At 75.7% G+C, this 44,938-nt stretch carries 22 protein-coding genes; 14 read left to right on the top strand and 8 right to left on the bottom strand.

The genetic code is table 11. The annotated features are described in order from the left end of the window. The 8 genes from ABZ495_RS30340 to ABZ495_RS30305 form a co-directional block, all read left to right on the top strand. On the top strand, positions 1-3,081 hold a 3,081-nt coding region (locus tag ABZ495_RS30340; protein ID WP_359839091.1), incomplete at its 5' end, for a type I polyketide synthase. 36 nt (positions 3,082-3,117) lie between these two features. After that, complete coding sequence (locus ABZ495_RS30335; RefSeq protein ID WP_359839089.1) at positions 3,118-13,833, top strand: SDR family NAD(P)-dependent oxidoreductase; 10,716 nt, start codon at positions 3,118-3,120, stop codon at positions 13,831-13,833. A 182-nt stretch (positions 13,834-14,015) separates the two neighbouring features. Beyond that, a complete protein-coding gene (locus tag ABZ495_RS30330; RefSeq protein ID WP_359839087.1) occupies positions 14,016-22,973 on the top strand; it encodes a type I polyketide synthase in 8,958 nt (2,985 codons plus the stop codon). Beyond that, complete coding sequence (locus ABZ495_RS30325; RefSeq protein ID WP_359810886.1) at positions 22,970-24,208, top strand: cytochrome P450; 1,239 nt, start codon at positions 22,970-22,972, stop codon at positions 24,206-24,208. Before ABZ495_RS30330 ends, ABZ495_RS30325 begins: the two co-directional genes overlap by 4 nt. Before the next feature lie 138 nt (positions 24,209-24,346). Then, entirely contained in the window at positions 24,347-24,733 is a 387-nt protein-coding gene (locus tag ABZ495_RS30320) for a nuclear transport factor 2 family protein (protein ID WP_359810883.1), read from the top strand. Between the two features lie 140 nt (positions 24,734-24,873). Then, positions 24,874-25,275 (top strand): hypothetical protein, encoded by a 402-nt coding sequence (locus ABZ495_RS30315; RefSeq protein ID WP_329486217.1) that lies wholly within the window; start codon positions 24,874-24,876, stop codon positions 25,273-25,275. A 9-nt stretch (positions 25,276-25,284) separates the two neighbouring features. Then, a complete protein-coding gene (locus ABZ495_RS30310) occupies positions 25,285-26,226 on the top strand; it encodes an SDR family NAD(P)-dependent oxidoreductase (RefSeq protein WP_359839085.1) in 942 nt (313 codons plus the stop codon). A 43-nt stretch (positions 26,227-26,269) separates the two neighbouring features. Continuing rightward, complete coding sequence (locus ABZ495_RS30305) at positions 26,270-27,382, top strand: NAD(P)-dependent alcohol dehydrogenase (protein ID WP_359839083.1); 1,113 nt, start codon at positions 26,270-26,272, stop codon at positions 27,380-27,382. Positions 27,383-27,450: 68 nt separating this feature from the next. On the opposite strand, the gene bioD is transcribed toward ABZ495_RS30305, so the two are convergent. From bioD to bioB, 3 genes are read right to left on the bottom strand one after another with little or no spacing between them, the layout of a single operon-like run. Next, positions 27,451-28,218: a dethiobiotin synthase gene (bioD, locus tag ABZ495_RS30300; protein WP_359810872.1), complete on the bottom strand. Its 768-nt coding sequence runs from the start codon at positions 28,216-28,218 to the stop codon at positions 27,451-27,453. Continuing rightward, the gene (locus tag ABZ495_RS30295) at positions 28,215-29,516 is read right to left on the bottom strand and encodes an adenosylmethionine--8-amino-7-oxononanoate transaminase (protein WP_329486213.1); all 1,302 of its coding nucleotides are present in this window, start codon (positions 29,514-29,516) and stop codon (positions 28,215-28,217) included. Before ABZ495_RS30295 ends, bioD begins: the two co-directional genes overlap by 4 nt. A gap of 23 nt (positions 29,517-29,539) precedes the next feature. Further along, positions 29,540-30,835 (bottom strand): biotin synthase BioB, encoded by a 1,296-nt coding sequence (bioB, locus tag ABZ495_RS30290; protein ID WP_359839081.1) that lies wholly within the window; start codon positions 30,833-30,835, stop codon positions 29,540-29,542. Positions 30,836-31,050: 215 nt separating this feature from the next. Between bioB and ABZ495_RS30285 the strand changes: the two genes are divergently transcribed. Beyond that, positions 31,051-31,878 (top strand): hypothetical protein, encoded by an 828-nt coding sequence (locus ABZ495_RS30285; RefSeq protein ID WP_329486210.1) that lies wholly within the window; start codon positions 31,051-31,053, stop codon positions 31,876-31,878. 47 nt (positions 31,879-31,925) lie between these two features. On the opposite strand, the gene ABZ495_RS30280 is transcribed toward ABZ495_RS30285, so the two are convergent. Next, the gene (locus ABZ495_RS30280; RefSeq protein WP_329486209.1) at positions 31,926-34,436 is read right to left on the bottom strand and encodes a DUF3516 domain-containing protein; all 2,511 of its coding nucleotides are present in this window, start codon (positions 34,434-34,436) and stop codon (positions 31,926-31,928) included. Between the two features lie 300 nt (positions 34,437-34,736). Between ABZ495_RS30280 and ABZ495_RS30275 the strand changes: the two genes are divergently transcribed. Further along, positions 34,737-35,951 carry an 8-amino-7-oxononanoate synthase gene (locus tag ABZ495_RS30275; RefSeq protein ID WP_359839079.1) on the top strand — a complete coding sequence of 405 codons (1,215 nt, stop codon included), beginning with the start codon at positions 34,737-34,739 and terminating at the stop codon, positions 35,949-35,951. A gap of 227 nt (positions 35,952-36,178) precedes the next feature. Then, positions 36,179-36,709 (top strand): hypothetical protein, encoded by a 531-nt coding sequence (locus ABZ495_RS30270; RefSeq protein WP_329486206.1) that lies wholly within the window; start codon positions 36,179-36,181, stop codon positions 36,707-36,709. A gap of 102 nt (positions 36,710-36,811) precedes the next feature. Here ABZ495_RS30270 and ABZ495_RS30265 read toward each other — a convergent pair whose 3' ends face one another. The 3 genes from ABZ495_RS30265 to ligD all read right to left on the bottom strand — a co-directional run bounded on the left by ABZ495_RS30265 (position 36,812) and on the right by ligD (position 39,434). Beyond that, positions 36,812-37,660, bottom strand: a complete 849-nt coding sequence (locus ABZ495_RS30265; RefSeq protein WP_359810860.1) for an aminoglycoside phosphotransferase family protein — start codon at positions 37,658-37,660, stop codon at positions 36,812-36,814. 44 nt (positions 37,661-37,704) lie between these two features. Next, positions 37,705-38,328: a GNAT family N-acetyltransferase gene (locus ABZ495_RS30260; RefSeq protein ID WP_359839093.1), complete on the bottom strand. Its 624-nt coding sequence runs from the start codon at positions 38,326-38,328 to the stop codon at positions 37,705-37,707. 98 nt (positions 38,329-38,426) lie between these two features. After that, entirely contained in the window at positions 38,427-39,434 is a 1,008-nt protein-coding gene (gene ligD / locus ABZ495_RS30255) for a non-homologous end-joining DNA ligase (protein WP_329486204.1), read from the bottom strand. Positions 39,435-39,500: 66 nt separating this feature from the next. On the opposite strand from ligD, the gene ABZ495_RS30250 reads away from it, so the two are divergent. Continuing rightward, positions 39,501-40,562, top strand: coding sequence for an ATP-dependent DNA ligase (locus ABZ495_RS30250; protein ID WP_359839077.1), 1,062 nt, complete (start codon positions 39,501-39,503; stop codon positions 40,560-40,562). Positions 40,563-40,615: 53 nt separating this feature from the next. Here the strand turns inward: ABZ495_RS30250 and ABZ495_RS30245 are convergent, their stop codons facing one another. Beyond that, positions 40,616-42,013, bottom strand: a complete 1,398-nt coding sequence (locus ABZ495_RS30245) for a serine hydrolase domain-containing protein (RefSeq protein ID WP_359810852.1) — start codon at positions 42,011-42,013, stop codon at positions 40,616-40,618. Positions 42,014-42,486: 473 nt separating this feature from the next. On the opposite strand from ABZ495_RS30245, the gene tdh reads away from it, so the two are divergent. Together tdh and ABZ495_RS30235 are read left to right on the top strand one after the other, a co-directional pair. Continuing rightward, on the top strand, positions 42,487-43,515 hold the full coding sequence (gene tdh / locus ABZ495_RS30240) for an L-threonine 3-dehydrogenase (RefSeq protein ID WP_329486201.1): 1,029 nt from the start codon (positions 42,487-42,489) through the stop codon (positions 43,513-43,515). A gap of 29 nt (positions 43,516-43,544) precedes the next feature. After that, entirely contained in the window at positions 43,545-44,738 is a 1,194-nt protein-coding gene (locus tag ABZ495_RS30235; RefSeq protein WP_359839075.1) for a glycine C-acetyltransferase, read from the top strand. The last annotated feature ends 200 nt before the right edge of the window (positions 44,739-44,938 follow it).

The raw sequence follows: 44,938 nt of genomic DNA, 5'->3' as shown, positions 1-44,938 counted from the left end.
ACCGTCACCGGCCTGCCGGTCGAGAACGAGTGGTGCGACCCGGCCTACTGGGTGGACCATGTGTCCCGCACGGTCCGCTTCGCGGACGCGGTCGAGGCGGCGGGTGGGGGCGCCTGGGTCGAACTCGGCCCGGACGGTGTGCTCTCCGCCCTCGTCGACGCCGGCGCGCCCGCGCTGCGCGGGGACCGGCCGGAGGGCCGCCAGGCGGTGACGGCCCTCGCGCACGCCTTCGTCCACGGTGCGGACGTCGACTGGCCGGTGCTGTTCGCGGGTCATGACCCGCGTCTGGTCGAGCTGCCGACCTACGCCTTCGAGCGCGAGCGCTACTGGCTGGAGCCCGTCGCGGGTGACGTCGCCTCCGCCGGACTCACCGACGCGGCCCATCCGCTGCTCGCCGCGGTCGTCGAACTCCCGGACGGCGGGACGGTGCTGACCGGGCGGATCTCCCTCGCCACGCACCCCTGGCTGGCCGGCCACGCGGTCCTGGGTTCGGTCCTGCTGCCGGGCTCGGCCTTCGTCGAGCTGGTGCTGGCGGCCGGGCGGCGCGTCGGGTGCCCGAGGCTGGAGGAGCTGGTGCTGTCCGCTCCGCTGGTGCTGCCGCGCTCGGGGGCCGTCCAGCTCCAGGTCGTGGTGGAGGCTCCGGACGGTTCGGGCAGCCGGGCCGTGGCGGTGTACTCGCGGCCGGCCGCCGACGACGCCGATCCCGAGTGGACCCAGCACGTGACGGGTTCGGTGGGTGCGGCCGAGGCGGAGCCCGGCGCGGGGGCCGACCAGCCGGCCGGCGATGCCGTCGAGCGCGATCTGACCGGCCTGTACGAGGAGTTGGCCGATCGGGGCTATGCCTATGGCCCGGTGTTCCAGGGCCTGCGACGGCTCTGGAAGGCGGGTGACGAGGTCGTCGCGGAGATCGAGCTGCCCTCGGGCGCGCCTGGCGCGACCGGCGACTACGTCCTCCACCCGGCCCTGCTGGACGCGGTGGTGCACCCGTTGCTGCCGGGGGTGGTGGACGACGAGCGGGCGGCCGGGCTGCCGTTCGCCTGGAGCGGGGTGAGCGTGTTCGCGCCGGGGACGTCGCGGCTGCGGGTGCGGATCGTGCCGGTCGGTCCGGACACGGTGTCGTTGCACATGGCGGACGACGGCGGTCGGACGGTCGCCAGGATCGACTCCCTGGCGTGGCGGGAGGTGACCGCGGATGCCGTTCGGTCCGCCGGTCACGACGCGCTGTTCGAGGTGGTGTGGCAGCCGGTCGAGCCGGTGTCGGCGGCAGGCCCGGCGGAGTCCACCGCGACGTGGGCGGTGCTCGGCGCGCCGAGCGACGAACTCCCGCTCCACTACGCCGATGTGGCCGCGCTCGGTGCCGCGCTCGACGCGGGGGCGCCGCTGCCGCCGGTCGTGCTGGCCCGGCTGGCCGCCGGTGACCCGGCCGACCCGGCCACCACGGTGGGTGACGCGCTGGAGCTGGTCCAGGCCTGGTTGGCGGACACGCGGCTGACCGGGGCCCGGCTGGTGGTCGTCACCACCGGCGCCACCGACGCCACTGCCGTCGACCTGGCCGGAGCCGCGGCCTGGGGCCTGCTGAAGTCGGCGCAGACCGAGCACCCCGACCGGCTGGTGCTGGTCGACGTCGACGACCTGGACGCGGCCTGGCCGCTGCTGCCGGGCGCGGTGGCCTCCGGCGAGCCGCAACTGGCCCTGCGGGCAGGCACCGTACTGGTCCCCAGGGTGGCCCGGCCGTCGGCCGGGGGTGACGCCCCGGTGGCGTTCCCGGCCACGGGGACGACGCTGATCACCGGTGGTACCGGTGTGCTGGGCGGGATGTTCGCCCGCCACCTGGTGCGCGCCCACGGCGTCCGCCGGCTGCTGCTGGCCGGCCGCCGGGGCCCGGACGGACCGGGCGTCGCCGAACTCGTCCGGGAGCTGGAGGAGTCGGGCGCCGAGGTCGAGGTGGCGGCCTGTGACGTGACCGACCGGGCGGCGCTGGCCGCGCTGCTGGCCGCCGTCCCCGCCGAGCACCCGCTGACCGCCGTCCTGCACCTGGCCGGGGTGGCCGACGACGGCGTCATCGACTCGCTGACCCGCCGCCGGGTCGCCGACGTGCTCGCGCCCAAGGCGGACACCGCCTGGCACCTGCACGAGCTGACCCTCGGCCTGGACCTGTCGGCGTTCGTCGTGTTCTCCTCGGTCGCCGCCACCTTCGGGGCGCCCGGACAGGGCAACTACGCTGCCGCCAACGGTTATCTGGACGCCCTGGCGCTGCACCGCCGGGCCCGGGGCCTCCCGGCGGTGGCCCTGTCCTGGGGCCTGTGGGCACGGGAGAGCGGCATCACCGGCCGTCTTGGCGCGGCGGACCTGCGCCGGCTCGCCCGGGCCGGGATCATCGCGCTGGACGACGCCACCGGCCTCGACCTGTTCGACGCGGCGCTCGCGGCGGGGCGGCCGTGGCTGCTGCCGATGCGGCTGGACGCCAAGGCCCTGCGGGCCCAGGGCGAGGCGATGCCCGCGGTGCTGCGCGGCCTGGTCGGCCGGCCCCGGCGGGCCGGCGCGGCGGCCGGGGCGCCCGAGGAGACCCTGGTGGACCGGCTGGCGCGCACCGCGCCGGAGGACCGGGACGGGCTGATCGACGAGGTGGTGTGCCGCGAGATCGCGGTCGTCCTCGGCCACGCCGGGGCCGACGGGATCGACCGCGACCGGACCTTCGCGGAGCTGGGTTTCGACTCGCTGACCGCGGTGGACCTGCGCAACCGGCTGACCGCCCTGGCGGGGCGGCGCCTGCCGGCCACGCTGGCCTTCGACTACCCGACGCCGACCGCGCTGGTGGGCTATCTGCGCACCGAACTGCGGGCGCGGGTGCCGGAGGCCGGCCACCCGGTGCTGGACCGGCTGGAGGCGCTGGAGGCCACCACGGGCACGACCGGGCTCGACCCGGCCACCCGGGAGCAGGCGGTGGAGCGGCTGCGCGCGCTGCTCTCCCATTGGACGGCCGACACCGAGGCGGCCCAGGTCACCGAAAGGCTGGCCGACGCCTCCGCCGACGAGGTCTACGACTTTGTCACCAGGGAACTCGGGATCTCCCTCAGCTGAGCACGTCTGTACGCGACACCGATCGGGGCGGAAGAGATGGCGAACGACGAGAAGTTGCTGAACTACCTGAAGCAGGTCTCCGCGGACCTCTACCAGGCCCGGCATCAGCTGCGGGAGTTCGAGGAGCGGGACCAGGAGCCCATCGCGATCGTCGGGATGGGGTGCCGGTTCCCCGGTGGGGTGGCCTCGCCGGAGGACCTCTGGCGGCTGCTGGCCGACGGCGGTGACGCGATCACCCCGTTCCCCACCAACCGGGGCTGGCCGACCGACCTGTTCGACCCGGACCCGGACCGCACCGGCAAGACGTACAGCACGGACGGCGGATTCCTGCACGGTGCCGGGGAGTTCGACGCCGAGTTCTTCGGGATGAGCCCGCGGGAGGCGATGGGCGTCGACGCCCAGCAGCGGCTGCTGCTGGAGACCGCCTGGGAGACGCTCGAACGGGCCGGGATCGACCCGACCTCCGTCCGGGACCAGCCGCTCGGGGTCTTCACCGGGGTGATGTACGCGGACTACGGGGCCCGCTTCCTGACCGCGCCGGAGGGCTTCGAGGGTTATCTCGGGCACGGCAGCGCGGCGAGCATCGCCTCCGGGCGGATCGCCTACAACCTGGGTCTGACCGGCCCCGCGATCACGGTGGACACCGCCTGCTCGTCGTCGCTGGTGGCGCTGCACCTGGCGATCCGGGCGCTGCGGGCGGGCGAGTGCTCGATGGCCCTGGCCGGCGGCGTCACCGTGATGTCCTCCCCGGCGGTCTTCGTCGAGTTCTCCCGCCAGCGCGGGCTCTCCTCCGACGGCCGCTGCAAGTCCTTCTCGGCCGCCGCGGACGGCGTCGGCTGGTCCGAGGGCGTCGGCCTGCTGCTGGTCGAGCGGCTGTCGGACGCCCGGCGCAACGGGCACCAGGTGCTCGCGGTGGTACGCGGCTCGGCCGTGAACCAGGACGGCGCGTCCAACGGTCTCACCGCGCCGAACGGCCCCGCCCAGCAGCGGGTGATCCGGCAGGCGCTGGCGAACGCCGGGCTGACCCCGGCCGATGTCGACGTCGTCGAGGCGCACGGCACCGGTACCCGGCTCGGTGACCCGATCGAGGCGGAGGCCCTGCTGGCCACCTACGGGCGCGAGCGCGCCGGGGACCGGCCGCTCTACCTCGGGTCGGTGAAGTCCAACATCGGGCACACCCAGGCCGCCGCCGGCGTCGCCGGCATCATCAAGCTGGTCATGGCCCTGCGCAACGGCGTCCTGCCCCGCACCCTGCACGTGGACGCCCCCTCCCCGCACATCGAGTGGGAGACCGGGGCCGTCCGGCTGCTCGACCGCGAGCAGGCCTGGGCGCCGGGGGACCGGCTCCGGCGGGGCGCCGTGTCCTCGTTCGGCATCAGCGGCACCAACGCGCACGTCGTGCTGGAGGAGGCACCCGAGGACGCGCCGGTGGCGGCCGAGGAGCCGGCCGCCGGGCCGGACCGGATGCCGGCCGTGCTGCCCTGGGTCCTCTCCGCCCGCAGCGCCGCCGCCCTGCGGGCACAGGCGGCCCGGCTGGCCGCCTGGCCCGCGCCCGACCTCGCCGACGCGGGCCGGTCGCTGCTCGCCACGCGCGCCGCGTTCGAGCACCGGGCGGTCGTGCTCGGGGCCGACCACGCGGAGCTGGTGGCCGGGCTCACCGCGGTGGCCGAGGACTCCGCCGGAGCGGTCGTGGGTACCGCCGGCGCGCCCGGCGGCACCGTCTTCGTCTTCCCCGGCCAGGGCTCGCAGTGGCTCGGCATGGCCGCCGAACTGCTCGACGGTTCACCGGCGTTCGCCGCCGCGATGGCCGAGTGCGACGAGGTGATCGGCGAGCTGACCGGCTGGTCCGTGCTCGACCTGCTGGCCGAGACCGAGGACGAGTCCGCCCTGGCGCGCGTCGACGTGGTCCAGCCCGCCCTGTTCGCGGTCATGGTGTCGCTGGCGGCGGCCTGGCGGGCGATCGGGGTGGCCCCGGCCGCGGTGATCGGGCACTCGCAGGGCGAGATCGCGGCCGCCTGCGTCGCCGGCGCGCTGTCCCTGCGCGACGCGGCCCGCGTGGTGGTGCTGCGCAGCCGCGCGCTGACCGAACTGGCCGGCCTCGGCGGCATGGCGTCCGTCCCGCTGCCCCTCGCCGAGGTCGAGGAGCGGATCGCCGGGTACGGCGGGGCGCTCTCGGTGGCGGCCGTCAACGGCCCCCGGACGGTGGTCGTCTCCGGCTCCGCCGCCGAACTCGACGACCTGCTCGCCGTACTGACCGCCGAGGACGTCCGGGCCCGCCGCATCCCGGTGGACTACGCCTCGCACTCCGCGCACGTCGAGGGCATCCGGGACCGGCTGCTGGCCGAACTCGGCGACCTCGCACCGCGTTCCGCCGACACTCCGCTCTGGTCCACGGTGACCGGCGAGTGGCTGGACACCGCGGAGATGGACGCCCACTACTGGTACGAGAACCTGCGCCGCACGGTGCGCTTCGCCGACGGCACGGCAGCCCTGCTGGACTCCGGGCACCACGCCTTCGTGGAGCTCAGCCCGCACCCGGTGCTCACCATGGGCATCGGGGAGACGGCCGAGGAGCGCGGCGCCGAGCACGCCGTCGTGGTCGGCTCGCTGCGCCGCCACCACGGCGGCCTGCACCAGCTGCTGACCAACGCGGCCGCACTCCACGTGCGGGGCGTGCCGGTCGACTGGACGGCCCTGCTCGGCGGCCCGCGCCGACCGGTCGAGCTGCCCACCTACGCGTTCCAGCACACCGACTACTGGCTCCGCTCCGACGGCTCGGTGGGCGACGTCACGGCCGCCGGCCTCGGGCTCGCGGGCCACCCGCTGCTCGGCGCCTCGGTCGAACTGGCGGGCGGCGGCGTCGTCCTGACCGGCCGGCTCTCGCTGAGCAGCCACCCGTGGCTCGCCGACCACGCGGTGCTGGACACCGTGCTGCTGCCCGGTACCGGGCTGGTCGAGCTCGTCACCACGGCCGGCGACCGGGTCGGCTGCGGCCGGATCGAGGACCTCACGCTGACCGCACCGCTGCTGCTGCCCGCCCAGGGCGCCGTCCAGATCCAGGTCGTCATCGGCCCGGCCGACGAGTACGGCCAGCGCGAGGCGTCCGTGCACTCGCGGCCCGAACCGGCCGACGGGGCGGAGCCGGTCTGGACCGGCCACGCCACCGGGGTGGTCGCCCCCGGCGCCGGGGCACCCGCCGAGGTGGGCGCCTGGCCGCCGCCCGGCGCGGTCGAGGTGGACCTCGACGGCGTCTACGCCCGGCTGGCCGGGCTCGGCCACGGCTACGGACCGCAGTTCCAGGGCCTGCGCCGGGTGTGGCGGCGCGACGGCGAGCTGTTCGCCGAGACCGCGCTCAGCCCGGAACAGACCGCCGAGGCGGGCCGGTTCGTGCTCCACCCCGCCCTGTTCGACGCCGCCCTGCACCCGCTGCTGCGCGGTGTCGTCGACGACGGCCGGCACGGCGGCCTGCCGTTCGCGTGGAGCGGCGTCGAGGTGCACGCCTCCGGCGCCACCCGGCTCAGGGTCCGGCTCACCCCGACGGGGCCCGACTCCGTCGCGCTGGCCCTCGCCGACGCCGACGGCGCGCCCGTCGCCACCGTCGCCACGCTGACCTGGCGCGAGGTCGACCCGGCGGCGCTGCGCGGCGCGACCCGCGACCACGACGCGCTGTTCCGGATCGACTGGCGTCCGGCCACCGCCACCCGGCCGGCGCCCGAGCGGCCGGTCCTGCTGGCCGGCGCGGACCTGGCCGGGGCCTTCCCCACCGCCCCCGGGCACCCGGACCTGGCCGCGCTGCGCCGGGCACTGGACGACGGCGCACCCGTGCCCGAGCTGGTCCTGACCGGCCTCGCGCCGGGTACCGGCGACCCGCTCGCGGACACCCACACCGCCGTCACCGGGACGGCCGCCCTGCTCACCGACTGGCTGTCCGACGAGCGGCTGGCCGCTACCCGGCTCGCCGTGGTCACCCGGGGGGCCGTCGACGGCACCGACCTGGCGTCCGCGAGCGTCCGCGGCCTGGTGCGGGCCGCCGCCACCGAGCACCCCGGGCGCTTCCTGCTCGTCGACTCGGCCGACGGCTCCGCGCCGGGCGGCGAAACGGCCCAGGCGCCCTCCGACGCCTGGGCGGCGGCCCTGGCCGTCGACGAGCCGGAGGTCCTGCTCCGCGACGGCGCCGTCCTGGTGCCCCGCCTGGCCCGCCTGCCCGCCGCCGACAACGCCGCCGACTCCGCTACCGACTCCGCTACCGGCACCGGCACCGACTCCGTTACCGACACCGCCGGGGCCGGCCCGTTCGACCCCGACGGCACCGTGCTGGTCACCGGCGCCACCGGTGCCCTCGGCACCCGGCTCGCCCACCACCTGGTCCGCGAGCACGGGGTGCGGCACCTCCTGCTGGTCAGCCGCTCCGGCCCGGCCGCGCCCGGCGCCGCCGCCCTGCGGGACGAGCTGGCCGCGCTCGGCGCCGAGGCCACCGTGGCGGCCTGCGACGTCGGCGACCGGGCCGCGCTCGCCGCCCTGCTCGCCGCCGTCCCCGCCGACCGGCCGCTGCGCGCGGTCGTGCACACCGCCGGCGTCCTCGACGACGGGCTCGTCACCTCGCTCACGCCGGAGCGGTTCGCCGCCGTGCTGCGCCCGAAGGCCGACGCGGCCTGGCACCTGCACGAGCTCACCCGGGAGCTCGATCTCACCGCCTTCGTCCTCTACTCCTCGGCCGCCGCCACCTTCGGCGGCGCGGGCCAGGCCAACTACGCGGCGGCCAACGCCTTCCTCGACGCCCTGGCCGCCCACCGGGGCCGACTCGGCCTGCCGGCGACGACGCTCGCGTGGGGGCTCTGGGAGTCCGGCGGCGCGATGACCGGCGAACTGACCGGCACCGACCGCGAGCGGATCGCCCGGGCCGGTATGCGCCCGCTCGGCGACGCGGACGGCCTCGCCCTGTTCGACACGGTGCTGCGGGAGCGCCGCGGCTGGGCGCTGCCCACCCGGCTCGACCTGGCCGCCCTGCGCGGCCTCGGCAGCCAACTCCCGCCCCTGCTCAGCGGACTGGTCCGGCCCACCGCGCGCCGCGGCACCGCCGGAACGGGCGAGAGCGCCTCCGCCCTGGCCGGCCGGCTGGCCGGGCTCGCTCCCGCCGACCGCACCCGGGCCCTGGCCGATCTCGTCCGCACCCAGGTCGCCGAGGTGCTCGGGCACCGCGACGGGTCGGCCATCGAGGCGGACCGGCCGTTCACCGAGCTGGGCTTCGACTCGCTGACCGCCGTCGAACTGCGCAACCGGCTCAGGAACGCGACCGGCCTGAAGCCCTCCGCCACCCTCGTCTTCGACTACCCGAGCGTGGCCGCGCTCACCGCCCACCTCGACGCCGAACTCGGCGGCGCGGCGGCGGCCGGCCCGGAGACCCTCCCGGTCCCGTCCGCGGCCTCGCCCGACGACGACGATCCGATCGTCATCGTCGGCATGGCCTGCCGCTACCCCGGCGGGGTCGACTCGCCGGAGGACCTGTGGCAGCTGGTCACCGACGGCGTGGACGCCATCCGGCCGTTCCCCGCCGAACGCGGCTGGAGCATCGAGGACCTGTACGACGCCGACCCGGACGCGCCCGGCAAGACCTACACGGTCGAGGGCGGCTTCCTGGACGACGTGGACCGGTTCGACGCCGGGTTCTTCGGGATCTCCCCGCGGGAGGCCCTCAGCATGGACCCGCAGCAGCGCCTGCTGCTGGAGACCACCTGGGAGGTCTTCGAGCACGCGGGCATCGACCCGCAGTCGCTGCGCGGCAGCCAGACCGGCGTCTTCGCCGGCATCAGCGGCCAGGACCACGCGGGGATCCTCGCCAAGGCCCCCGAGTTCGAGGGCTACCTGCTGACCGGCAGCGCGGGCGCGATCGCCTCCGGCCGGATCGCCTACACCTTCGGCTTCACCGGTCCGACGCTGACCGTCGACACCGCCTGCTCCTCCTCGCTGGTGGCCATCCACCTGGCGGCGCAGGCGCTGCGCAACGGCGAGTGCTCGATGGCGCTGGCGAGCGGTGTGATCGTGATGTCCACCCCGACCCTGTTCGTGGAGTTCTCACGGCAGCGGGTCGGCGCGCCGGACGGCCGCTGCAAGTCGTTCTCGGCGGCCGCCGACGGCGCGGGCTGGTCCGAGGGCGCCGGCGTGCTGCTGCTGGAGCGGCGCTCGGACGCCCGGCGGCTCGGCCACCGGGTCTGGGCGGTGCTGCGCGGCAGTGCGGTGAACCAGGACGGTGCGTCGAACGGGCTGACGGCGCCGAACGGTCCCTCGCAGGAGCGGGTGATCCGGCAGGCGTTGGCGAGTGCGGGGTTGTCGGCGGCGGACGTGGACGCGGTGGAGGCGCACGGGACGGGCACCCGGCTGGGTGACCCGATCGAGGCGCAGGCCCTGCTGGCGACGTACGGGCGCGACCGCGACGCGGACCGGCCGCTCTACCTCGGGTCGGTGAAGTCGAACATCGGCCACACCCAGCACGCGGCGGGGATGGCCGGCGTGATCAAGATGGCGCTGGCGATGCAGCACGGCGTCCTGCCCCGGACGCTCCACCTGGACGAGCCCAGCCCCTACGTCGACTGGTCGGCCGGGGCGGTGGAGTTGCTGGGCGAGGCCCGGGAGTGGTTCCCGGGTGACCGGCCGCGTCGCGCCGGTGTCTCCTCGTTCGGGATCAGTGGTACGAACGCGCATGTGATCCTCGAGGAGGGGGATCCGGCGGCGGTCGCGGTGGGCGGTGACCGGGCGGCGATGCCGGTGGTGCCGTGGGTGGTGTCGGCGCGCTCGGCGGAGGCGCTGGGCGGGCAGCTGGCCCGGGTGGCGGAGCTGGCCTCCTCGGGTGACGTCGATCCGGTGGACGTGGGCTTCTCGTTGGCGACGTCGCGGGCGGTGTTCGAGCACCGGGCGGTGCTGCTGGGCGCCGACGGCTCCGAACTCGTCGCGGCCGAGCCGGTGTTGTCCTCGCCGGGTGCGGTGCGGACCGGTGTGGGGTTCCTGTTCGCGGGCCAGGGTGGTCAGCGGGTGGGGATGGGGCGGGAGTTGTACGAGGTGTTCCCGGTGTTCCGGGAGGCGTTCGATGAGGTGTGTGCGGTGCTCGACGCGCCGGTGGCGGAGGTCGTCGCCTCGGGTGAGGGGCTGGGTCGCACCGGGTTGGCGCAGCCGGCGCTGTTCGCGCTGGAGGTGGCGCTGTTCCGGCTGCTGGCCTCCTGGGGTGTGGCTCCGCGTGTGCTGGTGGGGCATTCGGTGGGTGAGATCGCGGCGGCGCATGTGGCCGGGGTTCTGGATCTGGTGGACGCGGGTGCGTTGGTGTCGGCGCGGGCGAGGTTGATGGACGCGCTGCCCGCCGGTGGGGCGATGGTCGCGGTGGAGGCGGCCGAGGAGGAGGTTCTCCCGCTGCTCGCCGGGCTCGCGGAGGTGGGTGTCGCGGCGGTCAACTCGCGGACGTCGGTGGTGGTTTCGGGGGCGGAGGGCGCGGTTCGTGCGGTTGTCGAGGCGCTGCCGGGCCGCCGCACCAAGCGGCTCGATGTCAGCCACGCGTTCCACTCCCCGCTGATGGCCCCGATGCTGGAGGACTTCCGTGCGGTGGTGTCGGGTCTGGCCTTCCACTCGCCGCGTATTGCGGCGGTCTCGACCGTCACCGGCCTGCCCGTCGACGGTGAGTGGTGCGACCCGGCCTACTGGGTGGAGCACGTGTCCCGCACGGTCCGCTTCGCGGACGCGGTCGAGGCGGCGGGTGTGGGCGCCTGGGTCGAACTCGGCCCGGACGGTGTGCTCTCCGCCCTTGTCGAGGCTGCCGCGCCCGCGCTGCGCGGGGACCGGCCGGAGGCCCGCCAGGCGGTGACCGCTCTCGCGCACGCCTTCGTCCACGGTGCCGACGTCGACTGGCCCACCCTGTTCGCGGGGCATGCCCCGCGTCTGGTCGAGCTGCCGACGTACGCGTTCCAGCGCGACCGCTACTGGCTGGAGCCGGCGGCCGGGGGCGATGTGTCCTCGGCGGGGCTGTCCGACACCGGGCACCCGCTGCTCGCCGCCTCGGCCGAACTCCCGGACGGCGGAGCGCTGCTGACCGGGCGGATCTCCCTCGCCACCCACCCCTGGCTGGCCGACCACGCGATCGACGGGGTGGTCGTGCTCCCCGGTTCGCTGCTGCTCGACCTGGTGATCGCCGCCGGTGACCGGGCAGGCGCGCCCCGGGTGGCGGAGGCGACGGCGACGGTGCCGCTCGCCCTGCCGGAGCAGGGCGCGATCCGGGTCCAGGTGGTCGTCGGGGCGGCGGACGGCGCCGGCCTGCGGTCGGTCGTCGTGCGGTCGTGCCCCGAGGCGGGCGACGGCGAGGAGTGGACCGTCCATCTGACGGCCGCCGTCGGTGCCGAGCGGGAGCCGGCCGGTCCGGTGGTCTGGCGGCCGGGCACGGAGCTCGCCGCCGACACGGTGGCGGAGCGGATCGCCGACCAGGGCATCGCGTACGGACCGGCGTTCCCGGGGCCGCGGCGGGTCTGGCAGGAGGGGGCCCGGGTGTGGGCCGAGGTCGAACTGGCCGAACCGGGGGCGTTCGTCCTGCACCCGGCGCTGTTCGACGCGGCGGTCCGGGCGTGGACCGCCGCCCGGGACGCGTCGGGGCCGCTGGTGCCGGTGTCCTGGACGGAGGTGCAGGTGCACGCCGCCGGGGCCACCGCCGTCCGGGCCGTGATCGGCCGCGCGGAGGCGACGGGGGCGACGGAGTCGGACCAGGACACGGACGCGGACACCGTCTCCGTGGTCCTGACGGACCACGACGGCGTGGTGGTCGCCTCGGCCGGTTCGGTGCGGCTCGCGCCGGCGCCGTCCGCCGGGCGGCGCGGCGAGCCGGACGCCCTGTTCCGGCTGGAGTGGCAGCCGGCCGCCACCGCGGCGCCGGTGGACCGTGCCGACTGGGCGGTCCTCGGCGACCGGCCCGGCGGCCCGGAGGGCATCCGCGCGTTCGCCGGCCTCGGTGCGCTGGCCGCCGAGGTCGACACCGGCACGGCAGTGCCGCCGGTGGTGCTGGTCCGGGTGGCGGCGCCCGCCGGGGACGTACCGGCCGCCACCCACACGGCGGTCCGGGAGGCGCTGGCGCTCGTCCAGGAGTGGCTGGCCGACGAGCGGTTCGCCGAGTCCCGGCTGGTGTTCGTCTGCGCCGGGGCGACCGACGGCGGCGATCCGGTGGCTGCCGCCGTCTGGGGGCTGGTCCGCTCCGCGCGGTCGGAGCACCCGGGCCGGTTCGGGCTGCTGGACGCGGACCTGGACCGGGCGGCGGACGCGGCCGCACTGGCCGCGGTCCCGCTCGGGGCGGAGACGGAGGTGGCCGTCCGGGACGGCGCGCCGCTGGTGCCCCGGCTGGCCCCGGTGGTCCGGGCGGTCCCGGCCGAACAGGCCCCGGACCGGGCGTTCCCGGCCCTGGACCCGGCGGGCACGGTGCTGGTCACCGGCGCCACCGGCGTGCTGGGCCGCCTGGTGGCCCGTCATCTGGTGACGGCCCACGGGGCCCGCCGACTGCTGCTGATCAGCCGGAGCGGTCCGCGGGCCGAGGGCGCCGAGGAGCTGCGGGCCGAGCTGACCGGGCTGGGGGCGGAGGTCGCCCTCACGGCCTGCGACGCCGCCGACCGTGACGCGCTGGCCGGGCTGCTGGCCGCGATCCCGGCGGCGCACCCGCTCACGGCCGTCGTCCACACGGCGGGTGTGCTGGACGACAGCCTGATCACGTCGATGACCGCCGAGCAGGCGGCCGGGGTGCTGCGCCCGAAGGTGGACGCGGCCTGGCACCTGCACGAGCTGACCCGCGGGCTGGACCTCTCGGCCTTCGTGCTCTACTCCTCGGCCAGCGGTGTGCTGGGCGGCGTCGGCCAGGCCAACTACGCGGCGGCCAACGCCTTCCTGGACGCGCTCGCCGCCCACCGGGCCGGGCTCGGCCTGCCCGCGACCTCGCTGGCGTGGGGCCTGTGGGCCGACGCCAGCGCGATGACCGGGCACCTCTCGGAGCTGGACCTGCGCCGGCTGGCCCGGGGCGGGCTGGTGCCGCTGACCGCGCGGGACGGCATGGCGCTGTTCGACGAGGCCGTCGGCACCGGTGAGCCGCTGCTGGCGGCGGTCCGCTGGGACGTGGGCGCGCTGCGTGCGCAGGGGTCGGCCCTGCCGTCGGTGCTGCACGGTCTGGTCCGGGGCCCGTCCGGCCGTCGGCAGGCCTCGGCCGGCCGCTCCGGGGCGCTGCTGGACCGGCTCGCCGCGGTCGGCGGGGCGGAGCGCGACCGGATCCTGCTGGACGCCGTGCGGGAGGCGATCGCGACCGTGCTCGGCCACGACGGCACCCAGCGCGTCCAGCCGGACCGGGTCCTCTCGGAGCTGGGGTTCGACTCGCTGACCGCGGTCGAACTGCGCAACCGGCTCGGCCTGCTGACCGGGCTGCGGCTGCCCACGGCGCTGGTCTTCGACCACCCGACGGCCGCGGCGATCGCCGCCCACCTGGCCGAGCGCCTGGTGCTGCCCGGTACGCGGGAGGACCACCCGGTGGCGAGCGTCGGCGAGGAGCTGGACCGGCTGGAGGCGGCGCTGGCCGCCACCTCGGTGACGGACCTGGACGGCCGGGCGGTCGCGACCAGGCTGGAGACGCTGCTCGCCCGGTGGCGGGACGCCATGGCCCGCCCCGAGGAGGCGGCGGATTCGGAGCGGATCGCCAGCGTCTCGGTGGACGAGCTCTTCGACATCATCGACGCCGAACTCGACCCCCAGTGACCGGACCAGTGACGGGACCGGTGACCGGACCAGTGACGGGACCGGTGACGGGACCGGTGACCGCTCCGGTGATCGGACCAACGGCCGAAGCGGTGACCGGACCAGTGACCGTCCCGGGCGCCGGGCCGGTCGCCGGCCCGGGGAACGACCCGCACACGACGCAGCACGGAAGGGAACGACAGGTGTCGGAGCAGGACAAGGTCGTCGAGTATCTGCGACGGGTGACCGCCGACCTCAAGCGGTCGCGCCAGCGGGTGCGCGAGCTGGAGGACCGCGAGCACGAGCCGATCGCGATCGTCGGCATGGCCTGCCGCTACCCCGGCGGGGTCCGGTCGCCGGAGGACCTCTGGCGGCTGGTGGAGGACGGGCGCGACGCGATGTCGGAGTTCCCGACCGACCGGGGCTGGCCGGCCGACCTCTACCACCCGGACCCGGACCACCCGGGCACCACCTATGCGCGGGCGGGCGGATTCCTCTACGGCGCACCGGAGTTCGACGCCGGGTTCTTCGACATCTCGCCGCGCGAGGCGCTCGCCATGGACCCCCAGCAGCGGCAGCTGCTGGAGACCGCGTGGACCGTCGCGGAGGGCGCCGGGATCGACCCGCTGACCCTGCGCGGCAGCGACACCGGGGTGTTCGTCGGGGCGATGTACCAGAACTACGCGCTGCGGCAGAGCACGGTGCCCGAGGAGGTGGCGGGTTACCTGATCAGCGGCAGCGCCGACAGCGTCGTCTCCGGCCGGATCTCCTACGCGATGGGGCTGGTGGGCCCGGCGGTCACCGTCGACACGGCGTGCTCCTCGTCGCTGGTGGCGATCCACCTGGCCGCCCGGGCCCTGCGGACCGGTGAGTGCTCGCTGGCCATGGCGGGCGGCGTGACGGTGATGTCGACGCCGACGCTGTTCATGGAGTTCTCCCGCCAGCGCGGGCTGTCCGCCGACGGCCGCTGCAAGTCGTTCGCGGCGGCCGCCGACGGGACGGGCTGGTCCGAGGGCGTCGGCCTGGTGCTGCTGGAGCGGCTGTCCGAGGCACGGCGCAACGGCCACCGGGTGCTCGCGGTGCTGCGCGGCAGCGCGGTGAACCAGGACGGCGCCAGCAACGGGCTGACCGCGCCGAACGGGCCGTCCCAGCGCCGGGTGATCCGCCGGGCCCTGGCCGACGCGCGGCTGACCACGCAGGACGTGGACGTGGTGGAGGCGCACGGCACCGGCACCCGGCTCGGCGACCCGATCGAGGCGGAGGCCCTGCTGGACACCTACGGCCGGGACCGCCCGGACGGCCCGCCGCTGTACCTGGGCTCGGTGAAGTCGAACATCGGGCACACCCAGGCCGCCGCCGGGGTCGCCGGGGTGATCAAGGCGGTCATGGCGATGCGGCACGGGGTGCTGCCCCGGACGCTGCACGTGGACGCGCCGTCCCCGCACGTGGACTGGGCCTCCGGCGCGGTGTCGCTGCTGGCCGAGCCGGTGGCGTGGCCGGAGACCGGGCGGCCGCGCCGGGCGGCGGTGTCGGCGTTCGGGATCAGCGGCACCAACGCGCACCTGGTGCTGGAGCAGGCCCCGGCGGTCGAGGAGCCGACCGGGGAACCGACCGAGGAGCCGGCCGACGGGGCGGTGGCGCGCGGCACGCTGCCGTGGGTGGTGTCCGGGCGCGGTCCCGAGGCGCTGCGCACCCAGGCGGCCCGGCTCGCCGACTTCCTGACCGCCGGGTCCGCCCCCGGATCCGCGCCCGGACCGGTCGACGTCGCGTGGTCGCTGGCCACCACCCGCCCGGCGCTGGAGGACCGGGCCGTGGTGCTGGGCGACAGCCCGCAGGAGTTGCTCGACGGCCTGCGGGCCGTCGCGGCCGGCACGGCCCACCCCGCCGTCGTGCGGGCCGAGGGCGCGGCCGGGACGGGCCGCGGCGTGGCGTTCCTGTTCACCGGCCAGGGCGCCCAGCGGGCCGGGATGGGCACCGGGGCGGCCGAGGCGTTCCCGGTGTTCGCGGCGGCGCTCGACGAGGTGTGCGCCGCGTTCGACCCGCTGCTGGGCGTCCCGCTGCGGGAGGCGATGGCCACCGGGGTCGCCGCCGACGGCCGGTCGCTGGACCGGACCGATCTGGCCCAGCCCGCGCTGTTCGCCCTCCAGGTCGCGCTGGTCCGGCTCGCGCGGTCGTGGGGCATCCGGCCGGCGGCCGTGGCCGGCCACTCGATCGGCGAGCTGACGGCCGCGTACGTCGCGGGCGTCTGGTCGCTCCCCGACGCCTGCGCGGTGGTGGCGGCCCGCGGCCGGCTGATGCAGGCGCTGCCGACCGGTGGCGCGATGCTCGCGGTGCAGGCCGAGCCGGACCGGGTGCTCGGCTGGGTGGCCGAGCAGGAGGCCCGGACCCCGGGGCAGCTGGCGGTCGCCGCGGTCAACGGCCCGACGTCGGTGGTGGTCTCCGGCCGGGCGGACGCGGTCGAGGGGGTCGGCCGGGTGGCCCGCGCGGCGGGCTGCCGGGTCAAGGCGCTCACGGTGAGCCATGCCTTCCACTCGCCGCTGATGCGGCCGATGCTCGACGCGTTCGGCGAGGTGCTGGCGGGGGTGACCACCCGCTCGCCCGAGCTGCCCGGGGTCGCCGCGGTGACCGGCCGGTGGAGTGACGGGGCGTCCTGGGGCTCGGCGGCCTACTGGGTGGACCAGGTCTGCGCGCCGGTGCGCTTCGCGGACGTGACGGCCACCCTGCTCGCGGACGGGTTCGACACCTGCCTGGAGGCCGGCCCGGACGGGGTGCTGTCGGCGCTGGTCGCGGAGTCCGCCTCGGCGGGGCGGCCCGCCGAGGCCGGCCCGGTGGGCGAGCTGCCGGGCGCCCCGCTGGCCGTCCCGATGCTGCGCCGGGACCGCCCGGAGCGCGGCGCCGCGCTGACCGCCGCCGCGGCCCTGTTCACGGCCGGCGTCCCGGTCGACTGGGCCGGGGTGGTCTCGGCCGGGGCCGACGGCAGCCCCCGGCGGGTGGACCTGCCGACGTACACGTTCCGGTCCGACCGGTACTGGCTGTCCCACGAGGAGGGCGCCGACCCGGCCGCCCCGTCCGGGCGGACCGACCCGGAGTTCTGGCGGCTGGTGGACCAGGGCGACCTCGAAGGGCTCACCGCCGCCCTGGAGTTGACGGGCGACGTGCCACTGAGCCGGGCGCTGCCCGCGCTGTCGTCCTGGCACCGCTCGCGGCAGGCCGGCGAGCAGGCGGCCGACTGGCAGTACCGCACACGCTGGCAGCGGCTGCCCAAGGCCGACCTGGCCGGCCTGGCTGCCCTGACCGACCTGACCGACCCCGCCGGCGCGCCCGGCCGCTGGCTGGTCGTCGTCCCGGAGGGGGAGGGCGACCGGCGGTGGGCGGCGGCGGTGGTCGCGAGCCTGCGCGGGCGCGTCGAGTCGGTGATCGTGCCGGTGGCCGCTCGCGCGGAACTCGCCGACCGGATCCGCGCCGCCCTCGCCGACACCCCGGCCCGCGCCGCCGCCGACGCCGCCCCCGCCGACGCCCCCGCCCTGCGCGGCGTGCTCTGCCTGGCGGGCGTCGACGAGCGGCCCGAGCCGGACCACCCCGAGATCACCCGCGGCCTCGCCGGCGCCCTCGCGGTCCAGCAGGCCGTCACCGACCTCGGCCTCGACGTCCCGCTCTGGACGGCGACCAGGGACGCCGTCCCGGCGACCCCGCAGGACGGCCTCGGCGGCTACGCCCAGGCCCCGCTCTGGGGGCTCGGCCAGGTCGCCCGGCTGGAACAGCCGCTGACCTGGGGCGGTCTGGTGGACCTCCCGGCCGCGCCGGACGGGCGGACCGGCGCCCGGCTCGCCGGCCTCCTCACCGGGGCGACGGGCGAGGACCAGGCCGCGATCCGCGGCGACGCGGTGTTCGCCCGCCGGCTGGTGCGCGCCCGGCCCGGCCCGACGCCGCCGCGCTGGCGGCCGTCTGGCACCGTCCTGGTGACCGGCGGCACGGGCGCGCTGGGCGCCGAAGTGGCCCGCTGGCTCGCCCGGGAGGGCGCCGGGCACCTGGTGCTCACCGGCCGCCGGGGCGCCGACGCACCGGGCGCCGAGGAGCTGGCCGCCGAACTGGCCGCGCTGGGCGCCGAGGTGAGCATCGAGGCGTGCGACGTGGCGGACCGCGCCGCGCTCGCCGCCCTGCTGGCCGGGCTCCCGGCCCCGGTCACGGCCGTGGTGCACGCCGCCGGGGTGCTCGACGACGGCGTGCTGACCGCGCTGACGCCCGGGCGGCTCGCCGAAGTGGCCCGGGCGAAGGCCGCCGCCGCGCTGAACCTGCACGAACTGACCCTCGGTACCGAGCTGTCGGCGTTCGTCCTCTTCTCCTCCGTGGCCGGCACGCTGGGCAGCGCCGGCCAGGGCAACTACGCGGCGGCCAACGCGTTCCTCGACGCGCTGGCCGAGCGCCGGGTACGGGACGGCCTGCCGGCCACCTCGATCGCGTGGGGGCCGTGGGCCGGCGCCGGGATGGCGGCGGGCGACGGCGCCCGGCAGAAGCTGGCCCGGCTCGCGGTCGAGCCGATGGCGGCCGGGCCCGCCCTCGCGGCGCTGCGCACGGCGGTGGACGCCGGCGCCGCCACCACCATGGTCGCCGACGTCCGCTGGGCGCGGCTGGCCGCCGGGGGAGCGCCGCTGCCGCCGATGCTCGCCGACCTGCCCGAAGCCCGGCCGGAGCCCGCCCCGAGCGGCGCGACGGCCGGCGCGGGCAGCGCCACGACCGGGCTCGCCGCCCTGCCGCCCGCCCAACTCGACCGGGCCCTGCGCGACTTGGTGGCGGCCACCACGGCCCGGGTGCTGGGCCACCGGGACGCCACGGCGGTCGTCGCCGACAAGCCGTTCCGGGAACTCGGCCTGGACTCGCTCACCGCGGTCGAACTGCGCAACGCGCTGGGCACCGCCCTCGGCGTCACCCTGCCCCCGACCCTCGCGTTCGACCACCCGAACCCGCAGGCGCTCGCCGCCCATCTGCGCACCCGGCTGCGGGACGACACCGAACAGCGGGCCGGCCGGTCCGCGGCCGGCGCCGATCCCGCGGAGGACCTCGTCGCGATCGTCTCGATGGACTGCCGGTTCCCCGGCGGGGTCGCCGGGCCGGAGGACTTCTGGGAGCTGCTGCGCACCGGGCGCGACGCGGTGTCCGAGTTCCCGAGCGACCGCGGGTGGGACCTCGCCACCCTGTACGACCCGGACCCGGAGCGGTCCGGCACCAGCTACACCCGCCACGGCGCCTTCCTGGACCGGCCCGACCGCTTCGACGCGGCGTTCTTCGGGATCGGCGAGCGCGAGGCGGCGGCGATGGACCCGCAGCAGCGGCTGCTGCTGGAGATCGCCTGGCGGGCGGTGGAACGCGCGGGCCTGGACCCGCTCGGTCTGCGGGAGAGCCGCACCGGGGTGTTCATCGGCACCAACGGGCAGGACTACCTGTCGTTCGTCCGGGAGATCCCGGACGGCCTGGACGGCTACCTGGGCACCGGCAACGCGGCCAGCGTGCTCTCCGGCCGGCTCGCCTACACCCTGGGCCTGCGCGGTCCGGCGCTCACCGTGGACACCGCGTGCTCGTCCTCGCTGGTGGCGCTGCACCTCGCCGCCCGGTCGCTGCGCCAGGGCGAGTGCTCGCTGGCGCTCGTCGGCGGGGCGACGGTGATGTCCGGCCCCGGAGTGTTCGTCGACTTCAGCCGCCAGCGCGGACTCGCCGAGGACGGCCGCTGCAAGGCGTTCGCCGCGGGGGCCGACGGCACCGGGTGGGGTGAGGGCGCGGGCGTCCTGGTGCTGGAGCGGCTCTCCGACGCGCGCCGCAACGGGCACCCGGTGCTCGCGGTGCTGCGCGGCAGCGCGGTGAACCAGGACGGCGCCAGCAACGGGCTGACCGCGCCGAACGGGCCCGCCCAGCAGCGGGTGATCGGCGAGGCGCTGGCCGACGCCGGTCTGACGCCGGCCGAGGTCGACGCGGTGGAGGCGCACGGCACCGGCACCCGGCTGGGCGACCCGATCGAGGCGCTGGCCCTGCTGGCCGCCTACGGGCAGGACCGACCGGCCGACCGGCCGCTGTACCTGGGCTCGGTGAAGTCGAACATCGGGCACACCCAGGCCGCCGCCGGCCTCGCCGGGCTGATCAAGATGGTGCTGGCGATGCGGCACGGGGTGCTGCCCCGGACGCTGCACGTGGACGCGCCGTCCCCGCACGTGGACTGGTCGTCCGGCGCGGTGTCACTGGTGACCGAGCCGGTGGCGTGGCCGCGGACCGGCCGGCCGCGCCGCGCCGGCGTGTCCTCCTTCGGTGTCAGCGGCACCAACGCGCACGCGATCATCGAAGAGGCCCCCGAGCCGGAGCCCGGGCCGGCCCCCGCCCCCGCGGCGGACCTCGCGACCGGCGCCGTCGCCGCCACCGGGACCGCCCCCGCGGCCGCCGGCGTCCTCGCGCTGCCGGTGTCCGCCCGGGGCGCGGACGCGCTGCGCGCCCAGGCCCGCTCGCTCCGCGCCCACCTCGGCACCCACCCCGACCAGACGCTCGCCGACCTCGGCTGGTCCCTCGCCACCGGCCGGGCCGCGCTGACCCACCGGGCGGTCGTCCTCGCCGAGGACCGGGCCGGCTTCGACGCCGGCCTCGCCGCACTCGCGGCGGACCGCCAGGTGCCCGGGGTAATCACCGGCCGGGTGGCCGCGGACGGCGCGGTGGCCTTCCTCTTCACCGGGCAGGGCAGCCAGCGCCCGGGAATGGGAAGGGAGTTGTACGAGGCGTTCCCGGTCTTCCGGGCGGCGTTCGACGAGGCCTGCGACGGGCTCGAAGAGCGGCTCGGCCACTCCGTCCGGGGCGTGCTGCAAGCCGGCCCCGGCTCCACCGGGGCCGCCCTGCTGGACCGGACCGGGCACGCCCAGGCGGCGCTGTTCGCGCTGGAGGTCGCCCTCTTCCGGCTCGTGGAGAGCCGGGGCCTGGTGCCGGACGTGGTGGCCGGGCACTCGATCGGGGAGCTCGCCGCCGCCCATGTGGCCGGTGTGTTCGACCTCGCGGACGCCACCGCACTGGTCGCGGCCCGGGCGCGGCTGATGGAGGAGCTGCCGCCCGGCGGCGCGATGACGGCCGTCGAGGCCGGGCCGGACGAGGTGGCGGAGCTCGTCGCCGAGCGTGCCGACCGGCTCGCGGTGGCCGCGGTCAACGGCCCCGCCGCCACCGTGCTCTCCGGCGACGAGGACGCCGTCCGGGAGGTCGCCGCCGTGCTGGCCGCCAGGGGCCGGCGGACCAAGCGGCTGCGGGTCAGCCACGCCTTCCACTCCCCGCACATGGCGGGCATGCTGGCCGCGTTCCGCGCCGAGGCCGAGCGGATCGCCTACCACCCGCCGGTGATCCCGCTGGTCTCCCACCTGACCGGTGCGGTGGTCGGTCCGGCCGAGGTGGCCGGCGCCGACTACTGGGTGCGGCACGTGCGGGAGCCGGTCCGGTTCGCCGACGGCGTCCGGACGCTGGAAGGGCGCGGGGTGCGCACCTTCGTCGAACTCGGGCCGGACGCCGTGCTCACCGCGATGGTCCAGGACTGCCTCACCGATCCCGGGGCCGCCGCGGCCGTCCCGCTGCTGCGGGCCGACCGCCCGGACCGCGCCGCGCTGACGGCCGCGTTCGCCCGCCTCCACGTACGGGGACTGCCGGTGGACCTGACCGCCCCGGGCGGCGGCCGCCGGGTGGACCTGCCGGTCTACCCGTTCCAGGGCCGCGGCCACTGGCTGTCCGCGACCCGCTCCACCGCCATGACCGGCCGGGCCGGGGCCGGGAACGGCACCGGCCGGGAGGCCTTCGCCGGACAGGAGCCGGCCGGCAGCCCGCACACGAGTCCGCACACGTATGTGCCGCCGGGGTCGAAGCCGGACGAGGCCGAGTCCGGGAGCGAGACGCTGCGCCGACGGCTCCGCGAAGCGCCGCCCGCGTCCCGGACCGCGCTGCTGACCGAGGTGGTGCTGGATCAGGTCGCCGCCGTGCTCGGCGATCCGGACGCGCCCGCCGGGCCGGCCGACACCTTCACCGAGCTCGGACTCAACTCCCTGGGCGCGGCGGAGCTGCGCACCCGGCTGCACGAGGCGACCGGGGTCCGGCTGGCCCCGTCGGCGATCGTCGAGTGCCCGACGGGCGCGGCGCTGGCCGCCCTGCTGACCGAGCGGATCGTCGACGCGCCCCCGGTGGACCCGACTCCGACTCCCACTCAGGCTCCCGCTCAGGCTCCGACTCCGACTCATGCTCCGACTCCGACTCCGACTCAGGCTCAGGCTCCGGCCCCGAACGGACCCGAGACCCCGCTGGTGGCGCTGTTCCGGCAGGCCAGCCTGGCCGGCCGGGCCGGCCAGGGGCTGCGCCTGCTCGCCGCCGCCGCCCACCTGCGCGACGAACCGGACGGCCCGGACCGCCCGGACGGACCGGACGCCCCGGCGTCGGGGCCGCCCGCACCACGGAGCGCCCGCTTCGCCGAGGGACCGGCCGGACCGCCCCTGGTCTGCTTCCCCTCGCTGGTGGCACCCGCGCACGCCTACCAGTACGCCCGGTTCGCGACCGCGTTCCGGGGCCGCCGGGGCCTGACCGTGCTCGCGCCGTCCGGGTACGCGGCCGGTGAGGAACTGCCCCGCACCCTGGCGGAGTTCGTCGGCAGCCAGGCGGCCGCCGTCCGCGCGGAGCACGGCGACCGGCCCGTCGTCCTGGTGGGCTACTCGTCGGGCGGCTGGGTCGCGCACGCCGTGGCCGGAGCGCTGGCGCAGGAGGGAGCGGCCCCGGCCGCCGTGGTCCTGCTCGACAGTCACCTGCCGGGCAGCCCCGGTCTCACCGCCCTGGAGTCGACGCTGTTCACCGCCCTGGCGGACCGCGCCGAGCTGGTGGAGGCGACCACGGACGCCGGACTGAGCGCGATGGGCCGTCACTTCGACCTGTTCCGCGACTGGCGGCCGGCGCCGGTGACGAGCCCGATCCTGCTCGTCCGGGCGACCGAGTCCCTCCCCGGCACCGCGGCCGACCGACCGGTCCCCGCGGCGTCCTGGCCCACCCGGCACACGACGGTCGACGTGCCGGCAGATCACCTGACCATCATCGGAGATTTCGGACCCTCGACCGGCCGTGCTGTCGAGTCGTGGCTGTCCGGATCGGTACCGGAGGAAGAAGCACCGCGATGACCACCGAATCCACCCCGCCCGCACCGGCCCCGGAGGCCGACACCGTGTTCGGTCCGACGTTCATGCAGAACCCCTACCCCTCCTACGACGTCCTGCGCACCGAGGCGCCGGTCGGCCGACACGTGGTGAAGACGCTCGCGTCGGAGGTCAATGCCTGGGTGGTGACCCGGCACGAGGACGTCCGGGCGCTGCTGGCCGACCAGTCGCTGTCCAAGGACGCGCTCGGCCTGCCCCGGATCATCGAGCGGCACGCCCTGCACCCCGACGGTTCGGCGGGCAGCAACCCGCGCAGCATGCTCTTCAGCGACCCCCCGGACCACACCCGGCTGCGGCGGATCGTCTCCAAGGCCTTCACCATGCGCCGGGTCGAGCAGATGCGGCCGTGGATCGAGGAGTTGGCCGACGACCTGGTCGACGACATCGTGCCGGGCGCGGAGTTCGACCTGGTCGAGCAGATCGCCCTGGCCTTCCCGATCTACGTGATCGGCGCCCTGCTGGGCGTGCCGGTGTCCGACTTCGCCGATCTGCGCCGCTGGAACGGCGTGCTCACCAGCGTCCGGTCCACCGCCGCCGAGAAGCGGGAGGCGGTCGGGCTGGCGTACGGCCACCTGGCGGCGGTGGTCGAGGCCAAGCGCGAGGAGCCCGCCGACGACCTGGTGAGCGCGCTCATCGACGCCGAGGACGACGGCAACCGGCTGGACGGCGGCGAGCTGATCTCCAGCCTGTTCCTGCTGATGAACGCCGGCTACGAGACGACCGCGAACATGATCAGCAGTGGTGTGCTGGCGCTGATCCAGCACCCCGACCAGCTGGGCCGGCTCCGGGCCGACCCCACCCTGTTGGCCGGTGCGGTCGAGGAATTCCTGCGCTACGAGAGCCCGTTGAACCTCGCCACCATCCGCTGGACCACCAAGCCGGTCCAGGTGGGCGAGGTGACCATCCCCGCGGACGAGATCGTCTTCGTCTCGCTCTGCGCCGCCAACCGGGACCCGGCGGTCTTCGCGGACCCCCACCGGCTGGACGTGGGCCGCACCAGGAACCAGCACCTGTCCTTCGGCCACGGCATCCACCACTGCATCGGCGCCCCGCTGGCCCGGCTGGAGGGCGAGGTGCTGTTCGGCCGCCTGCTGAGCCGCTTCCCCCGCTGGGAGCTCGCGGTGCCGGCCGACCGGCTGGTCTGGCGGCACAGCCTCCAGTTCCGCGGGCTGGAGAGCCTGCCCGTCCTGCTGTCCTGACCGGCACCCACCCGGCCCACCCGGCCCGTTCCGTACGACCGAGCGTGGCCGACACACCCCGACCGACACACCCGGGCAACAGATTCCGACCGACAGATTCCGACCGACAGATTCCGACCCGAGAGAGACGAGATCACGATGACCGACAACGCGGTAGCCGGCACGGCGGTGGGCGAGGGCAAGGTCGCGGCCTTCTTCGACGCGTGCGCCCGGGACGCCTTCGACGAGGCGGTCGCCTGCTTCGCCGAGGACGGCGTCTGGAGCGTGGCCGAGGGGCCCGAGCCCGGCACCACCTACCGGCGCGACGAGATCCGGGCCTACCTGGTGGACCTGGTCAAGAAGCGCGAGGAGTTCGGCGACCAGGGGATCGCCCTGGTCTTCGAGCCGGCCGTGGTGGTGGGGGACCGGCAGATCATCGAGTTCACCCTGCGCGACGCCACCGGCCGGGTGCTGGACCGGGGCGTGGACCTCTTCACGCTCAAGGACGGCCTGATCCTCGTCAAGGACGTGTTCCGCAAGGCCTGACATCCCCGGTACCCGACCGTCCCGGTACCCGACCGTCCCAGTACCCGACCGTCCCGGTACCCGACCGTCCCAGGGCACCCGACCCCACCCGTCATGACCGCCGGGAGCACCCGGCACCCCTACCGAAGGAACGATGGACAATGTTCGAGAACCTCAGTGAGCACCTGGTCACCTTCGCCAACGACATCGACTTCGAGGACCCGAAGGTCGGACAGAGCGGCACCTACGTGGCGGAGCTGCGCGACCCGTCGGGTGCCGCGATCGGTACGGTCGACGGCTTCTACAAGATCGTCACGCGCCGCGAGAGCGACGACGAGCTGATGACCTGCATCACCGAGAAGATCGCGCTCGCCGACGGCGACGTGCACGTCGAGGCCTGGGCGCGGTTCAGCAACCTGGTCTCCGGCGAGTGGCTCTACTGCCCGGTGGTCGGCGTGAGCGGCAGCTACGCCGGGCGCACCGGGGTCCGCCAGTGGCGCCCGGTCGACCCCGGCAAGGTCGCCGAGGCCAAGCTGGTCTTCTTCTCGACCCTGCTCTCCTAGCCCGGACGCATGGACACGACTCCGGACACGGCCGGCCCCGCGGGCCCCGAGAGGTCCGCGGACCTCGCGGACTTCGCGGGCAAGGTCGTACTGATCACCGGCGGGGGCGGCGGAATCGGTTCCGCCGCCGCCCGGCGGTTCACCGCCCAGGGCGGTCACGTCGTGCTGGCCGACATCGACCGGGCCCGCGGCGAGGCGGTCGCCCGGGAGACCGGCGCCCTGTTCGTCCGGGCCGACACCGCCGAACTGGCCGACAACGAGCGGCTGGTGCGGGCCGCGGTCGACCGGTTCGGCGGCCTGGACGCCGTCTGGCTCAACTCCGGCGTCCTGGCCGGGAGCGCGATCGGCGATGGGTTCGATCCCGAGGCCTACCGGCGGCTGCTCGCGGTCAACGTCGACTCGGTGGTCTACGGGGTGCAGGCCGCGCTCCCGGCGCTGCGGGCCCGTGGCGGGGGCTCGATCACGGTCACCGCCAGTACCACCGGGCTGCGTCCCTCGCCGGACGTGTTCTACGCCGCCTCCAAGCACGCCGTGGTGGGGCTGGTCCGGTCGCTGGCGCCGGCGCTCGCGGGCGACGGCGTCACCCTCAACGTGCTCTGCCCGGGCGCGGTCGAGACGCCGCTGATCGCCGGGCGCCTCGCCGCCTGGCGGGCCGCCGGGGTGGCGGTGGCCGCCCCGGACCTCGTGGTGGACGCGATGGCCGTCGCCGTGCGGGACGGGCGCACCGGACAGGCGTGGGTCGTCGCGGCGGACACCGGCATCACCCGCTTCGAGTTCGCCGACCTGGTCGTCGCCGGGGAGGGCCGGCTGCGCTTCGCCGACGGCCGGGTGACCAGCACCACCGCCGGTCCGCACGACGACGGCGGCCACGACGCTCCGGGCGACGCGCCCGGCGCCCGCCCCGGCGGCCCGGCGGCGGCCCCCGCCGCCCCGCCGGCCCCGGGTCGGTGACCCGGGGCCTGCCCCTGCCCGCTGTCAATGAGAGAGGACCCGAATGCTGTCCATCAAGGCCGCCGTCGCCCGAGGCAAGGGCGGGCCGTTCACGGTCGAGGACGTCCTGCTGGAGCCGCCCCGGGCCGACGAGGTGCTGGTCCGGCTCGTCGCCACCGGACTGTGCCACACCGACCTGCTGGCGCTGGACCAGATCCTCCCGCCGGGCCTGCCCGCCGTCCTCGGGCACGAGGGCAGCGGTGTGGTCGCGGCCGTCGGCGCGGGGGTGACCTCGGTCGCCCCCGGCGACCCGGTGGTGCTGGCCCCGATGAGCTGCGGCTCCTGCCGTCCCTGCCTCACCGGCCACCCGATGCACTGCGCGTCGTTCCTGCCGCTCAACCTGCGCGGCCGGCGGGCGGACGGCTCGACCGCCTACCGGGACGCGGACGGCACCGAGATCAACGGGCACTTCTTCGGCCAGTCCTCCTTCGGGGACCACGTCGTCGCCCACCGGCGCAGTGTCGTGAAGGTCCGTGAGGACGCCCCGCTCGAACTGCTCGGCCCGCTGGGCTGCGGGCTGCAGACCGGCGCGGGTGCGGTGCTCGGGGTGTTCGCGGCACCGCCCGGGAGCAGTCTCGTGGTGTTCGGCGCCGGGCCGGTGGGGCTGGCGGCGGTGATGGCGGCCAGGATCGCCGGCTGCTCACGGATCATCGCCGTCGACCTGAACCGCGCCCGGCTGGACCTCGCGCTCGAACTCGGTGCCACCGACGTGCTCGACGGCGCCCAGGACGGCGTGGCGGCCGCCGTGGTCCGGCTCAGCCGGGGCGGTGTCGACTTCGCGCTCGACGCGGTGGGCCTGCCGCGGACCGCCCGGGCCGCCGTGGAGTCGCTGGCCGTCGGCGGAACGGCCGGCATCGTCGGGTCGGCGGGCACCGGACAGGACCTCTCGGTCGGACTGGTCCAGCTGCTCGGCCGCACGGTGAAGGGCATCCTCCAGGGCGACAGCGTCCCGCAGCTGCTGATCCCGCAGCTGCTGGACTTCTTCCTGGCGGGCCGCTTCCCGCTGGACCGGCTCGTCCGGTCGTACCCGCTGGCCGACATCAACCGCGCGGTCGCGGACTCGGTCGCCGGAGCGGCCGTCAAACCGGTACTGCTGCACCGCCCGGCGCCCGCCTGAGCGCGGTGCCCGCCCGGTGCCCGCCCGCCCCTACGGGTCCGGGCGGGCACCCGCGCCTCCCGCGCGTCCTACAGCGCGTACGGCCGGTGCGTCCGGGCGAAGGCCGCGGCGTCCCAGTCGCCGCCCAGCTCGGGCGCCAGGGAGGCGACGGCCAGCGCGGCGAAGTCCGGCGCGCCGCCCGCGTGCGCCGGGAGGGCGCCGAGCAGCGGAGCGTCCGCCGACCGGGGCAGGTCGGCGAGGTTGCAGCGCTCGGCGAGCCCGGGGCGCTGCGGCCAGGAGCCGACGACGACGCCGGCCAGCGGCAGCTCGCGCGCCCGCAGGGCCTCCGCCGTGAGCGCGACGATGTTGAGCGTGCCCAGCCCCGCCGAGGCCACCAGCAGCACCTCGGCCGCGAGACCGGCCCGCCGCACCGCGCGCGCCTGGTCGGCCAGCGTCCGGCCCTCGTCGTCGTAGTGCACCAGCAGTCCGCCGGCGCCCTCGACCAGGACCAGCTCGTGCGACGAGGCCAGCGCCGCCACCTCCGCCGCCACCTCGTCGGGCGACACCGGGGGCAGTCCGGCGCGCCGCGCCGCCGTGTTCGGGGCCAGCGGCTCCGGGTACCGGGCCAGCTCGCGCGTGGTCAGCCGGCCGGCCGGCGCACCCGAGGCCGGGTCGGCGGCGAGGCGGCGGACGTCGTCCACGTCGCCCGGCTCGCCGGCGGCCAGACCGGTCTGGCCGGGCTTCAGCACCGCGACCCGCGCGCCGCCCCGCAGCGCCGCCGAGGCGACCGCGGCGGTGGCGACGGTCTTTCCGACCTCGGTGTTGGTCCCCGTGACGAACAGGATCCGCGCGCTCATCCGGCCACCGCCGCCGCCGTCACGGCCGCGGCGATCCGCGCCACGTCCTCGTCCTGCGTCACGTACGGCGGCATCGTGTAGAGGAGGTCGCGGAACGGCCGCAGCCAGACGCCCTCCCGGGCGGCTGCCTCGGTCGCCGCCGCCACGTCCACCGGGTGGTCGAGCTGCACCACCCCGATGGCCCCCTGCACCCGTACGTCCCGGACCCCGGGCAGCTCGGCGGCGTCCGCCAGACCGTCCCGCAGACCGTCCTCGATCCGCTTCACCTCGACCTGCCAGTCCTGGCCCAGCAGCAGGTCGATCGAGGCGTTGGCGACCGCCGCGGCCAGCGGGTTGCCCATGAACGTCGGCCCGTGCGCCAGCACCGGCATCTCGCCCCGGCTGATCCCGTCCGCGACCTCGGCGGTGCAGAGCGTGGCCGCCATGGTCAGGTAGCCGCCGGTCATCGCCTTGCCCAGGCACATCACGTCCGGCGAGACGCCGGCGTGGTCGGCCGCGAACAGCGCGCCGCTGCGGCCGAACCCGGTGGCGATCTCGTCGAAGACGAGCAGCACCCCGTGCCGGTCGCAGAGTTCGCGCAGCATCCGCAGGTAGGCCGGGGAGTGGAACCGCATCCCGCCCGCGCCCTGCACCACCGGCTCGACGATCACGGCGGCCAGTTCGCCCGCGTGCCGCTCCATCAGAGACTCGAACTCCGCCGCGTACCCGGCGTCCGGCGGGGCGTCGAAGCCGGCCGGCGGCTGGGGTGCGAAGAGCTGGTCGGGCAGCACCCCGCCCCAGAGGTGGTGCATGCCGCCCTGCGGGTCGCAGACCGACATCGGGTGGAAGGTGTCCCCGTGGTAGCCGCCGCGCCAGGTGAGCAGCCGCCGCTTCTCCGGCCGCCCGACGGACTGCCAGTACTGCAGGCACATCTTCATCGCCACCTCGACCGCCACCGAGCCGGAGTCGCCCAGGAAGACGTGCCGCAGCGGTTCCGGGGTGATCTCGACCAGCCGGGCGGCGAGCCGTACGGCGGGCTCGTGGGTGAGCCCGCCGAACATCACGTGGCTCATCCGGCCCAGCTGGTCGCGCACCGCCTCGTCCAGCACCGGGTGCCCGTAGCCGTGGATCGCCGCCCACCAGGACGACATGCCGTCGACCAGCTCGCGGCGGCCCGCGACGGGCTCGGCGAGCCGCAGCCGCACCCCGGACGCCGATTCGACGACGTAAGGGGTGGCGGTGCCGGGCATCGGACCGTACGGGTGCCAGACGTGCGCCCGGTCGAGGGCGAGGAGGGTGTCGGTGGTCAGCTGAGCCATGGTGAGTCTTTCCCTGCGGACGGTCAGGCGTTGGGGGCCAGCTCGGTACCGGCACCGCGCCGGCGGACCCGGACGAGGTCGCTGCGCAGCCCGTCGCCGGTGTTCGCCCCAGCGACGGCGGCCGTCCCGGCCCCGGCGGTCCCGGCGGCCTCGGCGGTGTCCGCCTCGACGGGCGGCGCAGTGTGCCCGCCGCAGGGCCCGCAGCCCCCGGCCTGCTCCGCGGTCGGCTGTTCGGCCGGCGCGGCGTGCCCGCCGCACGGCCCGCAGCCGCCGCCCGTCCCGCACGCGCCGCCCTCGGCGGCGGCCGCGATGTCGGCCCGGTGCCGGGGCAGGGTGGCCTCGCCGGCGCCCTCCACCTCGAAGCCCGCGTCCTTGATCATGTCGAGGTCGGCCTGGCCGGCCTGGCCCTCACTGGTCAGGTAGTCGCCCAGGAAGATCGAGTTGGCGATGTGCAGGCCCAGCGGCTGCAGCGAGCGCAGGTGGACCTCGCGTCCGCCCGCGATCCGCACCTCGACGTCGGGGCAGACGAAGCGGACCATCGCCAGGATCCGCAGGCAGCGCTGCGGGGTGAGGTTCCACTCCTTGGCCAGCGGGGTGCCCTCGAACGGGATGAGGAAGTTGACCGGTACCGAGTCGGAGCCCAGCTCGCGCAGCGCGAAGACCACGTCGACCAGGTCGCCGTCGCTCTCGCCCATGCCCGCGATCAGGCCGGAGCAGGCGGACAGGCCCGCGCCGTGCGCCTTCTGCACGGTGTCCACCCGGTCCGCGTAGGTGTGGGTGGTGGTGATGTCCCCGTAGGTGCCCTCGGAGGTGTTGAGGTTGTGGTTGTACGCGTCGGCGCCGGCCGCCCGCAGCCGCTCGGCCTGGTTGTCGGAGAGCAGGCCGAGGCAGGCGCAGATCTCGACGGCCGGGTCGGCGTCCTTGATGGCCGAGATGGTGTCGGCCACCCGGTCGATGTCACGGTCCGTCGGGCCGCGGCCGCTGGCCACCAGGCAGACCCGCTTGGCGCCGCCGGCGACGCCCGCCTTCGCCGCCTCGGCGGCCTGGTCCGGCTTCAGCCAGGTGTACTTGAGGATCTCGGCCTTGGAGCCCAGCCGCTGCGAACAGTACGAGCAGTCCTCCGGGCAGAGCCCGCTCTTGAGGTTCACCAGGTAGTTGAGCTTGACCCGGCGGCCGAACCACTGCCGGCGCACCCGCCCGGCGGCCGCGACCACGTCCAGCAGCTCGTCGTCGGTGGTGGCGAGGACGGCCAGGGCCTCCTCGCGGGTGGGGATTTCCCCGCGCAGGCCCTTGGCGGTGAGGGTATCGAGCAGATCCATGAGGCTGATCCTGCCTGCTGGCCGTCGGGCGACGCCAGAGGGAACCCACCAGAAGATCTCCGGGAGGATGTGCGAGTTGTCACAGTGTCACAGCTCACGGTAGTGGTGCAGGTCACGTCCCCCGGGGGCCGGGGTTACCGACCGGTAGTACGGGTGATCGTCAACGGCCCGCCCCCGTGATCTCCACCACCCGCGCACTGCTTAGAATCTGCGCCATGACCACGCAGGGGGAGCGGACCCCGCCATCGGGTGACCAGGAACAGCACGGAGCCGCCCGGCCGGCCGAGGCCCATCGACAGCCGCCCGGGAGATTCGGCGCCCGCCGGGTCGTGGGTTGGGTCGTGGTGGTCGGCGTGGTGGCGGCCGGCGGCTGGATCATCACCCGCCCGGCGCCCGGCGACTGGATACCCGGCCTGGGCCCGGCCAGCAAGGACGCCTCCAGCACCCCGCGGGTGGTCGGCAGTCCGCCGCCGCGCGCCGCGACCGACCCCGAGGGCCTCAACGTCGACACCCTCTTCCCCGCCCAGCGGGTGATCGAGGTCGGCGCCTACCGGGGCAAGCGCTCCGGTGTCCGGCAGGGCGAGAGCTGCGCCGAGACCCTCCAGGACCGCGCCGAGGACCTGCTGCGCGACAGCGGCTGCCAGGCCTACCTCGCCGTCAGTTTCGCCGGCCAGGCCCAGCCGGTGCTCAGCAGCGTCACCCTGCTGCGCTTCGCCGACCACGCCGCCGCCGCCAGGGCCGCCGAGACCCTGCGGGCCAAGCCGGGCGCGCTCACCTTCATCCTCCCGGACGCCTCCACCGCCCCCGCCCAGCCCGCCGGCAGCGCCAAGCCCGGCTCGGAGCAGCGCGTCGCGGCGGTCGGCCAGTACGTGACGGTCACCAGCTCGCGGCCCGTCGAGCCGCACGGCACCGCGCCCGCCCCCTCCGGCCCGCCCACCCCGGTCGGCGCCCCGTCCACCGCCCCGGCCGGCGGCGAGCAGGCGCTCGACGAGGCCACCCGGGCGGTCTCCTACTCGGCGGGCGCGCCCTTCGTCTGGATGTGACGCGGCGGCGGGGCCCACCCGTGGTGGACCCCGCCGCCGTCGGGTGGTCAGCCGTCGAGCCGGTCCACCGAGGTGACCCGCAGGACCGCCCGGCCCTCCTCGTCGGAGCCGTACAGGTCGACCTCGGCGCTGATGCCCCAGTCGTGGTCACCGGCCGGGTCGTCGAAGATCTGCCGGACCTTCCAGGAGGAGTCCTCCTCCTCGATCAGCAGCATCTTCGGGCCACGCGCGTTCGGTCCGGTCCCGAGGTCGTCGTGCTCGTCCCAGTACCCGTCCATCGCCTCCGCCCAGCGGTCCGCGTTCCAGCCGTACTCGCCGTCCAGCTCGCCGAGGGCGTGGTAGTTCTCCAGCGCGGCCAGCTCGACCCGGCGGAACAGCTCGTTGCGCACCAGCACCCGGAACGCCCGCGCGTTGGCCGTCACCGGCGCCGGCTTGTCGTCCAGCGCGACCTCGGGGGCCTGCGGATCGGTCGGGTTGGCCAGCTGCTCCCACTCGTCCAGCAGGCTGGAGTCGACCTGGCGGACCAGCTCGCCGAGCCAGGCGATGACGTCCTTGAGGTCGTCGGTCTTGAGGTCGTCGGGCACGGTCTGCTCCAGCGCCTTGAAGGCGCCGGCCAGGTAGCGCAGCACGATGCCCTCGGTGCGCGCCAGGTCGTAGTGGCCCACGTAGTCCGAGAAGGTCATCGCCCGCTCGTACAGGTCGCGGACCACGGACTTCGGCCGCAGCTCGTGGTCGCCGATCCACGGGTGCGCCCGCCGGTACACCTCGTAGGCGTGGGTGAGCAGCTCCTCCAGCGGCTTCGGGTAGGTGATCTCCTGGAGCCGCTCCATCCGCTCCTCGTACTCGATGCCGTCGCGCTTCATCTCGCCGATGGCCTCGCCGCGGGCCTTGTTCTGCTGCGAGGCGAGGATCTGGCGCGGGTCGTCGAGGGTGGCCTCGACCACCGAGACGACGTCCATCGCGTACGAGGGCGAGGCCGGGTCGAGCAGCTCGAAGGCGGCCAGCGCGAAGGTGGAGAGCGGCTGGTTGAGGGCGAAGTTCTCCTGGAGGTCGAGGGTCAGCCGGACGATCCGGCCCTCCGCGTCCGGCTCCGGGAGCCGCTCGACCACGCCGCCCTCCAGCAGCGAGCGGTAGATGGCGATCGTGGTGCGGATGTGCCGGCGTTGCGCGCCGCGCTCCTCGTGGTTGTCGGTGAGGAGCTTGCGCATCGCCTCGAAGGCGTTGCCGGGCCGGCCGATCACCGACAGCAGCATCGCGTGGCTCACCTTGAACCGGGAGACCAGCTGCTCCGGGTCGGCCCCGATCAGCCGCTCGAAGGTCTCCTCGGACCACCCGACGAAGCCCTCCGGCGCCTTCTTGCGGACGATCTTGCGCTTCTTCTTCGGGTCGTCGCCCGCCTTGGCGACGGCCTTGTCGTTCTCGATCACGTGCTCGGGCGCCTGCGCGACGACCTGCCCGACGGTGTCGAACCCGGCCCGCCCGGCCCGTCCGGCGATCTGGTGGAACTCCCGGGCCCGCAGCACCCGCACGCGCACGCCGTCGTACTTGGACAGCGCGGTGAACAGCACCGTACGGATCGGCACGTTGACACCCACGCCGAGCGTGTCGGTACCGCAGATCACCTTCAACAGCCCCGCCTGGGCGAGCCGTTCGACCAGCCGGCGGTACTTGGGCAGCATGCCCGCGTGGTGCACGCCGATCCCGTGCCGCACGAAGCGGGACAGGTTGCGGCCGAACTTGGTGGTGAAGCGGAAGTTGCCGATGAGGGCGGCGATGGCGTCCTTCTCCGCCTTCGAGCACATGTTGATGCTCATCAGCGACTGCGCCCGCTCGACGGCTTCCTTCTGGGTGAAGTGCACGACGTAGACCGGGGCCTGACCGGTCTTCAGCAGTTCCTCCAGGGTGTCGTGCATGGTGGTGCGGCGGTACTCGTAGAACAGCGGGACGGGCCGGGTCGCCGAGCGGACCACGGTGGTCGGCCGGCCGGTGCGGCGGGTCAGGTCCTCCTCGAAACGACGGACGTCGCCGAGCGTCGCGGACATCAGCAGGAACTGCACCTGCGGGAGTTCCAGGATCGGGATCTGCCAGGCCCAGCCGCGGTCCGGCTCCGCGTAGAAGTGGAACTCGTCCATGACGACCTGGCCGACGTCGGCCCGGGCGCCGTCCCGCAGCGCGATCTGCGCCAGCACCTCGGCGGTGCAGCAGATGATCGGCGCGGTCGGGTTGACGCTCGCGTCGCCGGTCATCATGCCGACCTGCTCGGTGCCGAACATCTTGCAGAGGTCGAAGAACTTCTCCGAGACCAGTGCCTTGATCGGCGCGGTGTAGAAGGTCCGCTTGCCCTCCGCCAGCGCGGCGAAGTGCGCACCGGCCGCCACCAGGCTCTTCCCCGACCCGGTCGGCGTCGCGAGGATGACGTTGTTCCCCGACACCAGCTCGATCAGGGCCTCCTCCTGCGCCGGGTACAGCGTGATCCCGCGCTCCTCCGCCCAGGCGGCGAACGTCTCGTACAGCGCGTCGGGGGTAGCGGGCTTCGGCATCAGATCAAGGAGGGTCACCCGGCTATCTTGCCTGCTCGCGCACACGCCGGGCAAAGCCCGGGGCTCAGCTCCTCCCCGGAGTCGCGGGCGCCCGCTCGGCGGGGCGCGCCCCGCCGCACCCCTCCTGCCGGACGGCCTCCCCGGCGGCCCGGTGCGCGAGGTCGACGAACGCCCGGGCCCGCTTCCGGTCCGAGAGCGCCGGCAGCCCGAGGCCCCCACCGGCCTCGATCCGCCGGTGGACGGCGTCGGAACGGCCGCCCGGGCGTGTGCCGCTTCGCACATTGCCCGGGTCGCGCCCGCCGTGCCAGAGTGCCGGGCATGGCCCACCGCACCGCGTCCGAACCGCCCGTCCGCACTCCGGCGGACGCCGTCCCCGCCCCCGCCGCCGTCTTCGACTGGCTCGACGAGACGGCCGAGCTGCGGGCCCGGGCGGGCCTCACCCGGACGCTGCGCAGCCGCCCGGCCGAGGACCCGGTGCTCGACCTCGCGGGCAACGACTACCTCGGGCTGACCCGGCACCCCGCCGTCACCCGGTCCGCCGCCGACGCGGCGCTGCGCTGGGGCGGCGGCGCCACCGGCTCCCGGCTGGTCACCGGAACCACCGCCCTGCACACCGAACTGGAGGGCGAGCTGGCCGAGTTCTGCGGGGTGGAGGCGGCCCTGGTGTTCTCCTCCGGCTACACCGCGAACCTGGCCGCGCTGACCGCGCTCACCGACCCGGACACCCTGATCGTCTCCGACGCCTACAACCACGCCTCGCTGATCGACGGCTGCCGGCTCGCCCGCGGCGACGTCCACCGCGCCCCGCACAGCGACCCGGACGCCGTCCGTGCCGCGCTCGCCGAACGCACCCACCGGCGGGCGCTGGTGGTCACCGACTCGGTCTTCTCCGTCGACGGCAACGCCGCCCCGCTGCCCGGACTCTCCGCCGCCGCCCGCGCCCACGGCGCCGCCCTGCTGGTGGACGACGCGCACGGCCTGGGCGTGCTCGGCCCCGGCGGCGCCGGTGCGCTGGCCGCCGCGGGCCTGGCCGGCGAGCCCGACACCGTCGCCACCGTCACGCTGTCCAAGTCGCTCGGCTCGCAGGGCGGCGCGGTGCTCGGCCCGCGTCGGGTGATCCGCCACCTCACCGAGACGGCGCGCACCTTCATCTTCGACACCGGCCTGGCCCCGGCCGCCGCCGGCGCCGCCCTCGGCGCGCTGCGCCTGCTGCGGGCCGAGCCGCACCGCGCCGAGCGGGCCCGCGAGGTCGCCCGCACCCTCGCCGCCCGGCTCACCGCCGCCGGCCTGCGGGCCTCCACCCCGGACGCGGCGGTCGTCTCCGTCCGCGCCCCCGGCCCGGAGGCCGCCGTGGCCTGGGCCGCCGACTGCCGCCGGGCCGGTCTCGCGGTCGGCTGCTTCCGTCCGCCGTCCGTCCCGGACGGCGTCTCCCGGCTGCGCCTCACCGCCCGGGGGGACCTCACGGACGGCCAGATCGCCGACGCGGTCCGGATCATCGCCTCCCTCGCCCCGGCCGGCGCGCACTCCGCCTGACCGCGCCGCCCCCCCGCAACCACGCACCGGTCGGACCGCGTCCCCTCCCGGGGGCAGTGCGCTCCGCCGGGGGGCGGAGCGAATTGCGGCGGAGCTACGGCGCTCGTCTCCGGCGAGGCCGCGGAGTACTCCTGGCCGCCGCCCTTCCCGACCGCCGGCCAACGGAGCCGAACCGGGCGGCCGGTCGGTGCGTCCCTGCAACCGGGGGCGACGGAACAGGGGTGGCGATGGATCCGGACATTCGGCGGGCACTGGTGAAGGCGCTGACGATCGCCGCCGCCGTGCTGGCGCTGCTCGGGGTGGGCGGCTGGGGCGCGGTGACGGCGGGGGAGGGGCTCGGGTACGCGACCGGCCTCTCCGGCACCCCCGGGGTGCTGGTGGCGGACCGGTGCCTGCGGACCGACTCCGCCGAGGCCGTCCCGACCGAGACCGGCGACTGCCGGGGCACCTTCTACCCCGACGGCGGCGGCCTGCCGAACGAGTACGCCCGGATCGACTGGAAGGTCGACACCCACAACCGGGTCCGGGTCTCCTGCGAGGACGGCGAGTGCCGCCTGGCGGGCACGGCCGGGCTGTTCAAGTGGCTGAGCCTCTTCCTGTTCGCCCTCGCGGCGATCACCCTCGGCGCCTGCCTCGCCGCCCGGCTGCTGAAGTCGCTGATCCCCTGGAAGTGGCTGGTCACCGCCCTGGCGATCACCACCGGCGCCCTCCTCACCGGCGCCTTCGCCTTCCTCCTGGGCGGCCTCGCCGCAGGCTGAAGCCCCGTCCTCGGCGCTCGCACAGGAAGTCGGACCCGCCGACTTCCTGTGCGGACACGGCGGCCTCAGGACCCCGCCGCCGTCCGGTGCCGCGCCGCGGCCTCAGAACCCCGCCAGCTCCAGCAGGAACGCCGTCTCCGCGTCGTGCCGGCCCGCTGCCGCGCGGGGGGCGGCGACGGTCACCGCGAGGGCGCGGCACCAGGCCAGGACGCGGGCCGGATCGGCCCCGGGGACGCGGGCGCTCAGGTCGGCGATCGCCCGGTCTAGGGCGGGCCGGTCGGTGACGCCGTCGAGCACCCAGTCCACCAGGTCGAAGTCCGGGTCCCCGAGGGACGGGCGCGGGTCGATCGCGACCGGTCCGGCCGGGCCGTCCAGGACGTTGGCCGGGTGCAGGTCCCCGTGGACGAGCGCGAGCGGCCCGCCGGCTGCCAGCTCCCGGGCGAAGGCACGCGCCCCGGGCGGCACCGCGCCGGGCGCGCGCCGTTCGGTGAGGTCGAAGAGGAACTCCACCCGGTCGCCCAGCGGCCGCAGGGCCAGCCCGTCCACCGGCACCGAGCGCAGGGCGCCGAGCAGCGGCGCCACCTCCGCCGGCCGCCAGGCCCGCTGCCGCAGCGGCGCCCCGGGCTCCACGTCCGCCAGCAGCAGGGCGTTCGCCGCCGTGTCCGTCGCCAGGAGCCGCACCACGGACGGCAGCCCCGACCAGGCCCGCAGGGCCACCGCCTCCTGCGCGGCCACCTCGGGATCGGGCGTCAGCTTCAGCCAGACCGCGGTGCCGTCACCGCGCTCGCAGCGGAACACCCGGGACGTCCCGCCGCCGCCGGCCGCGCGCAGCTCCAGGCTCCAGCGCCGGGCCAGCTCCTCGACCACCGCCGGGAGGGCCGCGCACCAGGCCTCGGCCGCCGGGCCGAAACGGACCGTCAGCCGGTCCCGGACCTCGGCCGGCACCGTCACCAGGTCACCCGGAACCACCTCGCCCGGAACCGCCCCGCCCCCGTTCACGGCTGCCCCACCACCAGCAGCGCCTCCGCGCCCACCGGGCGGTAGCCGGCCGCCTGGAACGCCCGCACGCTGGTGGCGTTGCCCGGCGCCTGCTGCGACCAGATCCACTCGCCCTCCGGGAGCAGATGCCGGGCGCTCGCCGCCAGCGCGCGCCCCAGGCCCCGGCCGCGCGCCTGTGGGTCCACCTCGATCGCGCACTCCCACCGTCCGGCCACCCCGCGCCCGAGCACCAGGACCCCGCCGTCGACCGTGAAGACCCGGACGTCCTCGCGGTAGCGCAGCGCGCGCACCACCCGGGGGTGCGCCCGGTCCCGGACCTCGGCCGGCGCCAGCGGGGGAGCACCGGGCAGCCGGCCGGCCACGGTCAGCAGGTCGATGGTGCCGGCCACCCGGCCGGTCCGCTCGGCGAGCGCGGTCAGGAAGGGCGGGGAGAGCGGTGCGGCCAGCGGGTCGCCCGGCACGGCGGCCAGCGCGGTCCGCACCCAGGCCGGGTCCTCGTCGGTGAACACCACGGCGTGCGCGGAGAACGCCAGCACCCCGGCCTCGCGCGCCGACGGCTGCGGCACCACCGTCACCGAGCCGTCCGGCGGCGGGAACAGTCCGCCCGCCGCGTCGGCCATGATCTCCCGCAGTCCGCGCCCGCCCACCCCGACGCCCCCCGTTCCACCGTTCGAAGAGCGTCAGCCTATTCGACCGCCGCGCGGTGCCCGCCGCCCCGTCAGGTCTTCCGGGCCCGGCTCGGCTGCACCCGGCTCGGCTCGCCGGGGGCCTTCGGATGGTCGGGCGGGTACGGCAGCTCGCCCAGCCCCTCGTCCCGCAGCTGGCGCTCGTACAGCTCCAGCAGCCCGTCCAGCCGGTACGCCTTGTCGTCCATCTCCGCCTGGAGGTCGCCGAGTTCGGCGAACCGCGGTGGCACCGTCCGCAGGTCGAAGTCCTCCGGTGCGGCGTCGTCCAGCTCCTCCCAGCGCAGCGGCGTCGAGGCGGTCGCCCGGGGGCGGGCGCGCAGCGAGTAGGCGGAGGCGATGGTCCGGTCCCGGGCCATCTGGTTGTAGTCCACGAAGATCCGCTCGCCGCGCTCCTCCTTCCACCACGCGGTGGTCACCCGGCCCGGCATCCGCTGCTCCAGCACCCGGCCGAGCGCGATCACCGCGTGCCGGCCGTCGGTGAACGTCCACCGCGGCTCCAGCGGCACGTACACGTGCACCCCGCGTCCGCCGGAGGTCTTTGGCCAGCCGCGCAGTCCGTGCTCCTCCAGCACGGCGCGGAGTTCGTGGGCGGCCAGGGCGGCGTCGTGGAAGTCGGTGCCCGGCTGCGGGTCGAGGTCGATCCGCAGCTCGTCGATGTGGTCGGTGTCGGTCCGCCGCACCGGCCACGGGTGGAAGGTCAGACAGCCCAGGTTGGCGGCCCAGAGCACGGCGGCCGGCTCGGTGGGGCAGATCTCGTCGGCGGACCGCCCGCTCGGGAAGCTGATCCGGGCCGTCGGCAGCCACTCCGGCAGGCCCTTCGGCGCCCGTTTCTGGTAGAAGAACTCGCCCGTGACGCCGTCCGGGAACCGCTGCAGCGTGGTCGGCCGGTCCCGCAGCCCGCGCAGCACCCCGTCCGCGACGGCCAGGTAGTACTGCGCGACGTCCAGCTTGGTGAAGCCGCGCTCGGGGTAGTACACCTTGTCCGGATTCGACAGCCGTACGCTGCGCCCGGCGACATCCAGTTCCACGGCTGCGCCCATGCCTCTCACGCTAGACGCGCTCCGCCCGGCGCGCGCCCCGGAACGGTTGGCGCGAGGATCGGAGCCATGGACCTGCCCGTGATGCCGCCGGTGGCGCCGATGCTCGCCAAGTCGGTCGCCAAGATCCCGCCGGGAATGCAGTACGAGGCCAAGTGGGACGGCTTCCGCACCGTCGTCTTCCGCGACGGCGACGAGGTCGAGCTCGGCAGCCGCACCGGAAAGACGCTCACCAGGTACTTCCCCGAACTGGTGGAGGCCCTGAAGCGGGAGCTGCCGCCGCGCTGCGTGCTGGACGGCGAGGTGGTGATCGCCCGGGACGGCCGGCTGCGGTTCGAGGAGCTGCTGGAGCGGATCCACCCGGCGGCCAGCCGGGTGCGGCTGCTGGCCGAGCGCACCCCCGCCTCCTTCGTCGCCTTCGACCTGCTCGCGCTCGGCGACGTCTCGCTGCTCGACGAGCCGCTCTCGGTGCGCCGCCCGGCCCTGGAGGCGGCGCTCGGCGGGGCCGCCGACCCGGTCTTCACCGCCCCCGCGTCCACCGACCGCGAGCTGGCGCAGAGCTGGTTCGCCGAGTTCGAGGGGGCCGGACTGGACGGCGTGGTGGCCAAGCCGCTGGACCAGCCCTACCGGCCGGGGGAGCGGACCATGTTCAAGATCAAGCACGAGCGCACCGCCGACTGCGTGGTGGCCGGCTACCGCGAGCACAAGAGCGGACCGGTGGTCGGCTCGCTGCTGCTCGGCATCAACGACGCCGAGGGCCGCCTGCAGCACGTCGGCGTCTGCGCCGCCTTCTCGATGGCCCGCCGACGTGAACTCGTCGAGGAACTGGCGCCGTTGCGGATGACGGACGTCTCCGCCCACCCGTGGGGCGGCTGGGCGGACGAGGCCGCCCACGCCGATGCCCGGCTGCCCGGCGCGGTCAGCCGCTGGACCGGCGGCAAGGACCTCTCCTGGGTGGCGCTGCGCCCCGAGCGGGTGGTCGAGGTGGCCTACGACCACATGGAGGGCACCCGGTTCCGGCACACCGCCCAGTTCCGCCGCTGGCGCCCGGACCGCACCCCGGAGAGCTGCACCTACGCGCAGCTGGAGGAGCCGGTCTCCTACGACCTGGCCCGGGTCCTGGGGAGCTGACCGGTCGACGGGGCCGCCGGCCGGTCAGCTCCCCGGGCCACCGGGGGGACCGCTCAGGTCACCGAGGCGGACGGCGACGAGCTCGCCGTCGCGGGCGGGAACGAGTAGACGTTCCCCGGCGAGACGATCTCGGTGATCGCCTTGGCGAAGAGCGTCGACGGCTCCTCGCCCTGGGACGAGATGTCCGTGTTCAGCAGCACCGCCAGGGTGGCCTGCGCCGACGGCAGGTAGACCACGGCGCTCTGGTAGCCGGGCAGCGAGCCGTTGTGCCCGACCCAGCCGTGGTTGACGAACAGCCCGAGCCCGTAGCCGACGTCCGGCAGCGGGGTGGGCGGCGTCACCAGCCGCTCCGCCTGGGTGGCCGGCTTGAGCAGCGTGCCGGTGGCCAGCACCTTCGCCCACTTCTGCATGTCGGCCAGGTCGGAGATGACCGCGCCCGCCGCCCAGGCCCAGGACGGGTTCCAGTCGGTGGCGTCCGCGATCGAGCCGTCCGGCGTCTGGTCGGTGTACCCGCGGGCGTGCGGCTGGGGGAACGCCGCGTCGGTCGGGAAGACCGTCCGGCCCAGCCCGGCCGGGTCGAACACCTGCTGCTTCAGGAAGACGTCGAGCGGCTGCCCGCTCAGCTTCTCCACCACCAGGCCGATCAGCACGGTGTTGGTGTTGCTGTACTCGAAGGCGCTGCCCGGGGCGAAGTCCGCGGGGTGGTCGAAGGCGTAGGAGAGCAGCTGCTGCGGGGTGAAGACGCGGTTCGGGTCGTTGACCACGGCCTGCTGGAAGTCCGGGTCCGCGCTGTAGTTGAAGAGGCCGCTGCGCATGTCGGCGAGCTGGCGCAGGGTGATCGTGTCCCCGCCGGGCACGCCCGCGACGTACTTGCCGACCGGGTCGTCCAGACCGGCCTTGCCCTGGTCGACCAGCCGGAGCAGCCCGGTGACGGTGAAGGTCTTGGTCTCGCTGCCGATCCGCATGTTCAGCCCGGTGACCATCGGCGTACCGGCGACCTTGTCGGAGACGCCGAAGGCCTTGAGGTAGCTGCCGTCGGGCGTGGTCAGAGCGACCATCACCCCGGGGACGGAGGCCTCGCTCAGCACCTTCTGCACCGCCGAGTCCAGCCGGGCGGTGACGTCCGGGGTGAGCGCGGCCACGGTGCCGCCGGCCGTCGGCGAGGAGCCGGACGCGCTCGGCGAGCCCGAAGCGGAGCCCGAAGCGGAGCCTGAGGCGGAGGAGGCGGCGGAGGACGAGCCGGACGACGGACCCGACGACGGGCCGGACGGGCCTGCCGAGGGGCTGAGCGCGGCGGGGACGGCCGTGACCGGGCCGGCGGGCGGGGGGTCGGACGCCGTCCGGCCGGAGCAACCCGCGGCGGCCAGCAGACCGGTCAGGGCCAGTACCGCGGTGGCCGCCCGCACGGAGCGGCGGGGGAGCGGGGCGAGCGGCCGTCGTGTCTTCGTCATGATCGGAGCGCCTCTCTGGACCGAACGGCCCCGGAGCGGCGCTCCACGGGGCCATGGGGGAGCGATCGCCACCGTATGCGCGCCACGACCGGCCCGCGCGCGGGCCGCCGCCGCACTGGCCCGAACGGCCCCACCCCCGGTCACCCCGGAACCGCCGGCGCGCCGAACCAGCCGAACCCCCGGTCATCCCGGCCCGGTTCACGCCCGGCCGGGCCGCCGCGCCCGTGCCGAGCGCCCCCAGCGCTCCGCCGAACGGGTGGCCACCGGCACGCCGCGCCGGTGGCCGGGCCCGGCTCGGGCACGATCGTTTAGCCCAGCTGTGGCGCCCCTTAAGAATTCCTCGATGGACCGCACCCCCTCCCACCAGGCAGATTGCTCCATGTTCGGTGCGAGGAGGCAGGAGCAGCCACCCCGCCGGGCCCCGTCGGCCTGCCCTCACCAGGCCGCCCCACCATGCGTCAGGAGCCGCCGCAGTGAAGGCACTCGTCAAGCAGAAGGCAGAGCCCGGACTCTGGCTGATGGACGTCCCGAAGCCTGCCATCGGCCCCGGCGAGGTGCTGATCAAGGTGCTGCGCACCGGGATCTGCGGCACCGACCTGCACATCCGCAAGTGGGACGGCTGGGCCCAGCAGACCATCCGGACCCCGCTCGTCCTCGGCCACGAGTTCGTCGGCGAGGTGGCCGAGATCGGCGCGGCCGTCGCGGACATCTCGGTCGGCGACCTGGTCAGCGGCGAGGGCCACCTGGTCTGCGGCAAGTGCCGCAACTGCCTGGCCGGCCGACGTCACCTCTGCCGCAACACCGTCGGCCTCGGGGTCGGCCGGGACGGTGCCTTCGCCGAGTTCGTCGCGCTGCCCGCCTCCAACGTCTGGGTGCACCGGGTCCCGGTGGACCTCGACGTCGCGGCGATCTTCGACCCCTTCGGCAACGCCGTGCACACCGCGCTCTCCTTCCCGCTGGTCGGCGAGGACGTGCTGATCACCGGTGCCGGTCCGATCGGCATCATGGCCGCCGCCGTCGCCAAGCACGCCGGCGCGCGCAACGTGATGATCACCGACGTCTCGCCGTACCGCCTCGACCTGGCCCGCGAGGTCGGTGTCACGCTGGCCCTGAACGTGGCCGAGCACACCATCGAGGAGGGCCAGCAGAAGCTCGGCCTGCGCGAGGGCTTCGACGTCGGCCTGGAGATGTCCGGCCGCCCCGAGGCGATGCAGTCGATGATCGCCAACATGACCCACGGCGGGAAGATCGCCATGCTCGGCCTGCCCGCCGAGCAGTTCCCGGTCGACTGGGCCTCGGTCGTCACCTCGATGATCACCATCAAGGGCATCTACGGCCGCGAGATGTTCGAGACCTGGTACGCGATGTCCGTCCTGCTGGAGGGCGGGCTCGACCTCAGCCCCGTGATCACCGGCCGCTACGCCGCCGCCGACTTCGAGGCCGCCTTCGACGAGGCCGCGAGCGGCCGCTGCGGCAAGATCATCCTCGACTGGACCGTCTGAGACCGTCTGACCCCCTCTAGGGAGACACCGTGTTCGACAACGTGCGCGACGACCTGGCCGCCACCCTCGACGAGATCCGCGAGGCCGGCCTGTTCAAGCCGGAGCGGGTGATCGGCACCCCGCAGAGCGCCGCCGTCACCGTCACCGCCGGCGGGCAGCCCGGCGAGGTACTGAACTTCTGTGCCAACAACTACCTCGGCCTCGCGGACCACCCCGAGGTGCTCACCGCCGCCAAGGACGCCCTGGACCGCTGGGGCTACGGGATGGCCTCGGTCCGGTTCATCTGCGGCACCCAGGACGTCCACAAGGAGCTGGAGGACCGCCTCTCCGGGTTCCTCGGCCAGGAGGACACGATCCTCTACTCCTCCTGCTTCGACGCCAACGGCGGCGTCTTCGAGACCCTGCTCGACGAGCGCGACGCCGTCATCTCCGACGCGCTGAACCACGCGAGCATCATCGACGGCATCCGCCTCTGCAAGGCCCGCCGGCTGCGCTACGCCAACCGCGACCTGGCCGACCTGGAGCAGCAGCTCAAGGAGGCCCAGGGCGCCCGCCGCCGGCTGGTCGTCACCGACGGCGTCTTCTCGATGGACGGCTACGTCGCCCCGCTGCGCGAGATCTGCGACCTGGCCGAGCGCTACGACGCCATGGTCATGGTCGACGACTCGCACGCGGTCGGCTTCGTCGGCCCGAACGGGCGCGGCACCCCCGAGCTGCACGGCGTGATGGACCGCGTCGACATCATCACCGGCACCCTCGGCAAGGCCCTCGGCGGCGCCTCCGGCGGCTACGTCGCGGCGCGCCGCGAGATCGTCGCCCTGCTGCGCCAGCGCTCGCGGCCGTACCTGTTCTCCAACTCGCTCGCCCCGGTGATCGCCGCCGCCTCGCTGAAGGTGCTCGACCTGGTCGAGCGCTCGACCGAGCTGCGCGAGAAGCTGGCCGCCAACACGGCGCTGTTCCGCTCGCGGATGACCGAGGCCGGCTTCGAGATCCTGCCCGGCGACCACCCGATCGCCCCGGTCATGATCGGCGACGCGGCCGAGGCCGGCCGGCTCGCCGAGCTGCTGCTGGAGCGCGGCGTGTACGTGATCGGCTTCTCCTTCCCGGTCGTGCCGCACGGCGCGGCCCGGATCCGGGTGCAGCTGTCCGCCGCGCACTCCACCGAGGACGTCGAGCGCGTGGTGGCGGCCTTCGTCGACGCCCGCGCCGCCCTGGGGGAGTAGCCCCCGGCCGGGGCACCTCCCGGGACCGCCCGTGGCCCGTCCGCCCGGAACCGGACGCGCCACGGGCACCCCCGGGCCGCCGTGCGGCGCACCACGTCCGCTCGGCACCCCGCCGCCGCACGGTGCGCCGCGGCGCACCACCAGAGACCAACTGCCCCACCCTCCCGCCCGGGAGTGGGACGTCGGCCCGGCCGACGTCC

The organism is Kitasatospora sp. NPDC005748 (assembly GCF_040630735.1).
Taxonomy (GTDB): Bacteria; Actinomycetota; Actinomycetes; order Streptomycetales; family Streptomycetaceae; genus Kitasatospora.
This window is presented reverse-complemented; position numbering and strand designations above follow the sequence as displayed.

Bases quoted from the DNA above. Each gene is read 5' to 3' on its own strand.
- ABZ495_RS30295 (WP_329486213.1), bottom strand. From the start codon at position 29,516: ATGGCTCAGCTGACCACCGACACCCTCCTCGCCCTCGACCGGGCGCAC.
- ABZ495_RS30335 (WP_359839089.1), top strand. From the start codon at position 3,118: ATGGCGAACGACGAGAAGTTGCTGAACTACCTGAAGCAGGTCTCCGCG.
- bioD (WP_359810872.1), bottom strand. From the start codon at position 28,218: ATGAGCGCGCGGATCCTGTTCGTCACGGGGACCAACACCGAGGTCGGA.
- ABZ495_RS30325 (WP_359810886.1), top strand. From the start codon at position 22,970: ATGACCACCGAATCCACCCCGCCCGCACCGGCCCCGGAGGCCGACACC.
- ABZ495_RS30315 (WP_329486217.1), top strand. From the start codon at position 24,874: ATGTTCGAGAACCTCAGTGAGCACCTGGTCACCTTCGCCAACGACATC.
- bioB (WP_359839081.1), bottom strand. From the start codon at position 30,835: ATGGATCTGCTCGATACCCTCACCGCCAAGGGCCTGCGCGGGGAAATC.
- ABZ495_RS30245 (WP_359810852.1), bottom strand. From the start codon at position 42,013: ATGACGAAGACACGACGGCCGCTCGCCCCGCTCCCCCGCCGCTCCGTG.
- ABZ495_RS30320 (WP_359810883.1), top strand. From the start codon at position 24,347: ATGACCGACAACGCGGTAGCCGGCACGGCGGTGGGCGAGGGCAAGGTC.
- ABZ495_RS30250 (WP_359839077.1), top strand. From the start codon at position 39,501: ATGGACCTGCCCGTGATGCCGCCGGTGGCGCCGATGCTCGCCAAGTCG.
- ABZ495_RS30310 (WP_359839085.1), top strand. From the start codon at position 25,285: ATGGACACGACTCCGGACACGGCCGGCCCCGCGGGCCCCGAGAGGTCC.
- ABZ495_RS30305 (WP_359839083.1), top strand. From the start codon at position 26,270: ATGCTGTCCATCAAGGCCGCCGTCGCCCGAGGCAAGGGCGGGCCGTTC.
- ligD (WP_329486204.1), bottom strand. From the start codon at position 39,434: ATGGGCGCAGCCGTGGAACTGGATGTCGCCGGGCGCAGCGTACGGCTG.
- ABZ495_RS30270 (WP_329486206.1), top strand. From the start codon at position 36,179: ATGGATCCGGACATTCGGCGGGCACTGGTGAAGGCGCTGACGATCGCC.
- ABZ495_RS30285 (WP_329486210.1), top strand. From the start codon at position 31,051: ATGACCACGCAGGGGGAGCGGACCCCGCCATCGGGTGACCAGGAACAG.
- ABZ495_RS30275 (WP_359839079.1), top strand. From the start codon at position 34,737: ATGGCCCACCGCACCGCGTCCGAACCGCCCGTCCGCACTCCGGCGGAC.
- ABZ495_RS30260 (WP_359839093.1), bottom strand. From the start codon at position 38,328: ATGGCCGACGCGGCGGGCGGACTGTTCCCGCCGCCGGACGGCTCGGTG.